Genomic DNA, 57,404 nt, shown 5'->3' on the forward strand with positions numbered 1-57,404 from the left:
CTCGGCGACGGCTTCCGGCGAGTAGGCCGGCACGCGTGCCACGACGATCCCAGCGCGCTCGGCAGCGGCGATGTCAATGCCATTGAAACCGGCCGCGCGCAGGGCCACCAGGCGTACACCCAGCTCCGCCAGACGCTGCAGCACATGCTCGGTGAGGCGGCAATTCACGAAGGGGCAGACGGCGTCGAAGCCGGCGGCGAGTTCCACGGTCTTGTCGTGCAACCGCTCTTCGAAGAATTCGAGCTGATGGGCGCCACTGGCGTTGGCTTCGCTCAGGGCGCGTTCATCGTAAGGATGGGTGTCGAAAACTGCGATGCGCATCGTGCTTCTCCTGTCTGCTGCGATGAGGTCAGTATGCCGCGTCAGCGCGAGGCCGCGCATCGTTTGTCCGGATGCAGCAAGCAAAGACTTTGATCCCTCGGCAAGACGCGGCGCTGCAATGCACAGGGGCCGCAAATGCGGCCCCTGAGGTGGTGACAGAGCCGGCGAGGTTCAGTCCGTCAGCGCGACGTAAACGTTCTGCACGTCGTCGTTTTCATCGATGGCGGCGAGGAAGGCTTCGACCTCCTCCAGCGCTTCGGCACTCAGGCTGGAAGCGCTGACCGGGTTCTTGGGGCGGTAGCCGAGCTTGGCCGAGAGCACGTTGAAGCCCTGACCGGCGAGCGCCTTGCTGACCAGATCGAGCTCGGTCGGATCGGTATAGAAGAGGGTTGTGCCCGCCTCATCACCAGCCTCCAGATCCTGCGCGCCGGCTTCGATGGCGGCTTCTTCCGGATCGACGCCGGCCTTGACTGCTTCGGCTTCGATCATGCCCAGGTGATCGAAGTCCCAGGCCACCGAGCCGGAGGTGCCGAGCTGGCCCTTGCGGAACAGCACGCGCATTTCTGGCGCGGTGCGGCGCACGTTGTCGGTGAGGCACTCGACCATCACCGCAACCTGATGCGGGGCGAAACCTTCGTAGATGACGTGTTCGAAGCTGACCGGCTCGTCGGTGAGACCCGCGCCGCGTTTGATCGCGCGTTCCAGCGTGTCCTTGGGCATGGAAGCCTTCTTGGCCTGCTCCACGGCCAGACGCAGGCGCGAGTTCATCGCCGGGTCGGCACCGCCGCGCGCGGCGACGAGGATTTCCTTGACCAGTTTGCCGAAAATCTTGCCTTTGACGTTGGCGGCGATGTCTTTATGTTTGGCTTTCCACTGAGCGCCCATGGTGCGATTACCTGTATTGGTTGGCGTGACGGCGCCTGAAAGGTTCCAGGCTGTGCAGGCCGGCATTTTAAGCGCGCTGGCGGAAGACGGGTTCTGTCCTCATCCGCGCCTTGAGCCAGATCCATTGGCCGCACTCTGCGGCACAATGGCGACCCCCGTGTTCCGGAAGCACCGCCATGCTTTACGTTCTTCTCGCTGCCACCTGCAGCGTGCTTGTCGCCGTGCTGCTGAAGCTCGCCCGGCGCCATGAAATTGATGTAGCCCAGGCGGTTGGCTGGAATTATCTGGCGGCATCCGTGCTGTGCTGGTTTCTGCTCCAGCCTTCGCTGAGCAGCCTGCAGCAGCCGGGCGCACCCTGGCTTTCCTTGCTGGGTCTGGCCGTGGTGTTGCCGACCCTGTTCCTGGTACTGGCGGCGAGCGTGCGCCGTGCCGGCATCGTGCTGACCGATATCGCTCAGCGCCTGTCCTTGCTCTTGTCCCTGCTGGCGGCCTTCCTGCTCTTTGGTGAAACCGCCAGCCTGCTCAAGCTGGCCGGGCTGGGGCTGGGCCTGTTGGCTGTGCTGGGGATTGTGTGGCGGCCGCAGCGCAGCGCGGCGAGCGAAGGCGGCGCGGCCTGGCCGCTGCTGCTTACGGTGTGGGCTGGCTTTGCGCTGGTCGACGTGATGCTCAAGCATATTGCCGCCGCCGGAACGCCTTTTGCTGCGTCCTTGCAGGTCAGCTTTGCTCTGGCCTTTGTCGGTATGGCGAGCTGGCTGCTGATCCGCGCTTTGCGCGGGCAAAAAACGGGGCAGGGGCGGCTCACCCTGCGCAATGGCGCAGCCGGCCTGCTGCTGGGGGCGCTCAATTTCGGCAACATCTTGTTCTATGTGCAGGCTCACCGCGCCCTGGCCAGCCAGCCAGCGGTGGTGTTTGCGAGCATGAACATCGGCGTGGTTGTGCTGGGCACGCTGGTGGGCGTGCTGGCCTTCGGCGAGCGCCTCTCGCGGCTCAATCGTGTGGCGATCGGGCTGGCGATCCTGGCCATCGGCCTGATTGCCCTGGCCAGGGCCTGAGCCGGGCGCGGCGGGTTCCGTGGCATAATCCGCCCCCTTTCACGTGGCGCAAGGCCACGCGCAGTGCTCCTTTCTTCAGGGTTTCCGGGGAGCGCGGTGTGTTGAGTACGAGCCCCGTTGCGTCATGGGAGCGTGCAATGTTCAATTACTGGTTCGTCCTGTTCATCGCGGTGATCACGGAGATCCTGTGGGCCTTGAGCCTCAAATGGATCCATCACCAGCCGGGCATCTGGCCGATCGCGGCTTCCGTGCTGCTGACGGCGACCAACATGACCCTGCTGTCCTTCGCCATGCGCGGCATTCCGGCTGGTGTGGCTTACGCGGTGTGGACCGGGTTGGGGGCCGTGGGCGTGGCGATCTTCAGTGCGATAGTGTTTGGCGATCATCTCAACAACGGCCAGATTGCTTCGATGGCGCTGGTCATCCTTGGCGTGGTGGGGATGAAGCTGAGTACCGGCTGAGTGGGTAGAATCCGCATTTTCATGCCGGAGGGATGAACATGCGGGTCCTGCTGGGAATGTTGTGCTTGCTGCTGGGCCTGAGCCGGGCGGCCAGTGCTCAGGAGGTGCTGGACGCCAGCCTGCATGAAGAGATCGTGCAGTTGCCGGTCGCCGCGTTGGCGCCTGGCGAAGAGCCGCGCCAGATCGTGGCGACCCTGTTCCGGCCCGATGGTGCCGGGCCTTTCCCCTTGCTGGTGCTGAGCCATGGCAATCCGCCCTCGGCGGCCGACCGACCCAGGATCGGGCGCTATCGCCAGATCGTGCAGATCCGCGAATTCGTGCAGCGTGGCTATGCGGTGATCGTGCCGATCCGGCGCGGCTATGGTGCGAGTGGCGGCGACTATGCTGAATCCTATGCGCGTTGCAGTACGAATGAGTTTTTCCGAGCCGGCATGGAGGCTGCACGGGACGTGCTGGCCGCGCTGGCGTATGCCCGCACGCTGCCCTGGGTACGGACTGAGGGCACGGTGCTGGCGGGGCAGTCGGCGGGGGGCTTTGCTTCCATCGCGGCGGCCAGCCTGCAACCGGCCGGCGTTGTGGCAGTGCTGAATTTCTCGGGCGGACGTGGTGGAGATCCGGTGAAACATCCTGCGGTGCCCTGTGGTGAGGGCGCCATGGCCGCCACTTTTGCCCGCTTCGGCGCAAGCACCCGGGTGCCGGTGTTGTTCCACTATGTTGAAAACGACCAGTTCTTCGGGCCGGACTACACCCGCAGCTGGTTCGAGGCGTTCGAGCAGGCGGGCGGGCGCGGGCGCTTTGTGCTGCAGCCGGCCTATGGCAAGGATGGCCATGGTCTCTTTGCCAGCAAGGGCGCCACGCCGATCTGGAGCCGTGAGGTGGATGCGTTTCTGGCCGCTTTGTAGCGGCTTGCCGGACTGCCACACGCTTTGCAAGCCTTCCGACGGCGGCTCGGTGTAGAATGCGGGCCTCAATCGCGCATCCGTAGCTCAGCTGGATAGAGTACTGCCCTCCGAAGGCAGGGGTCGCACGTTCGAATCGTGTCGGATGCGCCAATAATTCAAGTTTTGCCCTGAGAGCAAAGGACTTTCCCATGAACAGCTTCCGTCCGGCCACGCTGCTGCTGGCCCTGATTGCTGCCGCAACGCTGGTGGCTTGCGGCAAGGCCAAAGTGGATGAAGAGAAGACGGCTGAGCTGATCCAGCCGGTGGCGCGCGTGGAGCTGGCGGCGACTGCGCCGGCTGAAGCTGCGGCGACGGGTGGGGCACCGAAATCCGGCGAACAGGTGGTAGCTCAGGTCTGCGGCGCTTGCCACAGCACGGGCGCTGCCGGCGCGCCGAAGATCGGCGACAAGGCCGCCTGGGCTCCGCGTATCGCGCAGGGGCTGAGCACTCTGGTGGCGAGCGTGACCAATGGCAAGAATGCGATGCCAGCGCGTGGCGGCAATCCAGCACTGAGCGACGAAGAGCTCAAGGCGGCGGTGGATTACCTGGTCAAGCAGGCCAAGTAAGCAGTTCCAGCCGAAAAAAAGGCGACCCGCGGGTCGCCTTTTTCATGTCTGCCAACTGTTCAGCCGGCAATGCCTTCGAGCAGCTTCTGCAGCTCGCCGGACTGGTACATCTCTTTCATGATGTCGCTGCCACCCACGAATTCCCCCTTGATGTAGAGCTGGGGAATGGTCGGCCAGCTGGCGTATTCCTTGATGCCCTGGCGCACATCATCGTCTGCCAGCACATTCACGGCGACGTAGTTGGTCACGCCGCACAGCTTGAGGATGTGTGCTGCGGCCGACGAGAAGCCGCATTGCGGGAAAGTGGGGGTGCCCTTCATGTAAAGGACGACGGGGTTGCCGGTAACGGTGGCGTGAATCTTTTCCTGGGCGGTGCTCATCAAGGTTCTCCTGCGCTGGGGAATGCGCGCTATACCCGAGTAATTTTATCGGACTTTTCCGGCCGCCGTAAACCCGCAGCCGTCAGACTCAGAGATGCCCGCCGCTGACGCGCTCAATGCCGGCCAGATCGTGCCAGGAATGCACGCCCCGGAATCCTGCATCTTCGAGCAGGGCGCGTACTGCCTCGGCCTGGTCGTAACCATGCTCGAGCAGCAGCCAGCCACCATCTTCCAGATGCTCGGGAGCGTTGTGGATGATGTGGCACAGATCGTTGAGGCCATCTGCACCGGAGGTCAGTGCGGTGAGCGGCTCGAAGCGCAAGTCGCCCTGGCTCAGGTGCGGATCTGCTTCGGCAATGTAGGGCGGGTTGCTCAGGATGCAATCAAAGCGGGCGGCATCCAGCGAACTGAACCAACTGCCGGATTGAAACTGCACTCGGGCGCCTAGCGCCAGGGCATTGCTCTGGGCGATTTCGAGCGCGGCGGGGGAGAAGTCCACCGCCCACACTTCGGCCTGCGGACATTCGAGGGCGATGCTGATTGCAATGGCGCCACTGCCGGTGCCGAGGTCGAGGATGCGCGGGGCTTGCCGGCCGGCGAGTTGATGCAGGCCGAGTTCGACCAGCAGTTCGGTATCTGGGCGCGGAATCAGGGTGGCAGGGCTGACGCGGAAGGGGCGGCCGTAGAACTCGCGGCTGCCCAGAATGTGCGCGACCGGCTCACCGCCGGCCCGCCGCTCCAGCCAGTCGGCATAGCAGCGGGCCGCGTCGGGGGCCAGTGCGCGCTCCTGAAAGGCGATCAGCTGCGCCGTGGTGGCGCCGCTGGCTTCGCGCAGCAGGATGCGCGCATCGACCGGGTCGATGCGCCCGCGCGCCCGGGCGAGGGCATCGCCCAGGGTGACGGGCAGGTCGTTCATTGCGAGGCTGCGGCCTTGGGTTCGGCCGGCTTGCTGTCTTCAACCTTGGCCTTGGCAACCAGATCCTTGATGTAGGCCGCCAGCGCTTCCTGCTGCAGGGATTGCTGGAGTTGCGGCTTGATCGATTCGATCGGCGGCGGTGCAATCTTGCGCACGTCTTCGAGCAGGATCACGTGATAGCCGAACTGGCTCTTGACCGGCGTTTCGGTGAACTTGCCCTTTTCCAGACCCTTGAGGGCTTCGGCGAACTCGGGCACGAAAGTGCCGGGGCGGGCCCAGCCCAAGTCGCCACCGGTGGCGGCGCTGCCCGGATCCTTGGACGCCTTGGCCAGATCGGCGAACTTGCCGCCCTTCTTGAGCTTCTCGATGAGGGCCTTGGCGTCCTCTTCCTTCTCGACGAGGATGTGACGGGCCTTGAATTCGGTGTCGCCGGCCTCAGCGATGCGCTTGTCGAACTCGGCCTTCACCTTTTCGTCGGTCACCGGGTTCTTGGCGAGCCAGTCCTTGATGTAGGCGTTGACCAGCTGTTCGTCGCGCACGTATTCCATGCGCATCTTGATGTCGGCTTGCTGATCGAGCTTGGCGGTGCGGGCGGCTTCGAGCAGCACGGCGCGCTGGACCAGGTGGTCGCGGGCGCGCAGACGCAGGGAATCGTCCACCGGGGTGCCGGCCGGAACCTGTTCCTTGATCAGCCAATCCAGCGTATCGGTGCTGATCACATTGCCGTTCACCTTGGTCAGGACCTTGTCGGCCGGGGTCTTGTCGCCGCAGGCGGCAAGGGTGAGGGTGGCGGCTACGGCGAGAACGGCTGCTTTCAGGGTATGCGTCACTGCTTGTCTCCTTGGTTAGACGATCAATCGTCCTGGGTGAGCTGAGCGAGAAGCTCGGTCTGGTGCTCGGTGATGAGGGCGTCGATCAGCTCATTGATCTCGCCTTCCATCGCCGCATCAAGCTTGTAGAGCGTGAGGTTGATGCGGTGATCGGTGATTCGCCCCTGCGGGAAATTGTACGTGCGGATGCGCTCGGAGCGATCGCCACTGCCGACCAGGTTCTTGCGCGTGGCGGCTTCCTTGGCCTGTTGCTCGCGCAGCTGCACGTCCTGGATGCGGGCCGCCAGCACGCTCATGGCCTGGGCCTTGTTGCGATGCTGGGAGCGGTCGTCCTGACATTCCACGACGATGCCGGTCGGCAGGTGAGTGATGCGCACGGCCGAATCGGTCTTGTTGATGTGCTGGCCACCGGCACCGCTGGCACGGAAGGTGTCGATGCGCAGGTCGGCCGGATTGATGCTCACCTCGGCGAGTTCATCCGCTTCAGGCATCACGGCCACGGTACAGGCCGAAGTATGAATGCGGCCCTGCGTTTCGGTGGCCGGCACGCGCTGCACGCGATGGCCGCCGGATTCGAACTTGAGGCGCGAAAAGGCGCCGAAGCCGGCCACGCGGGCGATCACTTCCTTGTAGCCGCCGAGATCTGATTCGCTGACCGAGACCAGCTCCACCTTCCAGCCCTGACGTTCAGCGTAGCGGGTGTACATGCGCAGCAGGTCACCGGCGAACAGGGCCGCTTCATCGCCACCGGTGCCTGCACGGATTTCGAGGAAGAGGTTGCGTTCGTCGTTCGGATCCTTGGGCAGCAAGGCCAGCTGCAATGCGTGCTCGATGCTGGCCTGAGCGGACTGGGCGGTCTCCAGTTCAGCCTGGGCGAACTCCTTCATTTCCGGGTCGGTGAGCATTTCGCGGGCACTCTGCTCGTCGGCTTCGGCCTGCACGAAGCGCTGCCAGAGCCCGATGATCGGCCCCAGCTCGGCGTGCTCACGGCTGAGCTTGCGGAAAGCGTCGATGTTCTGCGTGATGGTCTCGGACGCCAGCAGGCCTTCGAGTTCCTCGAGGCGGAAGGCGAGCTGTTCGAGACGGGCGCGGATACCTGGTTTCATGAATCCTGACGAGGTGGATGGGCCCCGGATTGATCGAGCTGGAACACTTCGCGCACGCTGCTCACGGCCGGGGCAATGCGCTCGCCTTCAGCATGATTCAGGAAGTGCGTGGGGGCGTGCAGCAGCTTGTTGCTGAGGGCGTGGCTGAAGGCTTCGAGTACGGCTTGCGGATCTTCGCCCCGGGCGAGCTGACGCTGAGCGCGTTGCAGCTCGGCCTGGCGCAGGTTGTCGGCATGCTCGCGCAGCTGGCGAATGGTGGGTACCGCATCGCGGCTGCCCAGCCAGTGCTGGAAGCCATCGACCCGGCTGCGGATGATCGTTTCGGCCTCGGCGACGGCAGACTGGCGCGATTCCATGCCCTTGCTGACGATCTGGGCGAGATCGTCCACGGTGTACAGGAATATGTCCGAGAGCGTGGCCACTTCCGGTTCGATATCGCGTGGCACGGCCAGATCGACCATCACGAGAGGGCGGCGGCGGCGGATCTTGAGCGCACGCTCGGCCATGCCGCGGCCAATCAGGGGCAGCGGGCTGCCGGTGCAGCTGATGATCACATCATGGCGCGGCAAGGCATCGGCAAGGGCTTCGAGCGGCAGTACTTCGGCACCGAAGCGGCTCGCCAGCGTTTCGGCGCGGCTGAGCGTGCGGTTGGCGATACTCATGCTGCGCGGCTGGCTGCCGGCGAAGTGGGCGGCGCACAGCTCGATCATCTCGCCGGCACCGACGAAGAGGATGCGCGTGTCGCTCATGCGCTCGAAAATGCGGGCCGCCAGATGCACGGCTGCAGCTGCCATCGAGACGGTATTGGCGCCGATGGCAGTGGAGGAGCGGACCTCCTTGGCGACCGCAAAGCTATTCTGGAAGAGCTTGTGCAGGTTGGCGCCCAGCGTGCCGGCGGAATCGGCGAGGCGGGCGGCTTCCTTGAGCTGGCCAAGAATCTGCGGCTCGCCAAGGACCATCGAATCCAGCCCGCTGGCGACGCGGAACACATGCTGCACGGCTTCCTGCTCGGGCAGGGTGTAGAGGAAGGGCGCAATGTCGCGCAACGCCACGTCACGCCGCCGGGCCAGCCAGTCGGCGGCGGCCTCCGGATTGTCGGTGCTGCAGTAAAGCTCGGTGCGGTTGCAGGTGGATAGCAGCGCCGCTTCCTGCGCCACCCCCTCGGCCAATAAGCCCTGCAAGGCCTCGATCAGGCTTTCGGGCGGAAAGGCCACACGCTCCCGGATCGCGACGGGCGCCGTGTGGTGATTCAGGCCTAAAGCGAAGAGAGGCATGTGGGCGAGGGCTGGGGCCGGAAAATGGCGGCGGGCCGCATGGACGGCCCGCAGAAACAGGCCGGATTGTAGCATCCGGGCGCCCCGGCCCTGCCGCGACGGCAGTCGATACGCAGACGCATGGCACAATCCGCCTTTGCTTCTTGTCCTTCCTGTCGCATGTCCGCTTCCCGCACGCCTGTTGTTGCCAGCCTGGTCTTGTTGCTTGTCACCCTGTGTTGGGGCACCACTTTCCCGGCCATGAAGGCTGTGTCGCAGCAGATGCCGCCCGGGCTGATGGTGGGCACGCGCTGGGTGCTGGCGGCACTGGCGCTTGCGCCCTTCATCGACTGGCGCAATCGCCGCCTGTGGCGCGATGCCGCGTTGCTCGCGGCGGCGCTGTTTGCCAGTTTCGTGCTGCAGGTGCTGGGCCTCACGTTGATGAGCGCCGGGCGGAATGCTTTCATCACCGGCCTCAACGTGATCATGGTGCCGCTGCTTCTGCCGCTGCTTGGGCGACGGATCGGACCAGCGGTGTGGGTGGCCGTGGTGCTGGCGGGGGCGGGCATCGTGGTGATGAGCTACGAGCAGGGCTCCAGCCTGCTTGGTGACGCGCTGACTTTTGCCTGTGCGCTGGCGTTTGCCTTTTACGTGCTGGGTATGGAGCGCTTCGCACCGCGCCATCCGGCGCTGGCGCTGGCTGGCGCGCAGGCCGTTGTGATGGCGCTGCTGACGCCCTTGTGGATCGGCGTGGAGTGGTGGCTGCAGGGGGCGGCCTATCCGGCGCAGGCCGCAGGGGCTTTGCAGGTGTGGCCGGAATTGCTGTATCTGGGCGTGATCTGCAGCGGCCTGATCCTGATCCTGCAGACCTGGGCACAGGCTCGCGCCAGCGCCGTGCAGGCGGCGGTGGTGTATGCGCTGGAGCCGTTCTTCGCGGCGGTGTTTTCGGCCTGGTGGCTGGCGGAGGCGTTCGGCCTGCGGGCCATGCTCGGTGGGGCGCTGGTGATCGGGGCGATGATCGTGTCGCAGTGGCCGCAGCGCCCCCATCAGGGCGCGGAACATCCACACGCCCCGAACTGAGCGCCCTTAGAGGCTGTTCATGATCTTACTGCGAGGCCGTGATCGGGGCTCATGCGCTGCTCGGAATCCTCATTTATCAACATAAACTCCGGTTCCTGCGCTGCTCTTCACCCCGCTGACGGCCTCTCGCTACAGATCGTGAGCAGCCTCTTACAGCGCGCAAAAGGCGGCGTCAGCAGCCGTAAGCGTCGCGGCGATATCTGCCTCGCTGTGCGCGGCCGACACGAAGCCGGCTTCGAAGGCTGAGGGCGCGAGGTAGTGGCCAGCGTCCAGCATCAGGTGGAAGAAGCGATTGAAGCGCTCGCGATCCGAAGCCATTACGTCCGCAAAGCTCTGCGGCACGTCCTGGCTGAAATACAGTCCGAACATCGCGCCGACGGCCTGGGCCGAGAAGGCGAGGCCGTGCTTGGCGGCTGCTGCAGCCATGCCATCGGCGAACGCGCTGGTACGTGCAGTGAGTGTCTCGTAGAAACCGGGCTGGCGGATCAGCTTCAGCGTGGCGAGGCCCGCGGCGACCGCGACCGGGCTGCCGGAGAGCGTGCCGGCCTGATATACCGTGCCGAGCGGGGCGATGCATTCCATGATCTCGCGCTTGCCGCCGAAGGCCCCGACCGGCATGCCGCCGCCGATGATCTTGCCCAGCGTGGTGAGGTCCGGCGTGATCTTGTACAAGCCCTGCACGCCTTGCAGGCCGACACGGAAACCGGTCATCACCTCATCGAAGATCAGCACTGCGCCATGCTCGGTGCACAGCGCGCGCAGACGATCCATGTATTCCTGCGAAGGGCGCACGAGGTTCATGTTGCCGGCCACCGGTTCGATGATTACGCAGGCGATGTCCTTGCCGCGCGTGGCGAAACACTCTTCCAGCGCCGGGATGCTGTTGTAGTCCAGCACCAGCGTGTGCTTGGCGAAGTCGGCCGGTACGCCGCCCGAGGATGGATTGCCGAAGGTCAGCAGGCCGGAACCAGCTTTCACCAGCAGGCTGTCGGCGTGGCCGTGGTAGCAGCCTTCGAACTTGACGATCGCGTCGCGCCCGGTGAAGCCACGGGCCAACCGGATCGCGCTCATCGTGGCTTCGGTGCCGGAGGACACCAGACGTACCATTTCGATGGAAGGCAGAAGCTCGATCAGCAGCTCGGCCATCTCGATTTCGCCCTCGGTCGGCGCACCAAAGGAGAGACCATTTATCGCTGCGCGCTGCACGGCTTCGATCACTTCCGGATGGGCGTGACCCAGGATCGCCGGGCCCCAGGAGCCGACGTAATCGGTGTACTGCTTGCCGTCGGCATCCCACACATACGCGCCCTGCGCGCGGGCCAGAAAGCGCGGCGTGCCGCCGACCGAGCGGAAGGCGCGGACGGGTGAGTTCACGCCACCGGGAATGCTGCGCTGGGCGCGTTCGAAGAGTTCGGCGTTCTTTGACATGGAGGGGAGATCCGGAAATGTGGGGTGAGCTTGGCGAGCCCACGCGTTATCGGAAAAGCGCGGCGATCTTTGCGGCCTGTGCCTGCGGGTCAGCGGCTTGATAAATGTCGGTAATCACCGCAACCCAATCGGCACCCGCGGCGACCAGCGGTGCAGCATTGGCCGCCGAGATACCACCAATGCAGGCCACGTCTGCGCCAAGCTCCTGCTTGGCGCGTTGGATCAGGTCGATTGGTGCGGAAGGAGCCTGGGGCTTGGTGGGCGAGGCATACATCGCACCGAAGGCAACATAGGCCGCGCCGCCAGCGTGTGCAGTGCGCGCGCGTTCAAAATCGTTGTAGCAGGAAACTCCGACCGGCAGACCGGGCGCAGCCGCCAGTACAGCGGCCAGTTCGCCATCCTCCCGACCGATGTGCAGGCCATCGGCGGCTACCTGCAGGGCCAGCGGCAGGTCATCGTTGATGATCAGGCTGATCCCCAGCTCGTGGGTCAGGGCGCGCAATGCCCGCGCTTGCTCCAGTCGTAGGGCTGCCGCAGCCGTTTTGTGACGGTATTGCAGCACCGTGGCGCCGCCGCGGATTGCAGCCCGGCTGATGTCCAGCAGGCGGGCGCTGTCGTCCAGATCCGGCGTGACAAGGTAGAGGCCGCGTTTCATGGGCGCGACCAAGCGCAGAAACGATTCGGAAAACTCGGGCCCATGCCGGGACGCCAGCCTTGGGCCAGGGCCTGCCAGGTGTAGGACTGAGCTGCGTACACGGCGGCGGAAAGTTCCATGCCCTGGGCGAGGAAAGTGGCGAGTGCGGCCGCAAGTGTGTCACCTGCGCCGTGGAAACTGCCCGGCAGGCGCTCCCAGGCATCGGTGCGCAGCACGCCGGTGCTGCCATAGAGGGAGTTTACAAGTTGCGGGCCGGGTTCGCGCGCTCCGGTCAGCAAGACCTGGGCGGCGCCGAATTCAAGCAGCCGGCGAGCATACTCTGCGCTGGTGATGTCACTATCTTGCTGCTCTTCTTCGTCGCTGGTCAGGCGCCGGGCCAGCTCGCCATCCGCGATGAGGACGGTGGATTGCGGCACCAGCAGCTCGCACAGGGCTTCGAGCATCTCCTCTTCGTCGAGCGGATCACCGGCAGAGCCCGGATCCGGAGCGAAGACTACCGGCAGGTCCGGATAATCGGTCAGCACGTCGGCAACTTCGGTGGCATTCTCGGGGCTGGCCAGCTGGCCGATCACGAAGGCGTGTACCGGCATATCCTCCAGCAGGGCTCGTGCCTGATCGGCGACCCAGTCGCCATCCGTCGCCTGCAGGCCCTCGCTGCGCACGCTATCGCGTACCGAGATGCCGGTCAGCACCGACAATGGATGGGCGCCGAGGGCTGCAATGGTGAGCAGGCCGCCTTGCAAGCCTCCCCCGCCACTAGGGTCGGAGACGGCAAAGCTGAGAACGGCATGAGGGGCTGGCTGATTCGGCATGAAGGCGTGCGGGCGATGGGCCCGTAACAGGGACGCGGTAAGGTACCGAGTTTACCTGATAAGGGGCTCGCGCCCGTGATGCAGCAAGATAGGGCAGCGAAGTCAAGCTCCCAAAATTGATACAGGTCTTCCCGTTCCTTGAATGCAAATATGCTTGTCCGGCCGCGTTGGCTTGCAAGTTTGGTATATTTGCCATACAAAGCGCGTGGAGTAGGGGCTGCAGGGTATGCAGCACGCGGTACGAACAAATACTTCTCTGCATCTCCGGAATGCAGAAGGGTTGAGAGGAGTTTGACGTTGGCAGAACGAGCTGAAGCCTCTGGCACCAAGGTGATGGTGATTGATGACAGCAACACCATCCGCCGCAGCGCAGAGATCTTCCTGGCCCAGGCGGGATACCAGGTGCTGTTGGCTGAAGATGGCTTTGATGCCCTCTCCAAGATTGCAGATCATCACCCGGACCTGATTTTTGTCGACATCATGATGCCGCGCCTCGATGGTTATCAGACTTGTGCACTAATCAAGAAGAATCCCCGTTTCGCGTCCACCCCGGTCATCATGCTCTCCTCAAAGGACGGTCTGTTCGATCGCGCCCGGGGGCGCATGGTGGGGTCTGACGAGTACCTGACCAAACCCTTTACGAAAGACAGTTTGCTCAAGGCCGTGTCGACACACATGGCTGCGCGCGAACAACGCTGACATATTCATTGTTTGAGGTTCAAGCATGGCAATCAAGAAAATCCTGGTCGTTGATGACTCCCCCACCGAGCGTTTCGCCCTGATCGAATTCCTCTCCAAGCAAGGGTTTTCGGTGGTGACCGCCGATAACGGCGAAGAGGGTGTGGCCAAGGCCAAGGCCGAGATTCCGGACCTGATCCTGATGGATGTGGTGATGCCCGGCATCAATGGTTATCAGGCCACGCGTACCATCTCGCGCGAGGAAACCACGCGCCAGATCCCGATCATCATGACCACCAGCAAGGATCAGGAAACTGACAAGATCTGGGGCATGCGTCAGGGGGCCTTCGACTACATGACCAAGCCGCTCGATCTCGAAGAGCTGCTCCGCAAGATTCAGGCCATCGGCTGATCACTCATACGGGAGTCTGTTGAATGGCCAAGCGCATCAGCCTGCGGGAGTTTCAACAGGATCTGACCAAACGGCTTGCCGAAATGAGCGCCTCCGGGCGCCGTTCGGCTTTGCTAGCGGTGACCGCCGGTGGTGAAAACTGGCTGGTGGATCTTTCTGACGCTGGCGAAATCATCGCTGCTCCGAGCCTCACCGAAGTGCCGCTGACCCGGAACTGGTTTCGCGGTCTGGCCAACGTGCGCGGCAATCTTTTCAGCGTGGTTGATCTTGCTGCGTTCTGCGGCGATCCGCTGCCGCCACTTACCAATGACTCGCGCATGATGCTGATTGGCGCCAAGCATGGCCTGCACACCGCTTTGCTGGTGTCGCGTGCGCTGGGCTTGCGCAATCCGGACGACTTCGAGGTGGACGAGAGCTTCACTGATTCCCGGCCATGGATCGGCGGCGCCTTGCGCGACCACCAGAACCGCTTGTGGAAGCAACTTGTGGTGCGCCCGCTGCTGTCGGATCCGCGCTTTCTTGATGCAGGCGCCGACCTGCGCTGACATGAAGCTTTCCGGCCCTTCTTCCTCTGGCGCGCATCTGCACCACTGCCGAATAACCAAGACATCAACGCCCGCACCAATCGGAGCACACGCATGGCACTGAAACTTCCTGGCTTCCTGAGCCGCCTCACCAGCAAGGCTGCATCAGCTGACTCCACTCTCATGGACAGCCGCGCCACCGTGATCGATCGTACGGTCGCCACGCCCGGCAGTGCCCGCCGCTGGGCGCTGCCTGTGATCGGAGCCAAGCCGCTGAATGAGCAGTTGCGCATTCTTGGCACGATCTTCGGTGTGCTGGTGGCCGTCGTGGTAGCACTGACCTTCCTGCAGATCCGTTCCGGTCGAGAAGGTACCTCCTTCGTGTCGGCGTCGGGGCAGATGGGCACGCTGTCACAGATTCTTGCCAAGGCCGCTCAGCTGGCCGTGACCGGTGGCCGTACTGGTTTCTCGGAGCTCAAGGATAGTCGCGAGAAATTCGAAGGCATTCTCAAGGCGATTACAGAAGGCGGCGAAATCGATGGTCTGGCCGTGCCGAGTTCGCCGCGTGCTGTGAAGCCGCAGCTCGATACCACGACCGAACTGTGGAACAAGCTCAACAAGGAAGCCAAGGACGTTGCTGGTCAGCAGGTGCAGATCACACGTCTGGGTATGGCCGTAGCCAGCATCAACAGCAATAACGCCCAACTGCTCGACTTCGCCGAACAGGTGGCTCGCCTGAAGCTCGAAGGCCACTCCTCCGCCGCCGATATCGAAACGGCCAACCAGGTGGTGATGCTCTCGCAGCGCATGGCCAAGAATGCCAATGCCCTGCTGGCCGCCGAAACGGTGGATCCGGAAGTGATCTTCCTGCTCGGGCGCGACTCCAACAGCTTCGAAGAGCTGCTCGAGAAGCTGGGCAGCACCATGGCTAGCGGTGAAGCTGCAGAGAAATACGAAAGCCTCAAGCTCTACGGTACCAAGCACCAGCTCGCTGTAGGCGGTATTCTGGCTAACGTGCAGCCGCTGCTGACCGCCAAGCGCGCCGGTATCACCATTTTCCAGGAATCCACCCAGTTGCTGGAGGCAGTAAATGAACTGTCGGCTGCGTACAACAAGGCCTATACCGGCCTGAACATTTACATCATCGGCTTGATGATATTCGGCCCGCTGTCCTTGCTGGCCCTGGCTGCGCTGGTGTGGGTCTATAACAACGACTTGGCCGTGCGTCGTGATGAGGCAGACCGTCAGCGCCTGGAGGCTGAGACTGACAAGAACAACACCCAGCAGGCCATTCTGCGTCTGATGAACGAAATGGGTGACTTGGCTGACGGTGACTTGACGATTCGCGCAACTGTTACGGAAGACGTGACGGGCGCCATCGCCGACTCGGTGAACTACACGATTGAAGAACTCTCCGTGCTGGTGCGCCGAATCAACGATGCGGCCGGTCGCGTGACCATCGCCACCGAGTCCGCCCAACGCCTGTCGGGCGAGCTGCTCGACGCTTCTGAGCGCCAGTCGCGGGAAATTACCCAGGCCGGTTCGCAGGTGCAGGAAATGGCCCGCTCGATGACCGCCGTATCCGGCTCAGCCCTGCAGACCGCGCAGGTGGCCCGCCGCTCGCTGGAAGCAGCGCGCAAGGGGGCTGACGCGGTGCAGAACTCGATCAAGGGTATGAACGAAATTCGCGAGCAGATCCAGGAGACCTCCAAGCGGATCAAGCGCCTCGGCGAATCCTCGCAGGAGATCGGTGAAATCGTGGAACTGATTTCCGACATTACCGAGCAAACCAACGTGCTGGCGCTTAACGCTGCCATTCAGGCCGCATCCGCAGGTGAAGCAGGCCGCGGTTTCACGGTGGTTGCGGAAGAAGTGCAACGTCTTGCAGAACGTTCCGCCGAAGCGACCAAGCAGATCGCGGCGATTGTGAAGACCATTCAGACGGATACGGGCGATGCCGTGGCCGCTATGGAAAACTCGACCCGTAACGTGGTTGAGGGAGCCAAGCTGTCCGATGCAGCCGGTCAGGCCCTGTCCGAGATCGGCGACGTGTCGGTGGAAATGGCAACCCTGGTTGAAAAGATTTCGTCCGACACGCAGCGTCAGGCCAACGTGGCAACCGAAGTGTCCGAAGCCATGCGCGGCATTCTCTCGATCAATGAATCGACCACGCGCGGTACCCAACAGTCCGCCGTGTCGATCGGCCAGCTGGCTGACCTCGCCGTTGAACTCAAGGGTTCGGTGTCGGGCTTCAAGGTCTGATGAGTGGCGGGTGCGGCCCCGGGGTCGCGCCGATCACTGCCCCCGGCCGCCGGCTGGGGCTGCGGTGGCCTTGCTGAGTCTCCTTACGAGGCAATAGATGAGCCAAAAGAACGAGTTTGATGTCGGCCCGCTGACCTGGGTGAAGGGCGAAATCGATGCAGCCCTGAGTGCTGCACGTGAGCGCCTTGCCGAGGTCCAGGCCGACCCTGCCCAGCGCGAGCCGCTGCGCTTTGCCCAGAGCCATGTCCACCAGGCCAGCGGTGCGCTGTCCATCGTTGGACTGGATGGTGTATCCCAGTTTGCTGAAGCCATCGACAAGCTGCTTTCTGCCCTGGCAGCAGGCGAGCTGGCTGTCAGCAGTGACCTGCTGGCGCTCGCGATGCGCAGCGTGGGCATGCTGGGAAATTACATCAACGAGATTTCCGCCGGTGCGCCGCACCAGCCGCTGCGCTTGTTTCCGGCCTATCAGGAACTCGTCAGCGCCCGCGGCGGCGAAGCCCCGCAGCCCTCAGAACTGTTTTTCCCTGATCTGTCGGTACGTCCGCAGCTGGCCAGTACCGAGTCCCTTGCTCCTGAGCGGGCTGCGCACGAACTGCGTGTGCTGCGTGGGCGTTTTGAAAAGGGCTTGCTGACCTGGCTGCGCAAGCCGCAGGACAAGGCGGGTCCGATGGAAATGCTCACGGCGGTACACCGCATCGAGCAAATCCAGTCCCTGCCGGCCACGCGTGCGTTCTGGTGGGCGTCCATCGCCTTCTTCGAAGGCCTTGCATTGCAGGCCATTCCCGCTGATCGTCCGGCGCAGCGTCTGTGCCGCCGCATCGACACTCAAATGCGTCGCCTGCTTGAAGGTTCGCAGATCGTTGCGGAGCGTCTGGTACGCGATGTGCTGTATTTCGTCGCGACCGCGGGTTTTGATTCCGAGCATGCGCAGGCGGTGCGCCGTACTTACGGCTTGGACCGTGCTCTGCCGGCGTCCGATGTAGAACTATCCGACACCTTGCGCCAGCCCTATGTGCTGCGCGTGCGCGAAGTGCTGGAACAGGCCAAGGAATCCTGGAATCGCTTCTGCGCCGGGGCTGCCGTGGCGCTACCGCAATTTCAGGAGCAATTGGGCGAGCTGGTGTCACGCGTCGAACCAATGCGTCTGGCCCAGGTCGACCGTCTGCTGACCGCTTTGCGCGAGGCCATCGAATGGCTGCGTGCCGATCCGCTGCGCCTCTCCGACGATCTTTCGATGGAAGTGGCTACCAGCTTGCTGGTGGTGGAACAGGCCTGCGAATCGCCCAATGCCGACCCGGCCTTGCTGCGCAAGCAGGTTGATCTGCTGTGCACCCAGTTCACTGCTCGTGTGCGCGGTGATCTGGTTATGGAGCTGGATCTCGCCCCCTTTGGCGAAGCCTCGCGTCGGGCTCAGGAACGTCTCTTCTTCAACCAGCTGGCGCGCGAGATTCTGACCAATCTGGGGCAGATCGAGCAGACCCTGGATAGTTTCTTCCGCAGCCCCGAGCAACGTGACAGCCTCGCCTCGCTGGCTGCCCCGCTGAAGCAGATCGAAGGTGCTTTTGCCGTGCTTGGCGAGATGCAGGCAGTCGAACTGGTACGCAACAACGCCGCTGCCATCAGCGCGCTGGGCGCCCAGGACGAGCCGCCGGCGCAGGACGAGTGCGACACGATTGCGCATCAACTCTCGGCACTGGGCTTCTACGTTGAATCCCTGAAAAACGGCCCGGCAAAACTTGAATCTTTCCTCAATCCGGGAAGCGCACGCGTCGACGAGGAGTTGGTCGCTGCGGCGGACGCCACGGTGGAAGCGCAGTTGCAGCGTGAGACGCGCGAGACGCAAAACCTGGTGGAAGCCCTCAAGGAAGCGCCGGAAGACGCCTTCCTGCGTGAGCAGCTGGTCAGCAGTCTTGAAGCCATTCGCGAAGATGCCCAGCTGGTGGCGGATTCGGGCCTGGAGCAGAAGGCCAAGGATGCGTTGGCCAGCCTCAAGTCTGGCGATGCCACCCAGGAACAGCTCGCCGAGGCGCTGGCCGGTGTGAGTCCGGCAGCAAGCCCGCAGCACTCCGAAGAAACAGCCCGTCTGCTGGAAGCCAGCGACCAGGAGGTAGATGCCGAGCTGCTCGCGATCTTCCTTGAAGAAGCGGTCGAAGTGCTTGCCACGATTGCCGAACATCGCAATAAGGTGGTCTCGGAAGCCCATGATTTCGATGCCCTGACGACGGTCAGGCGCGGCTTCCACACCCTCAAGGGCTCCAGCCGTATGGTGGGCCTGAATGATTTCTCCGATGCGGCGCGTTACATCGAAATGGCGATGAATCGCTGGTTGCAACTGGAGAAAGACGCGGATGCGCGTCTGGTTTCCTTGCTCGACCACGGTTGTTTGACCTTCGGAGCCTGGGTTGAGCAGCTTGAGGCAGGCGGCAGCCTGCATCGTGATGCCACCGCCCTGATTGCCGAAGCGCAAGCCCTGCTGGCCTCACTGGATGTGCCGGCCGACGAGCAAGCGCCGGTGGTGAGTGTGGCCGCTGCTACGCCAGCGCTCGCTGAAGCGAATGCCGAGCCGGAAAGCATTGATCTTGACCTGGAAGAGCCTGCACTTGGTGCGCTGACGGAAGAGCCGGCAATCCTCGAAGATGCGCCTGAAGAAGCCCCGGCTGCGGGTGCTTCCGAGCTGGATCTCACTAGCACTTTGCTGGAACTCGACCTGGCCTCGATTTCGTCCGGTGAACGGCACGATACTGTGGTCGACCTGGCCGTTACCGATTTCGAGGGCGACGCCTTGCGTGCCTTCACTGAAGAATTCGGTTCGGAAGCGGGTGATGCTGCGGCACAGGAGCAGCTTGGTCGTTTCGAGGCGCAGCCGGTCGCTGCGGCCACGGCCGAGCTGGATCTGGAGTTTGATGATCTCGATAGTGATGACAGCGCGCTCGAGCTGCCAGTGCTGGAAGAGGCTGAAGCCGCGCCAGAAGAATCTGCTCAGCATTTGGAGCTGGATCTGACGGCGTCCATGACCACGCCGGATCTCGAGTCCCTGATCGAAGCGGGCAATGAGCCACAGACCGTACTAGACCTGAGCGCCACCGATTTTGCCGGTGAAAGCCTTCTTGCCACGCTGGATATGGGCGAAGCAGCTGCAGAAGTGGCTGCGCCCAATCCGCCGGAAATCGAACTCGACATCGATATCGACCTGCCGGTCATCAACGAGCATGGGGCTGAACTTGATGCCGCCTCTGCGGATGAAGGCCCGACGACCGAAATCGAAGTGGAATTGCCGAGCGAGACGGCCGAGCTGGCCACGCCTGAGCTCGACGTCGTTGCAGAGCTTCCTGCCGCTGAGCTTCCTGTGCTCGAGGAGGCAGGGGCGGCTGCGACTGCGGCGGCCGGCGAAGAACCCCTCGAAGAGATTGCCATCGACGATGGTGACGATGGCATTGATCTGCCCGAACTGAATTTCGGCGCCCTGAGTGTTCCGGAGCCGGTGGCAGCGAGCAGTGTTGATCCACTTGAAGGCCTTTCCGGGGATGAAGTCAGCATTGGCGATCAGACCCTCTCACGCGGCCTCTACGATCTTTACATTGCCGAAGCGCGCCAGTTGCTGGACAACCTGCTCGACGAGCACACCCGCCTGTCGAACAACCCGCTGCGCGTGCCGACCATCGATGCGATCCGTGCGGCGCATACTCTGGCCGGCATTTCCGGCACGGCCCGCATTGAGCCGGCTTATGCGCTTGGCAAGGCGCTGGAACACGCGCTGCATCGTTTCACCGATGTCGAGGTGCCGCCTGAGGCAGGTCAGACCGATGTTTTCGGAACTGCCATCCTGACCCTCGACGGGATGCTGGCAGAGGTTGTGCATCATGTGATGCCGGCCGAGGCGCCTGATCTGATCGAACAGCTTAAGGCACTGCATCCGGCACTGCTGGATGCGCCGAGGCCCGACCTCGTCGTGGCGCCAGTCGTAGCCGAGCCGATCATCGAAACGCTTGCCGAAGAAGTGCCCGAGGCGCCGGCTGAAATCCAGATCGCGGCGGCCCTGCCGGTGGCCCCGACGCCTGAAGAGGCGGCAGCGGGTCCGCAAGATGATCTTGATGATCAATTGCTGCCGATTTTCTTTGAGGAAGCCGACGAGCTTTCCGACGCAATGGCTGCCGTGCTGCGCGACATGCGCGCCAATCCGGCCGATACCGCTCCTCAGCAAGCGTTGGCACGCCATCTGCACACCATCAAGGGCAGCTCGCGGATGGCCGGTGCCATGCGTCTTGGTCAGTACATCCACAATCTCGAAAGCCATCTCGAATCTGCCTTGCACAACGGGCAGACCGGTTCAGCGCTGGTCGATGATCTGGAAAACGGTCTGGACCATATCAGTGCGCTGATCGAGGCACTGAAGAATCCGCAGGCTCCGGTCGTTACCGACGAAGACGCTGGTAATGGGGATGCTGAGCTTGAGCAGATCACCGCGCCGCCGCCGGCTTCTGTGACGGAGGCCCCGGCCGAGCCGGCCAAGCCGCAAGCGGGGCTTGTGCAGCCTGCTGCTCCGCGTGCGGCCCAGCAGCCGCTGCCGACTCAGGTCTTCGATGAGCTGGAAGCCAGCCAGACCCAGCAGCGCGCTCCGCTGCGGGTGCGTGCCGACATGATTGACCGCTTCGTGAACGAAGCTGGTGAGGTGTCGATTGCACGGACCCGGATCGAGGGTGAGCTGCGCTCCTTGCGTCGTTCCCTGCTGGATCTCACTGAAAACGTGATTCGCTTGCGCAACCAGTTGCGCGAAGTGGAAATTCAGGCCGAGTCGCAAATGCAGTCGCGTATTGCGGCGGCAGAATCGACCCACGCCAATTTCGATCCGCTTGAGTTCGACCGCTTCACCCGTTTGCAGGAGCTGACCCGCTTCATGGCTGAGTCGGTGGGTGACGTCACCACCATCCAGCAGAACTTGCTGCGTAATCTCGACGCGGCTGATGCCGCGCTGCATGCCCAGGGCCGCCTATCACGCGACCTGCAGCAAGCGCTGATGAGTGTGCGGATGGTGCCCTTCGAAGAACTCGCCGATCGCCTCTACCGCGTCGTGCGCCAGACTTCCAAGGAACTCGGCAAGCGTGCCAACCTGGACATCCAGGGTGGCTCAATCGAAATCGACCGCGGCGTGCTGGACCGCATGACTGCGCCGATCGAACACTTGCTGCGCAACGCGATTGCCCACGGCATTGAAACGCCAGAACAGCGTGCTGCCGCAGGTAAGCCTGAGTTCGGCCAGATCACCCTCAAGCTGACCCAGCTGTCCAACGAAATTGCGCTGGAACTGGCCGATGACGGCCATGGTCTCGACTACGCCCGCATTCTGGCGCGTGGCCGAGCCGCTGGCCTGGTGGGTGCCGACGAGCAGCCGAACGAGAATCGCCTCACCCAGCTGATCTTCGAGCCCGGGTTTTCCACTGCTGAAACCGTGTCCGGCGTTGCTGGCCGCGGTGTGGGCATGGACGTGGTGAAGAATGAAACGCTGTCGGTGGGCGGCCGTATCGAGATCTTCTCCGATGCGGGTCAGGGCTCGCGCTTCCTGATTCACCTGCCACTGACGCTGGCGGTCACGCAGGCCTTGCTGGTGCGATCGGGCGAGCGTACTTACGCCATTCCGTCGAACATGGTCGAGCAGGCGCTCGAACTGAAGGAAGCGGCGCTCAACGAAGTCCGTACCAAGGGCGTCGTCGAGTGGAAGGACACCCAGTATTCATTCACCTACTTGCCGCGTCTGCTGGGCAATCTTCACGCCCATCCGCAGCCTGGTCGTTATCACTGGGTGCTGCTGGTGCGTGCCGGCAGCCAGACCCTTGCGGTACATATCGACGAGCTGCGTGGCAACCAGGAAATCGTGGTCAAGAATGCCGGCCCGCAATTCGTGCGTTTGCTAGGTTACTCGGGCGCCACGGTGCTGGCTGACGGCGAGATCTCGCTGATTATCAATCCGGTGGCGCTGGCGGCTCGCCAGAGCGTGCCGGCGGAAGTGCTGGCCGAGTCTGCGGAAGCCTTCGAAGCAGGCTATCAGGAGCCGGCCGAGACGCGTATCCCCTCGATCATGGTGGTGGATGACTCGCTTACCGTGCGCAAGATCACCAGTCGCATGCTCGAGCGGGAAGGTTTCCAGGTCGTCACTGCCAAGGATGGTGTCGACGCGCTGGAACAACTCGTCGAGTACAAGCCGGATGTGATGCTGCTGGACATCGAGATGCCGCGTATGGACGGTTTCGATCTGGCCCGCAACGTGCGCGCGGATGCCCGCCTGAAAGATGTGCCGATCATCATGATCACCTCGCGCATGGCGGACAAGCACCGCAATTACGCGATGGAAATCGGGGTGAACAACTATCTCGGCAAGCCCTTCCAGGAGGAGCAATTGCTGGAACTGATCACCGGCTTCATCGCAGCACAGCGCGGCTAAGCGCGTCGCGGCAGAATGCAAAGCGCTCCGCTGGACGGGGCGCTTTGTTTTTGGACTTCCGGTCAGGTCGTGCGCGGTGATTGTCCAATCCTGTCTGGCTTGCGCTACCCTGCAGGCCATCAGCCCTTGATGAAAATTCGATGAGCACGGACGCTTCCCTTTCCGCTCAAGCCCGCTTTGCTCGCCAAGCGACGCAGCTCGATGTGTTCGTCGAGGGGGGCTGGAGCTGGCAAGTGCCCGCGCCACTGCTACCGGAAGCGGCGCTGTGGGCGGGTGCGGAGCAACTACGCCTGCAGGCCGGTACGTTCAGCGATCAGGATGGCGCCTTGCTGGCCTGGCTGCTGCGCCTGTGTCGAAGTGCTGTGCAGGCGGGGGTGCGGGTGGATGGCAGTGGGCTGCCGGACAGCATGCGCAAACTGCTCGAACTGGCGCTGGCGGTGCCACCGCAAGCTCAGCCTCATCCAGCTCAGGGGCCTGGTTTCTTCGCCAGCCTGGGCTTGATTACCCTGCATGTCTGGTCGGACCTGCCGCGCGCTCTGCATTTCACCGGCGAGATCACTCAGAGTCTGTGGCGGCTGGTGCGCGGGCGGACGCGTTTGCGGCGACAAGATTTCCTGTGGCTGATCGAAGCCAGCGGCCCGCGCGCCCTGCCGATTGCGTCCCTGATCAGTTTTCTCGTGGGCACCATCCTTGCGTACATGGGCGCAGTGCAGCTCGCCCAGTTTGGCGCCCAGATCTACATTGCGGACCTGGTTGCAATCGGCATGGTGCGCGAGATCGGGGCCCTGATGACCGGGGTCATCCTGGCAGGCCGCACCGGCGCCTCCTATGCTGCGCAGCTGGGCAGCATGCAGGTCAATGAAGAAATCGATGCCTACCGCACTCTGGGGCTCTCACCGATCGACTACCTTGTGCTGCCGCGCCTGCTGGCTCTGCTGCTGATGGTGCCGCTGCTGACCCTGTATGCCGGTGTAGTGGGCATTGTGGCCGGCATGCTGGTGGCGACTACCGTCTTCGGGGTGGGTTTGCGCGAATATTTCAACGAAACGGTCATCGCCTTGTCCTGGAGCCATATCCTGATCGGCATGTTCAAGGGCACCGTGTACGGCGCGCTGGTGGCTTTTTCCGGATGCTGGCGCGGCATGGATTGCGGTCGCAGCGCCCAAGCTGTGGGGGAGGCCACCACTTCGGCGGTGGTGACCAGCATTCTGCTGATCACCGTGTCGGCTTCCTTGCTGACCATCCTGTTCCAGAGGCTCGGGCTGTGAGTACGTCGGGGCCGGCCATCACGGTACGTGATCTCACCATGGCTTATGACGGTCGGGTGATTCAGCATGATCTGAGCTTCGACGTCCAGCGTGGCGACATCTTCGTCATCATGGGGGGCAGCGGTTGTGGCAAGAGTACTCTGTTGCGTCACATGATCGGCTTGCAGTCACCGGCGGCGGGTACAGTGAAGTACGGCAGCGAGGATTTCTGGGCCGCTGATCCTGCTGCCCAGGCTGCCCTCAAGCGTCGCTTCGGCGTGCTGTTCCAGGCGGGTGCCTTATGGAGTTCGCTGACCCTGGCCGAAAACGTGGCCCTGCCACTGGAGGAGTTCTCCACCTTGCCGGCGGATGCAATTCGCGAGATTGTCAGCGTCAAGCTGGCGCTGGTTGGTCTGGCGGGCTTCGAGCATTACTATCCGAGCGAAATTTCAGGCGGCATGAAAAAGCGTGCCGGGCTCGCCAGGGCGATGGCCCTGAACCCGGACATCCTGTTCTTTGACGAGCCGTCGGCCGGGCTAGATCCGCTCAGCTCCAAGCGCCTGGATGAACTGATTCTGCAGTTGCGCGACAGCCTCGGTGCCACCATCGTGCTGGTAACCCATGAACTGGCGAGCATATTTGCGGTGGCGAATAACGCCATCTTTCTGGATGCCGAGAGTCGCAGCATGATCGCCAGCGGCGATCCGAAACAACTCCTGCACCATGGCCCGGCGGCCGTGCGTGCCTTTCTTTCGCGTGGAGACCTTCCGTGAGTCAGCGCTCCAGTCCTACCTTGATTGGCGCCTTTGTTTTTGGCGCCATGGTCTTGATCGTGATCGGGATCTTCCTGTTCACAGGCCATGATTTCTTCACCCGCAAACCGCGCTATGTGATGTATTTCGAGGGATCGGTTTACGGACTGCAGATCGGAGCGCCGGTCGTCTTCCGTGGGGTGCAGATCGGCTCGGTGCAGCGCATCGACCTGCGATATGACGCCGGTCACGATCAGCTGGTGGTTCCGGTTGTAATGGAGGGGATTCCGCGCAAGGTGCTGGATGTGGACGGTGACGCGGCCGACGAACTGCTGCCGAATATCGACGAAATGGTCAATCGTGGCTTGCGTGCGCGCCTGGCCAGCCAGAGCATGCTGACCGGTCAGCTCTACATCGATCTCGATCTGTTGCCGGACAAGCCCTTGGTCTACCGCGCACCGACCAAACGCCTGCCGGAGATCCCCACCGTAGTGTCGCCAGTGCAGGAAATCGCCCAGAAGCTGCAACAGGTGGATCTTGAAAGCCTGCTCAAGGACATGGCGGCGATCGTTGAAAGCACCCGTGACTTCGTGCGCAGCCCGGAATTGCGCGCCTCGCTGGCCAAGGTTGATGCCAGCCTCGGTGCCATGCAAGGCGTGAGCCACCAACTCGAACAGCGGATCGGGCCCTTGGCGGATAAGCTCGACAAGAGCCTCGACAGCATCGTGCTCAACATGGACAAAATGGGCCTTGCATCGGATGGCCTGGCAGGCATGAGCGCGCAGAGTGCTGCGCCGATGGAAAGCCTGACGCAGGCAGCCGACGAGTTGCGCCGTACTGCTGCGACCTTGTCCGAGCTGGCTGGCATGGGAGGGCCAGCCCTGCACGAGGCGGGTCAGACCCTGCGTGAGTTACGCAGCGCAGCCCAGTCCCTGCAGGAGCTCAGCGATACCCTCGAACGTCAGCCCAACGCGCTGCTGTTTGGCAGAAGCCCCGCCGCACGCAAGGAGCCCAAGTGATGAAGCGTCCTGCCATCCTCATTCTCGTGAGTCTGTTGCTCGCTGCCTGTAGTGCCAGCCCGCCACAGCCCCTGCAGCTCTATCAGCTCAGCCCGCAGGGCGCAGTGCAGGCCGGAGCCAGCCTGCCGGTGGCGGTGGGTCTCGGGCCGATGAAGTGGCCGGACTACCTGACGCGGCGTGGCCTGATCACGCGCCTGGATGATAACCGCCTCGAGGTGGCCGACAGTGAGCGCTGGGCTGAGCCGCTGGAGGCTGCCTTTGAGCGGGTGCTGCGCGACAATCTAGTGCGGCGTAGCAGCCCGAGCCGGCTACTGGCCTGGCCCTGGTCGCTGACCGAAGCGCCGGCGATTCAGGTGCCGCTCGAAGTGCTGCAGTTCGACGCCAGCGCGCAGGGCGAAGTGGTGCTGCGGGTGCGTTGGCGCATCGTGTCGCGCGAGAAGCAGGCACTTGCCGCTGAGCGCAGCAGTGAATACCGTGTAAAAGTCGCCGGGCGAGGCGCGACAGCCAGCGTGGCAGCACACAGTGAAGCTTTGGCGCGGCTGAGTGAAGACATTGCAGGCGCGCTGCAGACGATGCGGCCCTAAAAAGCTGTTTGCGATCTGACTGCGAGGCCGCTCATTGATCACTGAGAGGGCTCATGCGTTGCTCGGAATCCTCATTTATCAACATAAACGCTGGTTCCTGTACTGCTCGTCACCCTGCTGACGGCCTCTCGCTACAGATCGTGAACAGCTTCTAAGGCGTTTCATATTCGGGGATGCAGATGGACTGGAATCAGGAACTCGTCAATAGCGCGCTGTGGCTGGCCAAGGCCTTCGTCATCAGCGTGCTGGTGTTCGGTGGCATCGTGTTGTGGCTGGCTCGGCGCAGCGCCTGGGGGCGGCAGGTTAAACGGATCGCCTGGCCCTGGTTCGATCCACGCCGCAGCTGGCGGCCACTGGCGATGGTGGTGCTGCTGGTTCTGCTGACCCTGGTGTCGGTGCGCATGAATGTGCTGTTTTCCTTCTGGTACAACGGCATCTATACCGCGATGCAGAAGCTGGAAGCCAAGCCTTTCTGGTTCCTGATGGGGGTATTCGGGGTGCTGGCCGCTTTGCATGTGGCGCGTGCTTTGTTCACCACCTATCTGCGCGAATCCTTCCAGATCCGCTGGCGCGCAGCGCTGAGCGAGAGCCTGATGGAGCGCTGGCTGGCCGGCCAGACCTATCATCGCAGCCAGTATCTGGCGGAGCAGATCGACAACCCGGATCAGCGTATCCAGCAGGATGTCACCCAGTTCGTCGAAGGCACGCTGAAGCTTTCGCTGGGCATGCTGGAGGCCATCGTGTCCCTGATCGAATTCACCCTCATGCTGTGGGGCTTGTCCGGCGCGCTGGCTCTGCTGGGTTTCGAAATCCCGCGCGCGATGGTTTTTCTGGTCTACATCTATGTGGCTGTGGCCACCGGGCTGGCAATCTGGATCGGCCGTCCGCTGATCGCACTGACTTTCCAGAACGAGCGCTTCAACGCCGACTTCCGCTACGCCCTGATCCGCCTGCGCGAATATGGCGAAAGCATTGCCTTCTATGCGGGAGAGCAAGTTGAGCGCAGCACCCTGCTGCAGCGCTTCGCCAGCGTGATCCGCAATATGTGGGATCTGCTCTTTCGTGGCCTCAAACTGCAGGGTTTCAACCTGGCTGTGAGCCAGCTGGCGGTGGTCTTTCCGATCATTATCCAGGCGCCTCGGCTGTTCGCGCAGCAGATCACTTTGGGCGACCTGATGCAGACTTCGCAGGCCTTCGGCCAGGTGCAGGACGCGCTGTCCTTCTTTCGCAGTTCTTACGATGAGTTCGCCAGCTATCGGGCAGTGCTGGCGCGCCTCGGCGGTTTTCTGGATGTCATCGATCAGACCGCAGCATTGCCGGCAGTGGAAATCCGCAGCGATGGTGCGCGGGTGGCCGTCAGCGCGCTGACGGTGCGTTCAACGACGCAGCAGGTGCTGCTTGCGGATCTTGACCTGGACCTGGCTGCCGGCGAATCCCTGCTGATTCGCGGCCCTTCCGGAGTGGGCAAGACCACCCTGCTGCGAGCTATGGCGGGGCTGTGGCCGTTTGCTGCGGGGCAGGTGGTGCGGCCGCAGGGGCGTGCCGTGCTGTTCCTGTCGCAGAAGCCTTATCTGCCTCTCGGTACGCTGCGCGCCGCGCTCTTCTACCCGGCGCCAGCACTCGTCAATGAGCATGCCGCCGAGGTGTTGCGTCAGTGTCAGCTTCCCCATCTGATCGAACGACTCGATGAAGAGGCTGACTGGAGCCGCATTCTCTCGCTGGGTGAGCAGCAACGCCTGGCCATCGGCCGCGCCCTGCTGGCAAAGCCCGCCGTGATTTTCATGGATGAGTCCAGCTCGGCGATGGACGAAGGCCTTGAGCACGCCATGTATGCCTTGCTGCGTGAGCGCCTGCCGGAGAGCACGCTGATCAGCGTCGGGCATCGCAGTAGCCTGCTGGCCTTCCATCAGCAGGCATTGCGCCTCGAAGGTGGCGGGGGCTGGTGTCTGGAGCGGCTCGCTGCGGTCTGATTCACACTCTGACACACAGGGCAGGCATGCCCGGGGAACTCTCCGCGTCGCCCTTGTGTCTTTAATGAAAGACATGGATGACTTGTTGATGGATGCTTTTTGCATTTTTGTTGTCCACTGCATGCCTGCCAACATCTTTAGTTGAGCAGTTTCTGTGCGCCGCGCAGCGCGCATCCCCTGCCGCAAGTTTCATGCTGTTTCTGTCCGTAGCTGACAGCGCTTGCTTGCGTGCCATGACAGGAGAATCAGATGAGTGAAGTGCGAGCGCCCTTCCACACTTTCAACCTGCCCGTGTTATTACCCAGCCTGGTTTTGATCATTGGCCTGCTGATCTTCTGTGGCAGCGATCCAGCCGGAGCCGAAGCTTTTCTGAGCAGCGTACAGGGCTGGATCGCAACACGTTTCTCGTGGTTTTACATTCTGGCCGTGTCCGGTTTCGTGATCTTCCTGCTCGGGATTGCGCTGAGTGCTTATGGCAAGATCCGGCTGGGTAGCGATGAATCCGAGCCGGAATTCAGCTTCCCTTCCTGGCTGGCGATGCTGTTTGCCGCTGGCATGGGCATCGGTCTGATGTACTACGGTGTCGGGGAGCCGCTACAGCATTTCGTTTCACCACCGCTGGGCGAGGGCAGAACGCTTTTGGCCGCGCGCGAGGCTATGAGTAGTACCTTCCTGCACTGGGGCTTCGGCGCCTGGGCCATTTATGGCACGGTGGGTCTGGTGCTGGCTTATTTTGGCTTCCGCTACAACCTGCCATTGTCGTTGCGCTCCGGTCTTTACCCGATCCTGCGCGAGCGTATCCACGGGCCGGCGGGCCATGCAGTCGACATTTTCGCGCTGTGCTGCACCTTGTTCGGCCTGGCGCCTTCGGTTGGCCTGGGCGTGGTGCAACTGGCTGCCGGGATTCATCGCCTGACCGGCTGGGATACCAGTGGTTTTGCTGTGCAGCTGGGCCTGATTGCTGGGGTGATCGTCCTGGCCGGCATTTCCGCGGCGACCGGCGTGGGCAAGGGCGTGCGGCGCCTCTCCGAGCTGAACCTGGTGCTGGCTGTGCTGCTGATGCTCTTCGTGCTGTTCGCGGGCCCAACGCAGTATCTGCTGGGGGCGTTTGGCGACAATCTGGGGCATTACCTCGGCAACTTTGCCAGCCTCAGCCTGCGCAACTTCACCTATGCGCAGGCTAACAGCGAAGGCTGGCTGACAGGCTGGACTGTTCTCTACTGGGCCTGGTGGATGTCCTGGTCACCCTTTGTGGGTCTATTCATCGCCCGCATCTCGCGCGGCCGCACGATCCGCGAATTCATCGCCGGCGTGCTGCTGATCCCCAGTGTGTTCACCTTCCTGTGGATGACGGTGTTCGGCAATTCGGTGATCTGGTTTGACATGAATGTGGCCCAGGGGGCGCTTTCTGCTACAGCAGGCAACGTCGATGCGCTGCTGTTTAGCTTCTTCGACTATCTGCCGCTACCGCTCTTGACTTCGACAGTGGCGCTGCTGCTGATCAGTGTGTTCTTTGTGACTTCAGCGGATTCTGGAGCGTTGATGCTGGACATGCTCTCGTCCCGGAGTGATCGCCCCTCACCGGTCTGGCAGCGTCTGTTCTGGGCCGTGTTGCTGGGCGTGACAGCCGCCGTGCTGATGGGTACCGGTGGCCAGAAGGCCTTGATGACCATGACCCTGATCGCGGCTTTGCCCTTTGCGGTGATCATGCTGCTGCTGGTGTATTCGTTGTGGCGCGGGCTGGCGGCGGACCATCGCCATGCGCAGCAGAAATTCACCCCTGCCAGTTCCTTCTGGAATGGCCTGCACTGGAAGCAGCGGCTGGATCAGATCCTGCACCAGCCAACCGAGTATGACGTGAAGCACTTCATCACCCGGCTGGTGCTCCCGGCGCTGGAGGAGGTGGCGGCTGAAATGCGTAGCAAGGGCTGTGCGGCGGAACTCCGTCACGAAGCGGATGGCGCCTGCGCGCTGGTGATGCCGCAAGCCAGCCTGCGCGACTTTGTGTACGGGGTGCGTCCTGTGCCACGCCCGCTGGCAGCCTTCGCATTGAATGCAACCGGTTTGCCGGCGAGCGAGCGTCGCCATACCTGGGCGCCGCTGACCTTCTTTGCGGACGGCCGCAGCGGCTACACCATCGAGTATCTGCGTCGTGAGGAAGTGATCGCTGATGTACTGCGCCAGTACGAGCGTTATCTGGCCCTGAGCCAGAGCCCGCAGGCGCACCTCATCAATACCACGCCGGAGCATCGGCCCGTGGCCTGAGGCTGACACCGGCAGTGCCCCTTGCATGCGGGCCTGCCGGTGTTTTTCTGTGTGATCAGAGCCAGCGTTCGGCGCTGTCGAGCTTGAGCTTGCGCCCCTCACCGATCAGGCTGCGATCCACCCGCAGCGGGAGGAAGGCGCGGCGTTGCGGCAACTGGCGTGTGAAGCTGACCACGCCGAATTCAACCTCCTCGCCGCTGTGGCCTTCGCAGACCACGTTCATGCTATCGAGACGCACCGTGCGCCGTTCGATCTGCAGGTGTTTGGCCGGCTCGGTCAGTACTTCCACCAGATAGCCGAGCTGGCGCTCCAGCAAGTCTTCCGAGCCCCCGAGGGCGGCGAGTTCGGCTTCATTCTCCTCAAGCTTCTGCAGCAAGGCGTGCGAGTCATCGTTGCTCACCAGCAGGCCATCCCCACCGAGGAAGGAATCCGCCCCGGCGCCGCGTTGGCGGAAGGTGGCGAGGCGGGCGCTGATCAGCTGGCGCTGCTCGGCGAGTTCGCGGCGTTGGGCCTGCTCGCCTTCCATGTGCTCCAGTGCGGTGACGGCCAGCTCATCGAGCAGGCGGCGGGCCACACTGCGCCACAGATCCTGTTCTGTGCGGGCAAACAGGCGCAGGCGCGGCTGGCGGAAGGAGAGCGCGGTCTGCGCCACATCGCGCACCACCATCTGCCCCTGCATGCCGACGCCGAAATGCCGGTTCTCTTCGTACTCCATGGCGAGCACGGCATAGATTGGATCGAGCGGCGAACTCTGGGCTGCGTAATTGCGCAGGGCGTCGCAGCTGCCGAACACTTCCTGCATGCTGTCGGCGGCGCCGAAGAATGCGTGCAATGAGGGGTCCAGCGACCAGGCGAGGGCCGTAGCGTCATGCACGGCCGGCATGTCGCCACGGCGCGCCATCAGGAACTCCAGGCAGATGCGCACCGGCCCGCTGAGCCGTTCGTAGTAGCGCGGCACCAGCGTCAGGCGTGAATCCGTCATCTTCACCAGATAGGCAATGGTGTTGTCGATCAGATCGGGGGACAGGCGTTCATCGCCGACGCTGGGGGTGCTCTGGCGGAACCAGTCGAGTAATCCCATGATGGTCTTCCTTGCGTGCTGATTTTCAAGAGTACGCCAGCCCTGTGCCCTGTGCTATGTTCCTCGTCATGATTCAAACAGATCAGATTCAGGGCACAGGCGCGCCGCGCATCGTTTCCGCCGTGACCACCACGCCGCAGGAAGACGCCATCGAGCGCGCCTTGCGCCCCAAGCGCCTGGCCGAATATGTGGGCCAGCAGAAGATCCGCGAGCAGCTCGAAATCTTCATCCACGCTGCCAAGAATCGCCAGGAAGCGCTCGACCACGTCCTGCTCTTCGGCCCGCCCGGCCTCGGCAAGACCACGCTGGCGCACATCATTGCCGCCGAGATGGGCGTGAACCTGCGCCAGACCTCCGGCCCGGTGCTGGAGCGCGCTGGAGATCTGGCCGCGCTGCTGACCAATCTTGAGCCGCACGACGTGCTGTTCATCGACGAAATCCACCGCCTCTCACCGGTGGTCGAGGAAATCCTCTATCCCGCGCTGGAGGACTACCAGATCGACATCATGATCGGCGAGGGCCCGGCGGCGCGCTCGGTGAAGCTCGACCTGCCGCCCTTCACCCTGGTCGGCGCCACCACCCGCGCCGGCATGCTCACCAACCCGCTGCGCGACCGCTTTGGCATCAATGCGCGACTGGAGTTCTATACGCCCGAGGAATTGGGTTTCATCGTCAGCCGCTCGGCCGGCTTGCTCGGTGTGGCGATCGAGGATGAAGGCGCGCTCGAAATCGCCCGCCGTGCGCGCGGAACCCCGCGTATCGCCAACCGTCTGCTGCGGCGTTGTCGTGACTATGCCGAGGTCAAGGCCGACGGCCGCATCACCAAGCTGGTGGCGGATGCCGCTCTGTCGATGCTGGACGTAGATCACCTTGGCCTCGATCTGATGGACCGCAAGATGCTCGGCGCGATGCTCGAGAAGTTCGGTGGTGGCCCGGTCGGGCTGGACAATCTGGCCGCAGCCATCGGCGAAGCACCGGACACCATCGAAGATGTGCTGGAGCCCTATCTGATCCAGCAGGGTTATCTGCAGCGCACGCCGCGTGGCCGCGTCGCCACGCCGGTGATGTGGCGCCATTTCGGACTGGTGCAGCCGAGCAGCGGTGCGCCGGATCTCTTCGAGGGCGGCCAATGAAACGCATCCTGAAGGCGCCGCTGAATACCTTCCTGGCGGGGCTGCTGGCCTCGCTGCCACTGATCCTCACCTTCATCATGCTGGGCTGGGTCGCCAATCTGATCAAGCAACTGCTTGGGCCGGGCAGCATCATCGGCGGCCTGTTCTCGGCAATCGGCCTGCAGATGGTGGAAAACGAGTGGAAAGCCTATCTGCTCGGGGTGCTGGTGTTGCTCAGCGTGGTGTTTGCTCTTGGCCTGGTGGTGCAGACCAGCTTGCGCCGCCACCTGCGGGCATTGATCGACCGCAGCGTCAAGCGCCTGCCCCTGATCGGCACGCTGTATGACGCCACGGATCGCTTCGTCGGCATGTTCGATCGCAAGCAGCAGACTGATCTGGCGGCCATGAAACCGGTGTGGTGCTTCTTCGGTGGTGAGGGCGGCACGGCTGTACTGGCCCTGATGCCCAATCCGGCGATCATCGAGTTGGGCGGCAAGCCCTACCGTACGGTGCTGGTGCCGACTGCGCCGATCCCGATCGGTGGCGGCCTGCTGTATGTGCCGGCCGAATGGGTAAAGCCGGCGGATATGGGTGTCGAGCAACTCTCCAGCATCTATCTTTCCATGGGGCTCACGGCTCCGAGCAAAGCCTGACAAATCCGGGCCGATCGAACCTGTTGTAGGCGACAATACGCTATTGACTCTCCGGTACCTGCCATGACTGCACCCCAGCTTGAAACTCCGCTGAATGACGACGAACTTGAAGAGCTCGACACGCTGCTGGACCGTTATCCCGGCTCCTGCGCGATTGAGGAACTCGATGGCCTGTTCTGCGCCCTGATCATCGGCCCCGAGACCATCCTGCCGAGTGAGTGGCTGCCGGTGGTGCTGGGCGAGGAAGAGGACGGCGAGATCAGCGAGGAAGATACCCGCCGAGTCTTCGAGCTCCTGATCCGCCACTGGAACGGCGTGTCGGCCGGCTTCCGCGAAGACTGGTCCGGCGTGTCAGCCAGTGAAGGCTCCGAGCTGATGTATTTCCCCTATCTCGAAGACCCGCTCGACAGTGGCTGGCCGCTGGCCGAAGGCTGGGCGCGCGGCTTTCGTGATGGCATGGACTGGCTCGAAGACCAGTACTGGGATGCGCTGGAAGAAGACGAAGAGTGCGTGGCGGTGCTCAACCTGATCGCCGCGTTCGATACCGGCGAGAAGTCCCCCGGCCATCCGCTCACCGAAAACGAGCGTGACGAAGTCATCAGCCTGCTGGTAGCAGGTTTGCAGTACCTCTACGTGTTCTGGCGGCGTTACCTCAAGGTGGTGAATGCCTCGCGCGAGCCGATCCGTGCCGAGGATGTGCCGGGCCGTAACGAGGAATGCCCCTGTGGCAGCGGCAAGAAGTACAAGAAGTGCTGCGGCGCGCCCGAGAAGCTGCACTGAGCAGTCTGTGGCCCCAGGCTCGGGCCGGGCGGGCTGAGTAGAAATGTGCGCCGGCTTGTGCCGGCGTAGCTTTTTGTGAGCGTCGTTACTGGGTAGTCCTAAAGGCGCAGCCTCGGGGCGTTGAGCGGTTTTTACTGCCGGGCGCGCAGGGCCGGCTGGGCGGCAATTTCGGCCACCCAGTTGATCGCTTCTACCTGGCGTGCGCTGACCTTGTTGCTGGTCAGTCCCAGCATCAGCGCGTAGCGTGCGATTTCCGACGCCACGCCGCGCTCGCAGGCGTCAGCCAGCGACAGGTACATGCCGTAAGCGCCTTCGTGGCGCAGCAGGGCGGCGTTCAGCGGTTCGGCGAGGCGCAAAGGCTTCACGGCGGTTTCAAGTGGCACTTTGAGGGCCACATCAAGCATCGAGAACAGGCCCAGCACGAACAGCTTCTCGCATTGCTCGGGCGGCAGGCGATAGCTGCCGACGAGTTCCAGGAAGCGGGCGCGGGTCAGCGCAATTTCGGTCAGGGCGGTATCGCCCATTGCACCGCCGGAGAGGAGCAACAGGGTCAGCCAGCGATCCATCTGCGCCTGGCCCAGTATCAGCAGCCCCTGCTCAATGGTAGCGATCTGCTGGTTCAGGCCGTGAGCGGCTGAATTTACGTAACGCAACAGGCGGTAGGACATGGCCATGTCCTGCTTCAAGACCCGCGCTACTTCGCGCAGATTGGTTTCCTCCTGGATCTGGTTGATCAACGAGGCCACGGTGAGCATCTGCGGTGAGAGTTCATTGCCGCCCCAGTCCTCGCGGCGGGTCACGAAGGCGCCGGAGAAACGTGTGCAGCGCAGGCGACGCGCCAGCTCGAAGTCTTCCTGAGTGTTCACATCCCAGGCGCCGAGCCGGATGCCCGGCTGCAGTTCGCGCACCTCCCGGAATAGTGCATCCGCTTCGAAGGGGGTACGCAGGGCGAGTCTCAGGGTCACGCCGCTGGCTTGTCCGAGCAGGCTGTGACACCAGGGGCTGCCGATCACGTCATCGAGCCACACCTCGTGACCGGCATCCTGCATGGCGCCCATTGCCTCGCGCAGATCTGCCGAGGCTGGCTGGCCGGTGTCATCGGCCAGCAGCAGCACACAGGCACGTGCCGGCAGCTTGCCGGTGCCCAAACGCATCAAGCTCAACTCCGAGAGTTGCACCCAGGCCTGACGCTGCCGCATCGGCGTGTGGCGCAAACTGGCGAGTTGATCCACCAGCACGCCATCGAGAAAACGGCGCGCGGCATTCCGCTGGGTCTGGATCTTGTCACGCAACTCGCCGCGCACGAAAAACTCCACACCGCGTACGGCCAATGCTTCATCGAGCACTTCGCGATGTACCAGCACTGGTTCGGCCTCCACCGTCATGCCGGCAGGCAGGGGGCGTGCCGCTATCTCGGGGATAGGCGCACCGGCTTCTTTTGCGGAAGCCGTGGTGGGCTTGGCGCGCGAAGCGACTGGAGCGGGAGTGTCGTCCAACCAGTGCTGGAAGGCGGTGATCAGTTTGCCGAGCATGGAGGCGCAGGGTTCGAATAGGGTACGTCTCGTTTTACGGCAGGAAAGGCTCCGGGTTTAGCTGTCGCGTGCTGTGCTGGATTGACCCCGCAGCCTGCAGTGCTAGGATCGATTGACTCTCACTTCTTGCCCTGACCATGAAAACCATCACTGTCGCCCTCACCGGGGCCTCCGGCATGCCCTATGGCTTGCGTCTGATCGAGTCCCTGCTGGTTGCGGGATGCCGTGTGCAGGTGGTCTACACCCAGGCTGCGCAGATCGTGGCGAAACAGGAAATGGATCTGCAGCTGGGCTCCACGCGGGAAACCGAGGCGATGCTGCGAGCGCGCTTTGCCGCAGCGGAGGGGCAGCTTGTGGTTTACGGCCGGGAAGAATGGTTTGCGCCGATCGCTTCCGGCAGCAATCCACCCGATGCGATGGTGATCTGTCCTTGCACCATGGGCACGCTGGCCGCTGTGGCGGCGGGTTTGTCGAGCAACCTGATCGAGCGTGCGGCGGACGTTTGCCTCAAGGAAGGTCGCAAGCTGGTGATCGTGCCGCGCGAAGCGCCATTCTCCACCCTGCACCTGGAAAACATGCTGCGCCTATCGAGGATGGGCACCGTGATCCTGCCGCCCAATCCCGGCTTCTACCACCATCCTCAGACCTTGCAGGATCTGGTGGACTTCGTGGTGGCGCGGATTCTGGATCAGCTGGGGGTGGCGCATCGTTTGATGGCGAAGTGGGGTGAGGTTGAGTGACCCTGACTGCAATAAAAAGCCCCGTTCGAGGACGGGGCCTTATACGAGAATGAGTCAAAGTATCACTGAACGATCTTGACACCCATTATGTTGAGACCACCAGTGCCCAAGTTGCGAATCCGAACATAAACCGTCGAAGCTGAGGTGCCGGCTTTGGCTCCGATGTCTTCCGTGGATTCGCCCTTGGAACGAATAGCAGTAGTCCCTGCCGTGTATTTTTCAGTCCAGGCGCTGCCATCAGCCGATACATCAACCGCGTAGTACAGGCTGCCAGTCGTTGCGATAAATGCGGAGAATGAGCTCAGCTTGCTCAGCTTGAAAACAGCACTGCCGCCGTCAGCGCCGCCGGCGGAGGATGCTTTCGGGACAACCAGAGCGCCTGTTTTGGTATATGTAACTCCGGTTGATGTGAGCGTGAGGCCCGAGTTCCAGCTTGTCGATGATGGTGTGGCTAGCGTGCTGCTGTAACCGAAAATGAATTCGCCGCTGTTTGCGGCTTTGCTCGCATCAAGAGAGCAAGCGGAGCCTGCTACACAACTGTCGCTTTCACCAACCAGATAATTGATTGCATTGCCATTGCTGAACCAGAACCAGCTGTCCGCATCCAGATCGGAGGCTTGGAAGAGCGTAACGGCAGCAGCGGTCGAAGAGGTCGCAGCAGCGGTCGAAGAGGTCGCTGTTGCAGCGGAGGAGGCAGCCTTGCTGGAAGCTGCAGCGCTGGAAGCTGCCGGCGTTGTCGTGCTGCTACCTGAATCATCACCACCGCCGCCACCGCAGGCGACCAGGATCAGGCTGAGGAGCAGCGCGCCGGCTGCGGGTTTGATCGAACGATGCATCTTGAGTCTCCTTCATGGATGGTCAGTCCGGGCGCTGCCCTGGCTGCGATCCTTGGTTGCTGTTGTCTGGCCGTCGCCAGACGGTCCGGACTTGTCACTGGTTTTGGTTCCGGTAACAAGTAGGAACAAATCCTACACCGATACCCTCTGGTTATGGAATTGATTAATCGCATCATTTTTTTCATTTATTACTTTGTTTTGCATTTCGGCAACAGATCAAAAAGTCAGGCAACTGCTTGAGCTGTCGGGTTTTTTTGTGCTGCGCTAGAATAGGAGGCTTTGCTGCCTGCCCCTCCGGGCAGCCGATTTCCAGGAACACCTGTCGTGCTTATCGCCAACAACATCACCATGCAGTTCGGGGCCAAGCCCCTGTTTGAAAACGTCTCGATCAAGTTCGGCGACGGCAACCGCTACGGCCTGATCGGAGCCAATGGCGCCGGCAAGTCGACCTTCATGAAGATTCTTGCTGGTGTGCTGGAGCCTTCGGCTGGCAACGTGGCGCTGGATTCGGGTGAGCGCATGGCTTTCCTGCGCCAGGATCAGTTCGCGTATGAAGATGTGCGAGTGCTGGACGTGGTGATGATGGGCCACGAGCAGATGTGGGCCTGCATGCAGGAAAAGGATGCGATTTACGCCAATCCTGAAGCCACTGAAGACGATTACATGCACGCGGCGGAGCTGGAGCATCAGTTCTCCGAATACGACGGCTACACCGCCGAGGCGCGCGCTGGCGAGTTGCTGCTGGGTGTGGGTATTCCAACCAGCCAGCACACCGGACTGATGCGTGAAGTGGCGCCGGGCTGGAAGTTGCGCGTACTGCTGTGCCAGGCGCTGTTCTCGAATCCGGACATCCTGTTGCTCGATGAGCCGACCAACAACCTGGATATCAACACCATCCGTTGGCTGGAACACGTGCTGAACAATCGCAACAGCACGATGATCATCATCAGCCACGACCGCCACTTCCTGAATCAGGTGTGTACGCATATGGCCGACCTGGACTACGGCCGCATCCAGACTTACCCCGGCAACTGGGATGACTACACGGAGGCCGCCCAGCAGGCGCGTGAGCAGCAGTCGCGTGACAATGCGCGTGCCAAGGAAAAGGTCGCCGAGTTGCAGGAGTTTGTGCGCCGCTTCTCGGCCAACAAGTCCAAGGCGCGTCAGGCGACCAGCCGCGCCAAGCAGATCGAGAAGATCAAGATCGAAGACTTCAAGCCCTCGTCGCGCCAGTACCCGTGGATCCGCTTCGATTTCGACGAGAAAGAGAAGCTGCACCGTCAGGCGGTGGAGATCGACAACCTTAGCTTCGGCTACGAGCCGGGCCAGAAAATCATCAACAAGCTCACGGTTACCTTTGATGCGGGCGACCGTGTGGCGATCATCGGTGAGAACGGTGTCGGTAAGACCACGCTGATGAAGCTGCTGGTAGGCGAGCTCACCCCGACCTCCGGCACGATCAAGTGGGCCGAGAAGGCCAAGCTCGGCTACTACGCACAGGATCATGCCAAGGATTTCGAAGTCGACGAGAACCTTACCGACTGGATCTCGGGCTATGTGCGCGAAGGTGGCTATGAAGGCGACGACGCCGAAACCCTGATTCGCGGCACGCTCGGCCGTCTGCTCTTCAAGGGCGATGATGTGAAGAAATCCGTCAAGGTGATTTCCGGGGGCGAGCAAGGCCGCATGCTCTTCGGCCGCCTCATGCTCCAGCGCAAGAATGTAGTGCTGCTGGATGAGCCGACCAATCACTTGGACATGGAATCCATCGAGTCCTTGAACTCCGGCGTAATGGACTTTGGCGGCACCCTGATCTTCGTCTCGCACGACCGCGAGTTCGTCGATTCTCTGGCTACCCGCATTCTTGAACTCAAGGAAAACGGCGAGGTCGTGGATTACCGCGGGACCTACGAGGAATATCTCGCTAACTGCGTGTTACCGGCTGAGTACGCAAAAGCTAACAAGAAACCTGCATAGACGCGTAAGTACGCAACTTACGTTATGTGGACATACCCATGACGGGCGCCGCCATGGGTTTTTTTGCTCAAAATTTAAAACCGAAAGGCTGCTAGAGCATGGTCTGGACTTGAGCCGCGAAGCGGCACAAGTCAGAAGGCAAGCGAAGCGCGGCAGCTCTATGCGCGAGGAATTGCGCTAAAGAACCCAGCCTCCCCATGCCCGAAGAAAACATCATGAAGGACGTGACTGGCCTGGGTTCGACCGAGCATGGGATCTCGCGGTAGGCCCCTGATGGTTGCTCCTTCTGCACGAGCCAAGTCTGCGCGGCGCTGGCATGCTCCGACCATGAAACTCTCGGCCCGCTGTTGCGAAATGTATTTGCGCTCTGTGAAATCCGCAGCGTCGTCGATGCTGGCGCCGAGCAGTTCGAATACTTGTGATACCGAGTAATCCAGAAGAAGGTTTTTGAGCAGCGCTGTTAATGCAACATCGCAAGGCGTAGGTAGCCCCTTCTTGAATGCGCTGACAATACAAAACTCCACGCATTCTGCAATTGCAAGCTCAAGCCACACATCTGTCAGCTCAGCTATCCAACCGTGGGGCCAAGTTCGTTTTGTAATGATCTGTTCAAGTGCATAAATAAAGGCAGGAGGGTCTTGCATCAGCAACTGCCAATGCACGCGCTCCTGACTCCAGGATAAATTGCCAGCGGTATCGTCGGGAAAGGCTTCGAGAGGGGAGTCTGGCGAAGGAGCAGCCAACTGGCTGCTGATTACTATAAGCGGGATACTGTTGCTGAAATCGAGTTGAAAGGGAGCAAAGCGCGGGTGCTCATTGCTCAAGGCGCCTACTCTTGCTGGACCAAGCCATCCACCACTGCGGACCACGCAGAGCAGCGCAAACGCCGTTCTTGCCGACAATTGTTCGGGGGATATGGCGCGAGTTGCGTAATCCCAGCGGTCCGCGCAAAACACAGCGATAGCCTTGCGTCGCTGTCGTTCAGCTTTCTGCCGATACTCTTCGCGGCGAGCAACGCAGTATGCGCATCCACAATCATGCGCTTCTCGATGTCGGCAAGCTGTACATCTGCTGACTGGCTGGCCGCGACTGGAGCCGCCGGTTCGCCCGCTAAATCGTTCGACTAGTGCTGCACCACAGGCAGGACACTGCTCGCCTGTCGGGATCGCGGGGAAATGGCGCCACAAATTTCCCGGCCCGCACTGAACCCCATATTCCTGGAGCAGTACGCGAACCGGCTCGCCGGCGTAGTACCGCATCATCAGCGTTGATAGCTGCGAGCCTGTAAGGTGATCCAGGGCGTCAAAGCGACGAGTCGAGGACATTGTGCAAGCAAGGATGGCGACCGCCAGAATTTAGCGGCTTCTGCTTGAAATGTCACTTATGGTGGCCTGCTCCTGCAATGCTGGCGACGGCACCTTTGAACGGTGCTTCAAGTGCGGAATAGCTCCCCGGGGTCGCACTCAAGAGTGCGGGCCAGCTTGAGGATATTCAGGAGGGCGATATTCCGCTGCCCACGCTCAACCCCTCCCAGGTAGCTGCGTGCCAAGCCGCTTTCCAGCGCCAGCTTTTCCTGGGACCAGCCGCGTTGCTTGCGCAGTGTGGCCAATCGACGGCCGAATGTTTGCAGGTCGGTTTGCTGTTCTGGGGTGAGCGAAATTTCCATAGCGCGATGCTAGGAATTCGCCCTCTTTGGGGCGACGCTCTATGAGTGACAAATCGACCGTATCGATCAATGCCTCTATCTGAAATGAACCTCAGGCATAGCCAGAATTACATATTTTGTTCAAATTTAGAATTAAGCGCAAATAAAAGCGAAGTACCCATCTCTAGCCGACAGTAAAACTGAGGGGGCTGAAAGCCTGGCGCATTTTTTCTCAATTCATCGAGGGAGATAGATGTTTTTAATTTCTTTGGGTTTGATATTGACATAGCTGAAGCCTTTGAGGCTCCGTCAAAATAGCTTGTAAATTCTGATTTTTTGAGGCCAGAGACAGCTCCAAACTTTCGCCATACGGTACTTGGGGCTGCTGAGTATGTCGTGCCAACTGTCGCATATCCAACAACTGCTCCAACGGGCTTTTTTACATAGAACCAGACGATGGCTCCCGGCTCTATGTGCATAGTTCTGCGCCTTAATTCAACCTTCTTTGTCCCGCCAATAATATTGTTGGCATGGCGCTCTTCTAGTGATATGAGCACATGCTGAGTATGTTTCATCCGAGGCCTTTTTCTAGAATTTTCTGAACTTGGTCAGCAGATAGCCGTTGAGTCGTAATTAGTTGATGGGGATTTCCACAGCCCATTGCCTTCAAATCGAACATTGAGACTGGCCGCGGCAGGCGTAAAATGTTATCGAATACCGTAATGGTTTTCGTTTTTGATTTACCGATGGCGGAGAGCTGATTGCTATTAAGAACAGACGGAGCCAAGTCGTCAGCTTGCATGGCAGCTTCTTCCCGCAGATAAGCTCGAAGCACGCGCCCAAGGGCAATGACAGCCCCTACGCCACCATTCTTGGCGGGCTCGTAAAAGAACATCATATCCCCGCGATTGAAATTCTTGAGCGTTTTTTTGTCACTCAGATAGTGGCGCTGCTGAGAAAGATGCGCTTTGCTGCTTGGAAGCAATGATGCTTGGGGGGATTCGGACAGCAGGTGTTCTTCAAATTGTTTCCGAATGGGGACCATTACACCCTCGCGTCCCGCAAGGCCAAATATCATTGGCGCCAACAGGGTTTCAAGCCTAAAGATAGGAACAAGCACTCTCTGGCCATCAGCCCTAGTAACTGAAATTTGCTGATCAATATGTCGAAAGATTGGTGGTTGCTCTGGTAGAGAAATTTTACAAGCGTTTTTAAGAAACTCTCTTGAATGATCCCAGTTTTTAGGGGTTAGCCGTTTTTTGAATACGATTTTTTGTAGGTCGGTCGGAGTCGTTGATGACGCCATGTAACCAAACAAGCCTGCTACTTCCCGAAGAACAACCTGACGGGGAGGACACCTCAGTCGTATGTGCCCAACGTCCCCTGATCTAATGGTTCCAGTAATGTTGCTCAATAAGGCTTGAGCTACTTCATGCGCTCCTGGCTGATCTTCTGCAATGGCGACATGCGCTCGAATGTCGAAGGATCGAATGTTTACTGGCCACACAAGGTATCCAGCTATTTTTCCGTTGCAACGAGCTATCTGTCTAAAACAGGCTGTACTTTGGGCTTCCGTTGAAGCCCACTCGTTAACTTGAGTTGCCACATCAATGCCAAGCTCTCTCAGCATCTCATGAATTTCAGGTGTGTCACTAGGCGACGCCGAATGCACTTCAATTATGTTTTTAGCGTGGGATCGGTGAATTGCTGTTTCAGTTGCGCTCTCTGGATCAACTTGAAAAAGCTCCGGAGAAATGACATCCAACCCAAACAGTTTTCTGAGATCTGTCGCCCGATCAAGAATTCGACCGTCACTAGTGATAATCCCAGGAAGTCTATGGTAAATAGCTGTCGCTAGGTGCTTAAGATCCGAGCTGTCGTTTTTTGTCAGAGAGTCAGATGCATGTCGTTCGGGAAATATTATCTCAGCAAGAGCAGGAAACAACCGCTGCCATTCGCTCTCTGGCGGAGTCGCAAATTTCGCGAATGTTGCAGCAAAAGAGAGCATAGGGTCTGTTTTGCCGTCTCGTGCCGTCCGATTTAACTCAGTGTCGATTTCGGTACTGATGGCTAACGAGCATGCTTGCATCCTTTGCGCTCGAAAAACATTCATGGCCAATTCATGCCGAGGCCGCCGAGGTCCGAGATCAAAAAGTACATTCAGATCCAAGAGATAAAGCGGCTTCGCTGTCCCCTCGGCAATATCCAATCCAAGCGGATCGGCTGCACTAATCCCGCTTGAGGAGAAAAGTTGTGGCGTATTTAGCTCGTGAGCCCTGACTACAATGGTGCGATTCCGGCTGGCTCCGCCAGGCTCTACTCTTTGCGCATAAAATCCATGGGCCTCCCAAAATGCATTGGCCGCTTTGAGGTCTTCCGCTACTCGGGCATGGATTGAAATGAATTGAGCATCAGTTAGCGCGCTCTTCAACGTGTTTAAAAGAGCTATGCCGACTTTCTTCCCTCGGTACGGCTCGGATACGAATATTTGTCGAACGTGAGCTTTTGGAAAGCGGACATCAAATAAAAGATGACCCGCATAGCGCTCATCTCCATTGATACGCACCGTTGCTACAAAGAGCTTTCCGTGTCGGCAGTATTCCGGATACACACTGCGTGAGAAAAACCCGAGAGCCTTCTTGTCACTGTCTGCTGCACATATGACGTCGCTTATGAATGCAGCAACATCCTTTTGTTCCGTGAGCACCCTGACAGAGTTTTCGTTGACGTCCATGCCGACCCTTTGTTTTTACTGGCGGTGAGAACCCGCTCGTAACTACATGCCACCGATTTATCTCAACAGTTAGTGCATCGAAATAAGTGAGCGTATTTCAAAAAAATCCGGTTTGCTCCGCACATGAACGGCCGACATAGCTATCGCTGGCACACTAATTTAGCCGAAGACAAATCGTATTCCGCCCCGGTAACCGACCCATCCCGAATCCGCTGCACTGCCTCATCAATCACCTGCAATGGCACCAGGAACCATTCTTTCGGCTTCACCGGGTTCCCGAAGCGGTCTTCGATGGTCAGGTCGATCTGGGCTGCGCCGAACAGGCGGTGGAAGATGCTTTCCAGCTTGCTGCGGTTCAGGTTGTGGAGCTTGTAGGTGGCGACTACTTCCACACCGGCCAGCAGGTAAGTCGCATCCTTCTCCGCCCCGGCGATGCGGGTTTCAACGCTGCCGCCAGTGACGCCGATTTTGTGGATCAGCTCGCGATGCTCGACGATGAAGGGATGGGTGGAGTTGCTACGCAGCACGTAGATCGTGCCGCTCTCGATGTCATCGGGTTCTAGCGTGTCGCCAAACTGCGTCGCTGCATCCGGTTCTGCGGCGAACAGCGGCCCCATGTCCGGATCGGTCAAGCGGCGGCCTGTGTCGTCCTTGTAGAGCGCCCGTTGCAGCGAGCGGCGCAGCAGATTGCTCTCTGTACCGTTGGCGTAGATTAAACGCAAGCGCGCATCGCTCTCGCCGTTTGGCGCCCGGATTTCTTCGCCCACTTCGGCCACATAGGCAAGCTGCCCGCCGATGATGAAATAGTTTCCGCCGACAATGCTGGTGTCGCGACCATAGCGCCGAGTGATCCGCACGCCAGACTTCATATCCCGCTCGACTTGCTCAAATAGCGGCTTGAACTTCTCGAAATCTGCACAGGCGCTGCGGTCTGCGATCTCTTCCGCTGCACGCTTTTCAGTGCTGGATCGCACATGGCGCAGCACAGTGATGTCGTTCTGGTCGGCAGGCTCAGCCTCTATTCCCAGCTCGGCCAGCAGCGCATCTTCATCCAGATCATCCACACTCACGGCCACCGCCGCACCACTCAACAAGCCCGGCGCATCCAGATCAGCCAGCAGGGCATGCGCTTCTGGCAACTTGCGCAGCTGATCCAGGCGCACGGCGTACAGCCGCTCGAAGATGTCCCGCCCCTCGCCATGCTGCGGGGGGCGTTTGTGCGTTTCGTAGAAGCGCAGGATGTCCTCGAAGCCCGCGATGATGCGTTCTTCTTGCGGGGTGCGGCTGGATGTTTTGAGCGGTACAGCCTCTACACCCAGCGCACTCAGCAGTTCGTCATCATCCATATCAACCATTGCCGGACTCTCCCTGCGCCTGCGCTGCCTTGATCTGCGCAACATAGCGCGCGAATGCCGCGACACCTTCAGCCATGCGTTTTTCCCAAGCATCGGCCGAATTGATGTCGGGCAGGCGGCCGCGCTCTTTCTTGAATTGCAAAGCGCGCTTGGCCAGATCACGCGCTTCTTCCTCCGGAATGCTCACTTTCTTGGCTGCAATGCTCGCCTGCACCTGGCGCAGGGATTTCTCATCCATAGCCTTCGCCAGCACCGCATAGGCGGCGTCGAAGGGGTTGATGCGGTCAATCAGGTCGATGTCCAGGTCGCGCACATTCACGAACTTGCGTACGCCATCCAGCAAGGCTGTCGAGCCGCCTTGTGCTGTGCCGTTCGCATCCGCTTCAGCCAGCGCCAGCTTGGCTTGTTGGGTGATGTTCATGGCGGCAATGGCGTGCTGGCGAATGGCTTCCTGGTCTTCTTCGCTCAGCTCCGGGTAGCGCTCGCGCACGATCTTGCCCATGCGCAGTTGAGTCAGCTCTTCTGGCAAGGTGTTTTCCTTGTCGAAGAGGCCACGCTCCACCGTGGTTTTGTCCTGCAAGAAGCTGGTCACGACTTCGTTCAGGTCTTCTTTGCAGATGCGTGTGGCTTCCGGGCTTTGCGGTTTGACCAGCCCGTTGATCTCCACATGAATCTCACCTGTGGCCGTGTTCACACCGACGTTGTGCTCGCCTTCCTTGTAGCCGCCTTCGTATTCAAAGCCTGGCTGCGGGCCTGCGTTCTTGGGCGTGAACTCATAGCGCGGCGCCAACACCTGCTCCATCAGCAGGCTGGCCGAAATTGCCTTGAGCATGTCGTTCACCGCCTCGGCCACGGCGGTTTGTTCGGCAGCAGGTTCTGCGATCAGGTTGGTGAAGCGTGAGCGTTCCTTGCCATCGGCATCGCGGGTAGCGCGGCCAATGATCTGCACGATTTCAGTCAGGCTGCTGCGGTAGCCAATGGTCAGCGCGTGCTCACACCAGATCCAGTCAAAGCCTTCCTTGGCCATGCCCAGCGCGATGATCACATCCACATGATCGCGGTTGTTTTTGTGCGCAGGGTCTTTCAGGGCGGCGAGCACCTTGGAGCGCTTGGCCGCATCGCTGTCATCCACCAGATCAGCCACGCGCAAGGTGCGTCCATCACGGGTCTGCACCAGATGGAAACCCGTCGATTCATCGACGCCCTTCCATTCGCCCAGGCCGTGCATGATTTCATCCACCTCGCGTTGCTTGTCCTTGAGGCTTTCGCGGGCATTCACGTTCGGGATGTGGACGATGGTTTTCAGTGCCGGGTCCAGCACCTTGTTAACCGCATCCACGTAAGCACCGGTGTAGAAGAAGTAGCCGATATCCAGCGACTTGAGCCAGCGATAACCGTTGAGCTGTTCATAGTAGGTATAAGTGACCGTCTCGAACTTGGCCTCATCTGCCGGGCCCAGCACGGCTTCGCTGTCGCCACGGAAGTAGGAGCCAGTCATCGCCACCAGATGCACCTTGTCGCGCACGATGAAGCCGCCCAATTGGCTGCCCAGCTTGTTATCCGGGTTGCTGGAAACGTGGTGGAATTCGTCGATGGCAATCAGGCGGTTGTCGAACGCATGCACGCCCAGCTCTTCCACTGCAAAGCGAAACGTCGCATGGGTGCACACCAGCACCTTGTCAGCGCTGGCAAGAAACTCGCCCACGGCTTTGACTTTGGATTTGGCCACCTTCACATCATCCACTCCGGGCGCGTTGCACAGGTTCCACTGGGGGGCCACCTGCCAATCCCAATAGAAGCCGTGCTCGCTTAAGGGTTCATCCGCAAAGCTGCCGCCAATCGAGCGCTCCGGCACTACCACAATGGCTTGCTGCAAGCCCTGGTTGTTGAGCTTGTCCAGCGCAATGAACATCAGCGCGCGCGATTTGCCCGAGGCCGGCGGGGACTTGATCAGCAGGTATTGCTCGCCACGCTTGGCATAGGCGCGTTCCTGCATCGTGCGCATGCCCAATTCATTGGCCTTGCTGGAAGCGCCGGTTCGCGCTGTTGCAATGGAGACCGACGGCACGGTATAGGCATTGGTCGGATTTCCGATGTTTTCACTCACGCTTTTTCCCCCTGGTTGCTTTTGTAGCAGGCGCAGCCTTGGCCGCTGCCGCAGTCATTTTTGTATACAGCTCGAAAAGCTTTTCCAACCGCTCGGTATCGTTCTTGAAACGACGGCCGATGTAGATGCGCTCCAGCACCTCGTCATTACGCTCGTGCGCGCGGCGAAGGTTGTCCGGCATGTTCTCCGGGTCATACAGATCGGCGATGGTGGCGGGGAAGTGCGCTTCGCGGGCCAGCAGGATGTCTTCGGCACAGGCAGTGAGGTCGGCCTTATTCTGCTCGGTGAGCAACGGCACTGGAAAGGTGTTGTAACAAAGTGCCGACGTATACCTAATGTCAGTTTTGAGCCTGCCAGCTACCGCACGCACCCAAGCGATATGCATTGTTGAAGAGATAATTGAAAAAACGTGTGGCTTTGGAGATTGCACAATGCTTGCGGCATTGCTAACGATATGGCGATCATCCAATAGCCCTGCCGTGATGTAATCACGCCTTTCCGAAAAGACGGTTGGAATAATTAACTGGTGACCTCGTTGCTTGTTAGTCCATGCAAATTTGTGAGGCCGACTAACTGCTGTCTGTGCTCGTGTTCCTGCACTTGCTCGAAATTTCCGAACAGCGTCAATGCGCTTAGCTATTTGAGCAACGCCTGCTGCAATGGAGGCGTCTGCGTCCTCAATCCACAAACACCAGCGGGGCATGCCACGAATAAACTCGCTCGACCCGAGATAAGGGCGTACAAATCGCTCAGCCGCACCGCCTGAGTCCGTCATCAGCGCCCGGTATTCGTCACTTGACAATATGAGGTTCCCACCATCTAAGGCGCCGCTGCCATCGGTAATCAGCGAGTCGAACGACAGAGGTACCTTCGCCGCAGTCACAAAAACATTCTTGGCATTTAAAAGATAAGCGTTTATCTGCTCAACTCGACGGACGCTCGCTACTCCGGAAGCACCAGCTTCGTACAAAAATTTGTCTTTTACAGGGGAGGAAGATAAGCCAACGACAATTACTGATACACCGGCGTTGTGGCTAGCTAAGTTGGCCCATTTAAATGACGTATGAGCAAAAGAAATTTCCTGACCTAGCTCGGCGACAAGCGGCCACAAAACCGATGCTTGAATTCCTTGGCAAACTGAATTTGTAGTAACAAAGGCTGTACCGCAAGGCGAGCGAGCGCTGTATTCCGCGGCTTTGAGAATCCAGCCGGCCACATAGTCCAGTGCTTTCCAGCCGTCACATTTAGGACCAAGAATTTGGCCAAGATCCTCTGTTTGCTCAGGTGTTCGCCAGTTGCTACCTTTGTATGGCGGGTTCCCGCAGATGTACGTTTCGCCACCCTCATTCGCAAAATCGATTTCTGACTGATTTAGCGGCGTGCCAAACAAATCATCGGCCACCACCTTCACGCCAGTGCCCGTAGGCGGACAAATACTCAACCAATCCAGCCGCAGCGCGTTGCCACACACAATCCAGTTCTGTGCATCCAGCGGCAAAAATTCCGCCAACGCTTCCTTTTGTCCGCGATACAGCACATCGCACTGGTACTCGGCAATGATCAGCGCCAGGCGCGCGATCTCGGCCGGGAAGTCACGCAGCTCGATCCCACGGAAGTTGGTCAGCGGGATTTCGCTGCGCAGATCCGGCTCGTCGCGGCGACGGTTGATTTCCGCCTCAATCTCGCGCATCTGCTTGTAAGCGATGACCAGAAAGTTGCCCGAGCCGCAGGCCGGGTCGAATACGCGGATGCGCGCCATGCGCTTGCGCAAATTCAGCAGCTTGGCCTTGTTGTCACCTGCCGCTTCGAGCTGTGCGCGCAATTCATCCAGGAACAAGGGATTCAGCACCTTGAGGATGTTCGGTACGCTGGTGTAGTGCATGCCCAGGGAGCCGCGCTCTTCGTCGTCGGCCACTGCCTGGATCATGCTGCCGAAGATGTCTGGATTGATCTCCCGCCAGTTCAGGCCACCTGCGTGCAGCAGGTAGGTGCGCGCCATGCGGGTGAAGCGCGGCACCTCGGTACTGCCGGAGAACAGGCCGCCATTCACATAGGGGAATTTTTTGTCGGCCCAAGCTGGCAAGCGTGGCTCGGCGTTGGCACGATCCGCACGCTTGATGTTCATCGCGCGAAAGATGGCTTCCAGCACCTCGTGGGTGTTGCCGCCATCGCGCTCGCTCATCTGCTCGATGGTCTGGGTGAACACGCCTTCGCCATTGAAGATATCGGTGTCTTCGGCAAAGAAGCAGAACACGAGACGCGCCATGAAGTGATTCATGTCGGCGCGTCGTTCTTCCTTGGCCCAATCCGGGTTTTCGTTCAGCAGCTCGACGTACAACTTGTTCAGGCGGCTGGTGGCGCGCACGTCGATGGGGTTGTCCTTGATCTCCTTGATGGTGGAGATGCCCGCCAGCGGCAGGAGGAAACCAAAGTGATTCGGCAGATCAGCATAGGCGCAGGCGATGGTTTCGCCGCTGGCCAGCTCTTCGGCCTCAAGGTTCTGGCCATCAGTGGCCAGGATGAACTTGGCCTTGGCCTTTGCGGTGGCCGGGCTGGCGCGCAAAGCCTTGAGGGCTTCGCCCACGGTGCCTGGATCGCAAACGGAAATATGGATGTTGTTACGCAGGAGCACCGCGCCCGGCAAATCCGAAGCGTTGTTGTTGCCAGCTCGCAGCTTCTTGAGCGTCGTATCCTTGTTGCCGAAAGCGGCGAGGAAGGCGTACGGAAACTCGGCCCGGTCGAAGGGCTCAATCGCCAGATCAGAGATTGCTGATTCGATTTCTACTGCGTTCATTGTTCTTGGTCTGTGTGAAGCGGCGAGCCATCGCGGCTGTATTTCGGAAGTATCCAGCTTTGGCCGAGTTTCAAGCCGCGTTTTCTCAATATTCCGACAGGTTCAAAGCCGATACGTGAAGCAAACCAGAGCATGAACACGGCGATTCCGCACAGAGAAAATGCCAAAGACATTCTTGTTGGAGTGTTCGCCGAGAATGGCTGTAGTCGGAACGAGGCCAGCGCGGCACACGTAACAGCGCTCACAAGGAAGAAGTGCCCCCAAGCGAAGGCGGCGATGCGGGCGGACAGCCGGGTTGCCGCGCCTTTGCCGAGGGTGAGGCACCCCCCGGTATAGAGCGCGGTGATCTCCTTGTTGGTCAAATCCCAATGACACTGCAGGTCTATGACGTCCTGCCTCTGCTCCGCAGGCGCATCGAAACCAAAGCGGTCGCGAAAAACATCCTCATCCCAAATGGCACGCTGATTACGCGCCGCAGTGGGGGATAAGAGGGTATCGCCCGAAGACGGGTGTTCGTAATAGTCCCGCGCGGCGAAACGACTCTTGCCGCCGAACGCGATCTGGATGTGTAAGGCTCTCATGCGGCGGGGGCTCGGTCAGTGTTCATGGAAGTCTCCGCCCGCAAATTTGTTGCTGCCACCAAAGGCTGTCTGCACGACTGAGCCGCCGGCGTCTGGCGCCTGTTTGCTCTGGTTGATCAGCGCGGCCAGAGGGTCGGAACTATTGGCCTGAAGCTGCTGCATGGCAGCCCGCAAAGCAGCGCGTGCGCGTTCGACTGGATCACGCTGGCTCAGGTAGCGGTTATAGAGAGACGTGACTAAGGGGTCGCGTGATGTGGCTGCAGCCAGCATGTCTAGCAATGCCTGGCGGGCGGGCGTAACCGTTAGAGCGGGAGGGCGCTCGCCCAGTAGCTCCGACACCAGCGCTTTGGCCTCCGGATTACCGGCCGCCATAAGCATCGCAAGCTCGACTCGCAATGCGGCTGTGTGCAGCCATTCCGGATCAATGAACGGATCGCCCCGCAATGTGCCTTTGCCGAGCACGAGCCAATCAAGGCTGACCCCAAACGTGGTGGATATCTTCGCCAGGAAATCCAGGCCGGGCCGGGACTTGCCACGCGCCAGGTTGCTGATGAAGGCGGAAGTTGAGCCGAGCTGCCGCGCAAACTCGTTTTGCGAGATGTTTAAGGCCGCGAGCAACTGCCCGAAGCGGGCGCAAAAACCGTCCTGCGGGTCGACACCGCTTGCTCCAAGCCTATCCGCTGCGCTAGAGTCGCTCATTATCGAATAGCGATTGCTATCAATAGATAGGTTTTCGCGTTGTTGTAAGTAGCTAATTCTATCTTTGCGGAGCGTGGGAAGCCATGGGTGGCAAAACATTGCAGGGCGTGGATATCGCGTACCGGCTGCGCACGCTGGGCTGGACACAAGTGGCGCTCGCAAAGGATCTGCAGGTCAGCCACGGCATCGTTAATAACGTGATTCATGACCGGGCGACCTGCCATCGCGTGGCCTTGCGAGTAGCGGAACTGCTGGGCAGCAGTCTGCAAGAACTGTGGCCAGGCCGTTATGAGTTCAAGCCTCGGGGCAAACGCCCTGCGAACGCCTGCGACGTGGGGCGTTAATGGCGAGACTGGAATACATCCGCTATCAGCCACATCGGCCGGAAATCGTTGGCAACTCTGTTCAATGGGTTTCGGATGCGGCGGTTCGGGCAGTAGAGCGCCTGCCGCAGATATTCTGGGCTGATGGCCAGCCATGGAATGAGGCCAATCTGTGGGCGCTTGAAATGAGCCGGAGCCGGGATGTAAAGGCGAAAACCGTTCAAAGCCTGATGGAGCATCTACATAAATACGCGAAGTGGCTTGTAGACGAGCAGATAGATTGGCGGCACTTCCCAAAGAACAAGGCAGAGCGGGTATTAATAAGGTATCGCGGATTCCTGATTGATTCCCGTGACAGAGGGGGGCTAAGCCCTTCAACGACGACGGCTCGAATGCGGGCCGTAATCCGCTTTTACCGATTCAGCTCAGGGCACAACTTCATCAGCCATGAAGCTCCGAAATGGCAAGATCGAGTGGCCGTCGTGCGTTACTTCGATAGCGTCGGATTCGAGCGGACGCTTCAGCGGATAACTACAGATATCTCGATACCGAATCGAGCGAGGCCGGGAGTCAGGCTTGAAGACGGCCTATTGCCGATTACTGCAGAGCATATGCAGGACTTGCTTCGCTACACCACGGAACACGTCAGTGAAGAGCTGCATTTGATGCTGCTGATCGGCTTCTTTACAGGGGCTCGCTTAGGAACAATCACCTCAATGAAAGTCCCGGCGCTTGAGAATGCATTAAGAGATCCTGGTGTGCCCGGTATGTGGGTGGTGCCCGTCGGTCCAGGGACGGGCATTTCTACGAAATTTGATGTATCCGGGGATCTGCTGATTCCAGATGAGCTGATGCGCCTGATGAAAGCCTATTCGACCTCTGCGAGACATCTAGACCGGGTAATAAAAGCGGACAAATCAAATAAGGCATGCCTTTTCTTGACTCGATTTGGGAATCCGTTCAAGCCGGCTGCAGTGAATCGAGAAATGGTAGATCTTCGTCGCCAAGGTATCTGCGCAGGGTTGAAATTTTTACTGAGATTCCATTTTCACCAGACTCGGGCGACATATGGAACATGGTTAATGTCCATCTCCATTGGGGTTGGAAACGTTAAGGCCGCAATCGAGTTCGTCAGAAGAGCGATGCATCATCGACATGAGTCCACAACATTTCGATACATCACATTTATTGAGCACACAAAGGCGAAAATTGAGGTGGCCAGCGCGTTTACGCTGGCTTTTTTTGGGGTCTCAAAAAGCGTGAGGCCAAGAAATGAAAAATACTGATATCCCGGACCTGACCTTTCCCATGGTTGAGTATGGGCGGCATCAAACTCCATGGGATTTGCGCATATTCCTATATAGGGGTGCGACAGGGGAGAATGCCCGGGTGGTTGCCGAAAAAATTAATTCAGGACTGTTTGGCGATGTGATTGAGGAACGTTTAGGCCTCGTAAATGACATCCATGCAGTATTGATCTCCGCATTGGTATCCGGTGGATCCCCACATACGGCGCGCGCTGCTGTCCGTAACTTAAGGACATTCTGGACATGGGCGGATCAAGACCCGATAAATCGTCCGATAAGCTATCAGACCGTTGAGTCGACATACCGGCATTGGTGTGACTACTTAATTCATCTCTATAAGACCAAGAGTGTTTCTGGAGAAACGATGCATACGCTAGCTAGTACAGTGGCGAGCGTTCTGAATAGGGTCTTCGAACGTAAAACATCGCTTTTGGAGACAACTAGAGTGCGACGCCCAAAGAAACCACGGCGGGCTGTTGGTGGGAGAGGGGCTGACAAAAGTTCTTTATCTTCGGCTCTTGAGTTTGGTGGCCTTTTGATCGACGTAATTAATGGGTTGTCAGCAGACGCGTTACTTGGCCCCTTGCCTGTACGAATCAAACTGCGCTCAGGGCAAGAGCTTGTTGAGTGGTCAGGGATGAAAGATAGAGAAAGTCTCGTGGCGTATAAATCTGGATATAAATATTCAAAATATGCGGAAAGCCAAGTACGGGCGGCAAGGGAGCAGCGAGAAAATAACACGAGCATGAGCAGAAGGTTTCCACTGGCAAATCTTCGCCTTGAAGCTGAACTATTGCTGTTCATCTCACAAACTGGCATGAATTTGGCGCAGGCCTACAGGCTGAAAATTTCACAGTACAGCTATAAAAGCTCCATAGATGGTTATGAAGTTAGGGAGTATAAGAACAGAAAATCGGGTGAGGTTTTGTTTGAGGTCTACTCTGAGTACCGCAGACATTTTGAAGCGTATCTAAGTTGGAGGCGCAAGTTTTTTTCTTGCAGCCAGGAGTTGTTTCCGTTCGTAAGAATAAATGGCCGATCAGATATTAATGCACCTTATTTCACAAGATTCAGGAATGATATCTGCCTACGGTCTGGAATTAAATTTGTGCCACCATCAGTTCTTCGCAAAGTCAGGGTTAATTGGCTTTTGAAGAGATCTAGAGACCCAGAGCTTGCGGCGGAGCAATCCCAGCACACGAAAGAAACTCTGATTCGAGTGTACGAAGAGCCTAGCCTTCAAGTCGCTATGGCCGAGATTGTTCAATTCTGGCCTCTGCACGATCCATCAACGGGCGTAAGCGGAAAGGAAAGTGTAGCGCCGGGCATATGTGATGGCGTACCGGAATTGGTGTCAAATATCCCGGAAATGACGCCTGTTCCGGATTGCAAAACTCCAACAGGGTGTTTGTTTTGTGCGCATCATCGCGACATTGATAGCCAGGATTATGTTTGGTCTGTTGCAAGCATGAGATGCCTGAAAATGATTGTTCTTCAAGGGTATGCGCCTATTCAGAAAGGCAAGGTCGATCCTGCTGCGTATGTTGATCTTGCTATCGATGTTTTGAGTTCAAAGCTCAAATGGTTTAGTGGTTCAAATGCTTTGCGAAAATCTTGGGTTCATGAGGCGTTAGAGCGGGTGGATGAGGGTAGTTATCATCCGCACTGGAAATATCTAATCGAAAGCACGTGTGAGGTCTGAAATGACTTTAAGCCTAGATCACTTTGGATTGGCAATTCCTGGCTTGCCAGCAACTCCTGAGTCACGAAGCTACCGCCCTCCAAGTTGGCCGCCGCCAAAGGACTGGGTTTGTATCGAAGACGAGAATGGTAATGAAGTGTCGCGCTGGGGTGATCCAGTATGGGATCTGTCTCCATGGGGCGGGAAAAGAAAGCTGCTGAACTTCGGCGATGGTGTAAAAATTAATAGAAATTCACCGTCGATTGATCCTTTGAATGCAGATGATTTACGTCTTATATTTTCATGGAGGATATGGGGCCCGCGTGGGGCTGTAAACCTGGGCTCCGTAGTTGAAAATTTTTTCAAGCCCGTCAGGAAAATATTCGAGCTTTGTAGCCGAGAAGGAATTCTGGCCAGAGACTTGATGAGATATCCGAGAGTTTTTGACGCTGCGATAGCGTTAATATCAAAAAGCAAATACACGCAACTTGTGGCTGAGCTGGATAGGCTTATTGATGCCAGAGACTTTCTTGGGTTTGTTGTTGTTGACCGAAGCGGCATAAGGCGCCTGGAGTCCTGTGATCCAAGGTATTTGCAAGACCAAACCCCTTACATTCCGCCACGGATTTGGTCGTATCAAGTGACGCGTTTGAAGTCATGCCTTGATGAATATTTGCTGCATCAAAATAAGATCGAAGATTGCTTCAAGTTTTGCTGTGACGCTTATCGTAACAACATGGGGCGAGATGGATTTGTTTCGAGGCATAAAGCACCATTTCAGACTCATCCAGATCGGACAGGCAAATACTCAAAAATTGTTTTCTATGGACCTTTCCCGCTGACGGCTGAAAGGTATGGGCTCAATGATTTACTAAAAAAATGGGTTTCTGGATACTCCGGCACAAGTACCATTCAGTCGTTTTCTGCTTACCTGAATCTTGTCCAGTATGCGGGATTGGCATACTTGATAAATTTTTCTTTGATGCGAGTTTCCGAAGGGGCTTCTATTCGAACAGACGCACTTGTCTGGGAAGAGTGTGACACGGTTAGGCGTGTGTTGATGATTAAAGGGGAGACAACAAAAACAGATCAGGACTCAGATGCGCTGTGGGTTGTAAGCCCGGGTGTTGAAACCGCGATTGTGGCAATGAAGTCTATCGCAGCCCTCAGGACCTATTTTCCGGAGACCTCTGCCGAAGGAAGCCCATATTTGATGGACTGGAGTAGCGAGCCATGGGTCGGTGGGGTTGGAAGGCGTAGGAGCCATAAAGTCAGGAGTGTTCGACCTCATGTCAGACCTTATGGAGAGATTCAGCGTCTGTTTCGGAAGCTCTTCGATCCCGCGCATATGATCGTGACTGATGACGATCTTAAGGTGGCTCGTTCAGTCACCCCAACGCTTGATCCTGATAGATACAAAATTGGCTCCCCGTGGCCATTGGCCTGGCACCAATTGAGGCGTACAGGCGCTGTAAACATGTTCGCATCTGGAATTGTCAGTGATTCATCAATTCAACTCCAGTTGAAACACCTTACTCGTGCCATGCCTTTATATTACGGGCGTGGTAACTCCAGTCTTCGCTTAAATGAAGAGACTCGACTGATTTTGGTTGCAGCTCAATACGAGGTTATGGGACGCGAGCTGGCTGCGTTGCATTCGAGTCGGTATCTAAGTCCTCATGGCGATGAGCATAAGCTTCGAATTGTTTCAGCTGCGGGCATTGCTGAATCAGTCAATCTGATTGAAGAAGGGACTGCGCAACGGTATGAGAAAGCGGCTCGTAAAGGGAAAATCAGCTTTCGCCGAACGCCTCTTGGCGCGTGTATGAATAGCGGCCGATGTGACAGTGGCGATTGTGTTGAGAGTGTTGGCGACTGTGCTGGAAACTCTGATACATCGCCTTGTGCCCATGTGCTTTTTGATCGAACACGCGCGTCTTCGAATCAGGCTCGCTTGAAGGGCGTCAAAGCCCTCTTGGCTGATACACCAGTCGACTCCCCCCGATATCGCGCGCTCGAACAAGAAAGACGTGGATTGGAGAACTATTTTGCCTATATCAACCAAGGATAGTCAGGTAGCGGATTCCGCTGAGCAGCGGTTTCGTATGGCTTTCGAGCGTTTGAAATTTGGCGTTCCACGAGTCCTTCCAAAAGGGACTTCAGTTAGCCAAAACAACGTAGCAAAGGAAGCTGGGTGCGATCCAAGCGCCTTGCGCAAAGCAAGATTTCCGCTTCTCGTGCTAGAGATCCAGGAATGGATAGAGGCGAATCAACAGTCACCTGTTGAATCCGCCCGGCAGAAGTCACTAAAGGAGAGGCGCAAGAACCGTGATAAACGGGAGGTTATTGCAGATCTCAAGCGGCAGAGGGATAGAGCTGCGAGTTTATTGGCCGATGCCAACCTGAGAATTGTTGAGCTCACCGAGCAGGTCGCTGATATGAGTGCTCGATTAGATCAACTTCAGCCTTCTGCTAGCATTTTGAATTTGCCTAGGCTGGGTAGCTGAGGTGTTATCAGTTTACTGCGGTCATTGACACCTGCTGTTGATATGATTTCAGTACGCTGATCGAAGTGAGCGGCTGACGGCAATTGGCCAGGAACGGTCTGTCACTCCTGCCGCAAAGCGAGTCC

General features: G+C 59.8%; 48 protein-coding genes and 1 tRNA gene (1 of these 49 cut by a window edge). 27 read left to right on the top strand and 22 right to left on the bottom strand.

What is annotated here, in order from left to right; translation table 11 throughout:
* Positions 1 to 321: the 5' portion of a 2-hydroxyacid dehydrogenase gene (locus tag HJ583_RS00540; RefSeq protein WP_170019578.1), read on the bottom strand. The gene continues 678 nt to the left of window position 1, outside the view; only the first 321 of its 999 coding nucleotides appear in the window; its start codon is at positions 319 to 321; the stop codon falls past the left edge of the window.
* 171 nt (positions 322 to 492) lie between these two features.
* Positions 493 to 1,206, bottom strand: coding sequence for a YebC/PmpR family DNA-binding transcriptional regulator (locus HJ583_RS00545; RefSeq protein ID WP_170019580.1), 714 nt, complete (start codon positions 1,204 to 1,206; stop codon positions 493 to 495).
* Between the two features lie 176 nt (positions 1,207 to 1,382).
* Between HJ583_RS00545 and HJ583_RS00550 the strand changes: the two genes are divergently transcribed.
* The 5 genes from HJ583_RS00550 to HJ583_RS00570 all read left to right on the top strand — a co-directional run bounded on the left by HJ583_RS00550 (position 1,383) and on the right by HJ583_RS00570 (position 4,226).
* Positions 1,383 to 2,258, top strand: coding sequence for an EamA family transporter (locus tag HJ583_RS00550; RefSeq protein ID WP_170019582.1), 876 nt, complete (start codon positions 1,383 to 1,385; stop codon positions 2,256 to 2,258).
* Between the two features lie 137 nt (positions 2,259 to 2,395).
* Complete coding sequence (locus HJ583_RS00555; protein ID WP_170019584.1) at positions 2,396 to 2,719, top strand: DMT family transporter; 324 nt, start codon at positions 2,396 to 2,398, stop codon at positions 2,717 to 2,719.
* A gap of 38 nt (positions 2,720 to 2,757) precedes the next feature.
* Positions 2,758 to 3,621: an alpha/beta hydrolase family protein gene (locus HJ583_RS00560; protein ID WP_170019586.1), complete on the top strand. Its 864-nt coding sequence runs from the start codon at positions 2,758 to 2,760 to the stop codon at positions 3,619 to 3,621.
* 73 nt (positions 3,622 to 3,694) lie between these two features.
* Positions 3,695 to 3,771 (top strand) — tRNA-Arg (locus HJ583_RS00565).
* 38 nt (positions 3,772 to 3,809) lie between these two features.
* Positions 3,810 to 4,226 carry a c-type cytochrome gene (locus tag HJ583_RS00570; protein ID WP_170019588.1) on the top strand — a complete coding sequence of 139 codons (417 nt, stop codon included), beginning with the start codon at positions 3,810 to 3,812 and terminating at the stop codon, positions 4,224 to 4,226.
* Positions 4,227 to 4,285: 59 nt separating this feature from the next.
* On the opposite strand, the gene grxD is transcribed toward HJ583_RS00570, so the two are convergent.
* The 5 genes from grxD to hemA form a co-directional block, all read right to left on the bottom strand.
* Positions 4,286 to 4,606, bottom strand: coding sequence for a Grx4 family monothiol glutaredoxin (grxD, locus tag HJ583_RS00575; RefSeq protein WP_101942096.1), 321 nt, complete (start codon positions 4,604 to 4,606; stop codon positions 4,286 to 4,288).
* 88 nt (positions 4,607 to 4,694) lie between these two features.
* Positions 4,695 to 5,522 carry a peptide chain release factor N(5)-glutamine methyltransferase gene (gene prmC, locus HJ583_RS00580; RefSeq protein WP_170019590.1) on the bottom strand — a complete coding sequence of 276 codons (828 nt, stop codon included), beginning with the start codon at positions 5,520 to 5,522 and terminating at the stop codon, positions 4,695 to 4,697.
* Positions 5,519 to 6,352, bottom strand: a complete 834-nt coding sequence (locus tag HJ583_RS00585; RefSeq protein WP_170019592.1) for a peptidylprolyl isomerase — start codon at positions 6,350 to 6,352, stop codon at positions 5,519 to 5,521. The genes prmC and HJ583_RS00585 overlap by 4 nt, the downstream gene beginning before the upstream one ends.
* A gap of 23 nt (positions 6,353 to 6,375) precedes the next feature.
* Positions 6,376 to 7,458 (bottom strand): peptide chain release factor 1, encoded by a 1,083-nt coding sequence (gene prfA / locus HJ583_RS00590; RefSeq protein WP_170019594.1) that lies wholly within the window; start codon positions 7,456 to 7,458, stop codon positions 6,376 to 6,378.
* Positions 7,455 to 8,732, bottom strand: coding sequence for a glutamyl-tRNA reductase (gene hemA, locus HJ583_RS00595; RefSeq protein ID WP_101942244.1), 1,278 nt, complete (start codon positions 8,730 to 8,732; stop codon positions 7,455 to 7,457). Before hemA ends, prfA begins: the two co-directional genes overlap by 4 nt.
* A 159-nt stretch (positions 8,733 to 8,891) precedes the next feature.
* Here hemA and HJ583_RS00600 point away from each other — a divergent pair, with 159 nt between their 5' ends.
* Positions 8,892 to 9,791, top strand: coding sequence for a DMT family transporter (locus HJ583_RS00600; protein WP_170019596.1), 900 nt, complete (start codon positions 8,892 to 8,894; stop codon positions 9,789 to 9,791).
* Between the two features lie 150 nt (positions 9,792 to 9,941).
* On the opposite strand, the gene hemL is transcribed toward HJ583_RS00600, so the two are convergent.
* Genes hemL through thiD form a run of 3 tightly spaced genes read right to left on the bottom strand, consistent with a single transcriptional unit; the run spans position 9,942 to position 12,686 of the window.
* A complete protein-coding gene (gene hemL, locus HJ583_RS00605) occupies positions 9,942 to 11,219 on the bottom strand; it encodes a glutamate-1-semialdehyde 2,1-aminomutase (RefSeq protein ID WP_170019598.1) in 1,278 nt (425 codons plus the stop codon).
* Between the two features lie 46 nt (positions 11,220 to 11,265).
* A complete protein-coding gene (gene thiE, locus HJ583_RS00610) occupies positions 11,266 to 11,874 on the bottom strand; it encodes a thiamine phosphate synthase (RefSeq protein ID WP_170019600.1) in 609 nt (202 codons plus the stop codon).
* A complete protein-coding gene (thiD, locus tag HJ583_RS00615) occupies positions 11,871 to 12,686 on the bottom strand; it encodes a bifunctional hydroxymethylpyrimidine kinase/phosphomethylpyrimidine kinase (protein ID WP_170019602.1) in 816 nt (271 codons plus the stop codon). Before thiD ends, thiE begins: the two co-directional genes overlap by 4 nt.
* Before the next feature lie 333 nt (positions 12,687 to 13,019).
* On the opposite strand from thiD, the gene pilG reads away from it, so the two are divergent.
* The 11 genes from pilG to HJ583_RS00670 all read left to right on the top strand — a co-directional run bounded on the left by pilG (position 13,020) and on the right by HJ583_RS00670 (position 30,835).
* Entirely contained in the window at positions 13,020 to 13,385 is a 366-nt protein-coding gene (gene pilG, locus HJ583_RS00620; RefSeq protein ID WP_101942243.1) for a twitching motility response regulator PilG, read from the top strand.
* A gap of 25 nt (positions 13,386 to 13,410) precedes the next feature.
* On the top strand, positions 13,411 to 13,776 hold the full coding sequence (locus HJ583_RS00625; RefSeq protein ID WP_101942088.1) for a response regulator transcription factor: 366 nt from the start codon (positions 13,411 to 13,413) through the stop codon (positions 13,774 to 13,776).
* A 23-nt stretch (positions 13,777 to 13,799) separates the two neighbouring features.
* Positions 13,800 to 14,321 carry a chemotaxis protein CheW gene (locus tag HJ583_RS00630; protein WP_101942087.1) on the top strand — a complete coding sequence of 174 codons (522 nt, stop codon included), beginning with the start codon at positions 13,800 to 13,802 and terminating at the stop codon, positions 14,319 to 14,321.
* A gap of 93 nt (positions 14,322 to 14,414) precedes the next feature.
* Positions 14,415 to 16,562: a methyl-accepting chemotaxis protein gene (locus HJ583_RS00635; RefSeq protein WP_170019605.1), complete on the top strand. Its 2,148-nt coding sequence runs from the start codon at positions 14,415 to 14,417 to the stop codon at positions 16,560 to 16,562.
* Positions 16,563 to 16,659: 97 nt separating this feature from the next.
* Complete coding sequence (locus HJ583_RS00640; protein ID WP_170019607.1) at positions 16,660 to 22,998, top strand: hybrid sensor histidine kinase/response regulator; 6,339 nt, start codon at positions 16,660 to 16,662, stop codon at positions 22,996 to 22,998.
* 140 nt (positions 22,999 to 23,138) lie between these two features.
* Complete coding sequence (locus HJ583_RS00645) at positions 23,139 to 24,266, top strand: MlaE family ABC transporter permease (RefSeq protein WP_170019609.1); 1,128 nt, start codon at positions 23,139 to 23,141, stop codon at positions 24,264 to 24,266.
* Complete coding sequence (locus HJ583_RS00650) at positions 24,263 to 25,018, top strand: ABC transporter ATP-binding protein (protein ID WP_217423223.1); 756 nt, start codon at positions 24,263 to 24,265, stop codon at positions 25,016 to 25,018. The genes HJ583_RS00645 and HJ583_RS00650 overlap by 4 nt, the downstream gene beginning before the upstream one ends.
* The gene (locus HJ583_RS00655; protein WP_170019611.1) at positions 25,015 to 26,016 is read left to right on the top strand and encodes an MlaD family protein; all 1,002 of its coding nucleotides are present in this window, start codon (positions 25,015 to 25,017) and stop codon (positions 26,014 to 26,016) included. The genes HJ583_RS00650 and HJ583_RS00655 overlap by 4 nt, the downstream gene beginning before the upstream one ends.
* The gene (locus HJ583_RS00660) at positions 26,016 to 26,600 is read left to right on the top strand and encodes a PqiC family protein (protein WP_170019613.1); all 585 of its coding nucleotides are present in this window, start codon (positions 26,016 to 26,018) and stop codon (positions 26,598 to 26,600) included. Before HJ583_RS00655 ends, HJ583_RS00660 begins: the two co-directional genes overlap by 1 nt.
* 179 nt (positions 26,601 to 26,779) lie before the next feature.
* The gene (locus HJ583_RS00665; protein ID WP_217423224.1) at positions 26,780 to 28,570 is read left to right on the top strand and encodes an ABC transporter ATP-binding protein/permease; all 1,791 of its coding nucleotides are present in this window, start codon (positions 26,780 to 26,782) and stop codon (positions 28,568 to 28,570) included.
* Between the two features lie 249 nt (positions 28,571 to 28,819).
* Positions 28,820 to 30,835, top strand: coding sequence for a BCCT family transporter (locus HJ583_RS00670; protein WP_170019617.1), 2,016 nt, complete (start codon positions 28,820 to 28,822; stop codon positions 30,833 to 30,835).
* 55 nt (positions 30,836 to 30,890) lie between these two features.
* On the opposite strand, the gene HJ583_RS00675 is transcribed toward HJ583_RS00670, so the two are convergent.
* Positions 30,891 to 31,916, bottom strand: coding sequence for a hypothetical protein (locus tag HJ583_RS00675; protein WP_170019619.1), 1,026 nt, complete (start codon positions 31,914 to 31,916; stop codon positions 30,891 to 30,893).
* Positions 31,917 to 31,984: 68 nt separating this feature from the next.
* On the opposite strand from HJ583_RS00675, the gene ruvB reads away from it, so the two are divergent.
* From ruvB to HJ583_RS00690, 3 genes are all read left to right on the top strand, one after another.
* Positions 31,985 to 33,049, top strand: coding sequence for a Holliday junction branch migration DNA helicase RuvB (gene ruvB, locus HJ583_RS00680; protein WP_170019621.1), 1,065 nt, complete (start codon positions 31,985 to 31,987; stop codon positions 33,047 to 33,049).
* Positions 33,046 to 33,681, top strand: a complete 636-nt coding sequence (locus HJ583_RS00685; RefSeq protein ID WP_101942077.1) for a DUF502 domain-containing protein — start codon at positions 33,046 to 33,048, stop codon at positions 33,679 to 33,681. Before ruvB ends, HJ583_RS00685 begins: the two co-directional genes overlap by 4 nt.
* Before the next feature lie 63 nt (positions 33,682 to 33,744).
* Entirely contained in the window at positions 33,745 to 34,461 is a 717-nt protein-coding gene (locus tag HJ583_RS00690) for a UPF0149 family protein (RefSeq protein ID WP_170021280.1), read from the top strand.
* A 131-nt stretch (positions 34,462 to 34,592) separates the two neighbouring features.
* Here HJ583_RS00690 and HJ583_RS00695 read toward each other — a convergent pair whose 3' ends face one another.
* A complete protein-coding gene (locus tag HJ583_RS00695; RefSeq protein ID WP_170019623.1) occupies positions 34,593 to 35,993 on the bottom strand; it encodes an EAL and HDOD domain-containing protein in 1,401 nt (466 codons plus the stop codon).
* Positions 35,994 to 36,130: 137 nt separating this feature from the next.
* Here HJ583_RS00695 and HJ583_RS00700 point away from each other — a divergent pair, with 137 nt between their 5' ends.
* Complete coding sequence (locus HJ583_RS00700) at positions 36,131 to 36,733, top strand: flavin prenyltransferase UbiX (protein WP_170019625.1); 603 nt, start codon at positions 36,131 to 36,133, stop codon at positions 36,731 to 36,733.
* Positions 36,734 to 36,795: 62 nt separating this feature from the next.
* Here HJ583_RS00700 and HJ583_RS00705 read toward each other — a convergent pair whose 3' ends face one another.
* Entirely contained in the window at positions 36,796 to 37,569 is a 774-nt protein-coding gene (locus tag HJ583_RS00705) for a hypothetical protein (protein WP_170019627.1), read from the bottom strand.
* Between the two features lie 324 nt (positions 37,570 to 37,893).
* On the opposite strand from HJ583_RS00705, the gene HJ583_RS00710 reads away from it, so the two are divergent.
* Positions 37,894 to 39,546 carry an ABC-F family ATPase gene (locus HJ583_RS00710; RefSeq protein WP_170019629.1) on the top strand — a complete coding sequence of 551 codons (1,653 nt, stop codon included), beginning with the start codon at positions 37,894 to 37,896 and terminating at the stop codon, positions 39,544 to 39,546.
* Between the two features lie 158 nt (positions 39,547 to 39,704).
* Here the strand turns inward: HJ583_RS00710 and HJ583_RS00715 are convergent, their stop codons facing one another.
* From HJ583_RS00715 to HJ583_RS00755, 9 genes are all read right to left on the bottom strand, one after another.
* Positions 39,705 to 40,370 carry a hypothetical protein gene (locus HJ583_RS00715; protein ID WP_170019631.1) on the bottom strand — a complete coding sequence of 222 codons (666 nt, stop codon included), beginning with the start codon at positions 40,368 to 40,370 and terminating at the stop codon, positions 39,705 to 39,707.
* Positions 40,371 to 40,978: 608 nt separating this feature from the next.
* Positions 40,979 to 41,212: a helix-turn-helix domain-containing protein gene (locus tag HJ583_RS00720; protein ID WP_170019633.1), complete on the bottom strand. Its 234-nt coding sequence runs from the start codon at positions 41,210 to 41,212 to the stop codon at positions 40,979 to 40,981.
* 107 nt (positions 41,213 to 41,319) lie between these two features.
* Complete coding sequence (locus HJ583_RS00725) at positions 41,320 to 41,766, bottom strand: transcriptional regulator (RefSeq protein WP_170019635.1); 447 nt, start codon at positions 41,764 to 41,766, stop codon at positions 41,320 to 41,322.
* Positions 41,763 to 43,925, bottom strand: coding sequence for a GNAT family N-acetyltransferase (locus HJ583_RS00730; protein WP_170019637.1), 2,163 nt, complete (start codon positions 43,923 to 43,925; stop codon positions 41,763 to 41,765). The genes HJ583_RS00725 and HJ583_RS00730 overlap by 4 nt, the downstream gene beginning before the upstream one ends.
* Before the next feature lie 140 nt (positions 43,926 to 44,065).
* Positions 44,066 to 45,280 carry a GIY-YIG nuclease family protein gene (locus HJ583_RS00735; RefSeq protein ID WP_170019639.1) on the bottom strand — a complete coding sequence of 405 codons (1,215 nt, stop codon included), beginning with the start codon at positions 45,278 to 45,280 and terminating at the stop codon, positions 44,066 to 44,068.
* The gene (locus tag HJ583_RS00740; protein WP_170019641.1) at positions 45,273 to 47,387 is read right to left on the bottom strand and encodes a DEAD/DEAH box helicase; all 2,115 of its coding nucleotides are present in this window, start codon (positions 47,385 to 47,387) and stop codon (positions 45,273 to 45,275) included. Before HJ583_RS00740 ends, HJ583_RS00735 begins: the two co-directional genes overlap by 8 nt.
* On the bottom strand, positions 47,380 to 50,181 hold the full coding sequence (locus tag HJ583_RS00745) for a class I SAM-dependent DNA methyltransferase (protein ID WP_170019643.1): 2,802 nt from the start codon (positions 50,179 to 50,181) through the stop codon (positions 47,380 to 47,382). Before HJ583_RS00745 ends, HJ583_RS00740 begins: the two co-directional genes overlap by 8 nt.
* The gene (locus HJ583_RS00750; protein WP_170019645.1) at positions 50,178 to 50,762 is read right to left on the bottom strand and encodes a hypothetical protein; all 585 of its coding nucleotides are present in this window, start codon (positions 50,760 to 50,762) and stop codon (positions 50,178 to 50,180) included. The genes HJ583_RS00745 and HJ583_RS00750 overlap by 4 nt, the downstream gene beginning before the upstream one ends.
* A 15-nt stretch (positions 50,763 to 50,777) precedes the next feature.
* Positions 50,778 to 51,461, bottom strand: a complete 684-nt coding sequence (locus HJ583_RS00755; protein WP_170019648.1) for a helix-turn-helix domain-containing protein — start codon at positions 51,459 to 51,461, stop codon at positions 50,778 to 50,780.
* 83 nt (positions 51,462 to 51,544) lie between these two features.
* On the opposite strand from HJ583_RS00755, the gene HJ583_RS00760 reads away from it, so the two are divergent.
* The 5 genes from HJ583_RS00760 to HJ583_RS00780 are packed head-to-tail and all read left to right on the top strand — an operon-like array spanning position 51,545 to position 57,279.
* Positions 51,545 to 51,805, top strand: a complete 261-nt coding sequence (locus tag HJ583_RS00760; protein ID WP_170019650.1) for a helix-turn-helix domain-containing protein — start codon at positions 51,545 to 51,547, stop codon at positions 51,803 to 51,805.
* A complete protein-coding gene (locus tag HJ583_RS00765; RefSeq protein ID WP_170019652.1) occupies positions 51,805 to 53,070 on the top strand; it encodes a site-specific integrase in 1,266 nt (421 codons plus the stop codon). Before HJ583_RS00760 ends, HJ583_RS00765 begins: the two co-directional genes overlap by 1 nt.
* On the top strand, positions 53,057 to 54,793 hold the full coding sequence (locus HJ583_RS00770) for a site-specific integrase (RefSeq protein ID WP_170019654.1): 1,737 nt from the start codon (positions 53,057 to 53,059) through the stop codon (positions 54,791 to 54,793). The genes HJ583_RS00765 and HJ583_RS00770 overlap by 14 nt, the downstream gene beginning before the upstream one ends.
* Position 54,794: 1 nt before the next feature.
* Positions 54,795 to 56,843, top strand: a complete 2,049-nt coding sequence (locus tag HJ583_RS00775) for a hypothetical protein (protein WP_170019656.1) — start codon at positions 54,795 to 54,797, stop codon at positions 56,841 to 56,843.
* Between the two features lie 34 nt (positions 56,844 to 56,877).
* Positions 56,878 to 57,279, top strand: a complete 402-nt coding sequence (locus HJ583_RS00780; RefSeq protein WP_170019658.1) for a hypothetical protein — start codon at positions 56,878 to 56,880, stop codon at positions 57,277 to 57,279.
* The last annotated feature ends 125 nt before the right edge of the window (positions 57,280 to 57,404 follow it).

It is taken from the genome of Uliginosibacterium aquaticum, assembly GCF_012972705.2.
GTDB lineage: Bacteria > Pseudomonadota > Gammaproteobacteria > Burkholderiales > Rhodocyclaceae > Uliginosibacterium > Uliginosibacterium aquaticum.

What these genes read in the sequence shown, in the direction of transcription:
- HJ583_RS00665 (WP_217423224.1), top strand. Translation starts at nt 26,780, where the DNA reads ATGGACTGGAATCAGGAACTCGTCAATAGCGCGCTGTGGCTGGCCAAG.
- thiE (WP_170019600.1), bottom strand. Translation starts at nt 11,874, where the DNA reads ATGAAACGCGGCCTCTACCTTGTCACGCCGGATCTGGACGACAGCGCC.
- HJ583_RS00750 (WP_170019645.1), bottom strand. Translation starts at nt 50,762, where the DNA reads ATGAGAGCCTTACACATCCAGATCGCGTTCGGCGGCAAGAGTCGTTTC.
- HJ583_RS00700 (WP_170019625.1), top strand. Translation starts at nt 36,131, where the DNA reads ATGAAAACCATCACTGTCGCCCTCACCGGGGCCTCCGGCATGCCCTAT.
- HJ583_RS00745 (WP_170019643.1), bottom strand. Translation starts at nt 50,181, where the DNA reads ATGAACGCAGTAGAAATCGAATCAGCAATCTCTGATCTGGCGATTGAG.
- HJ583_RS00630 (WP_101942087.1), top strand. Translation starts at nt 13,800, where the DNA reads ATGGCCAAGCGCATCAGCCTGCGGGAGTTTCAACAGGATCTGACCAAA.
- HJ583_RS00735 (WP_170019639.1), bottom strand. Translation starts at nt 45,280, where the DNA reads ATGGTTGATATGGATGATGACGAACTGCTGAGTGCGCTGGGTGTAGAG.
- prmC (WP_170019590.1), bottom strand. Translation starts at nt 5,522, where the DNA reads ATGAACGACCTGCCCGTCACCCTGGGCGATGCCCTCGCCCGGGCGCGC.
- HJ583_RS00600 (WP_170019596.1), top strand. Translation starts at nt 8,892, where the DNA reads ATGTCCGCTTCCCGCACGCCTGTTGTTGCCAGCCTGGTCTTGTTGCTT.
- HJ583_RS00705 (WP_170019627.1), bottom strand. Translation starts at nt 37,569, where the DNA reads ATGCATCGTTCGATCAAACCCGCAGCCGGCGCGCTGCTCCTCAGCCTG.
- HJ583_RS00545 (WP_170019580.1), bottom strand. Translation starts at nt 1,206, where the DNA reads ATGGGCGCTCAGTGGAAAGCCAAACATAAAGACATCGCCGCCAACGTC.
- HJ583_RS00755 (WP_170019648.1), bottom strand. Translation starts at nt 51,461, where the DNA reads ATGAGCGACTCTAGCGCAGCGGATAGGCTTGGAGCAAGCGGTGTCGAC.
- HJ583_RS00775 (WP_170019656.1), top strand. Translation starts at nt 54,795, where the DNA reads ATGACTTTAAGCCTAGATCACTTTGGATTGGCAATTCCTGGCTTGCCA.
- prfA (WP_170019594.1), bottom strand. Translation starts at nt 7,458, where the DNA reads ATGAAACCAGGTATCCGCGCCCGTCTCGAACAGCTCGCCTTCCGCCTC.
- grxD (WP_101942096.1), bottom strand. Translation starts at nt 4,606, where the DNA reads ATGAGCACCGCCCAGGAAAAGATTCACGCCACCGTTACCGGCAACCCC.
- ruvB (WP_170019621.1), top strand. Translation starts at nt 31,985, where the DNA reads ATGATTCAAACAGATCAGATTCAGGGCACAGGCGCGCCGCGCATCGTT.
- HJ583_RS00765 (WP_170019652.1), top strand. Translation starts at nt 51,805, where the DNA reads ATGGCGAGACTGGAATACATCCGCTATCAGCCACATCGGCCGGAAATC.
- HJ583_RS00695 (WP_170019623.1), bottom strand. Translation starts at nt 35,993, where the DNA reads ATGCTCGGCAAACTGATCACCGCCTTCCAGCACTGGTTGGACGACACT.
- HJ583_RS00625 (WP_101942088.1), top strand. Translation starts at nt 13,411, where the DNA reads ATGGCAATCAAGAAAATCCTGGTCGTTGATGACTCCCCCACCGAGCGT.
- HJ583_RS00560 (WP_170019586.1), top strand. Translation starts at nt 2,758, where the DNA reads ATGCGGGTCCTGCTGGGAATGTTGTGCTTGCTGCTGGGCCTGAGCCGG.
- HJ583_RS00670 (WP_170019617.1), top strand. Translation starts at nt 28,820, where the DNA reads ATGAGTGAAGTGCGAGCGCCCTTCCACACTTTCAACCTGCCCGTGTTA.
- hemL (WP_170019598.1), bottom strand. Translation starts at nt 11,219, where the DNA reads ATGTCAAAGAACGCCGAACTCTTCGAACGCGCCCAGCGCAGCATTCCC.
- HJ583_RS00780 (WP_170019658.1), top strand. Translation starts at nt 56,878, where the DNA reads ATGGCTTTCGAGCGTTTGAAATTTGGCGTTCCACGAGTCCTTCCAAAA.
- HJ583_RS00760 (WP_170019650.1), top strand. Translation starts at nt 51,545, where the DNA reads ATGGGTGGCAAAACATTGCAGGGCGTGGATATCGCGTACCGGCTGCGC.
- thiD (WP_170019602.1), bottom strand. Translation starts at nt 12,686, where the DNA reads ATGCCGAATCAGCCAGCCCCTCATGCCGTTCTCAGCTTTGCCGTCTCC.
- HJ583_RS00690 (WP_170021280.1), top strand. Translation starts at nt 33,745, where the DNA reads ATGACTGCACCCCAGCTTGAAACTCCGCTGAATGACGACGAACTTGAA.
- HJ583_RS00645 (WP_170019609.1), top strand. Translation starts at nt 23,139, where the DNA reads ATGAGCACGGACGCTTCCCTTTCCGCTCAAGCCCGCTTTGCTCGCCAA.
- HJ583_RS00640 (WP_170019607.1), top strand. Translation starts at nt 16,660, where the DNA reads ATGAGCCAAAAGAACGAGTTTGATGTCGGCCCGCTGACCTGGGTGAAG.
- HJ583_RS00720 (WP_170019633.1), bottom strand. Translation starts at nt 41,212, where the DNA reads ATGGAAATTTCGCTCACCCCAGAACAGCAAACCGACCTGCAAACATTC.
- HJ583_RS00555 (WP_170019584.1), top strand. Translation starts at nt 2,396, where the DNA reads ATGTTCAATTACTGGTTCGTCCTGTTCATCGCGGTGATCACGGAGATC.
- hemA (WP_101942244.1), bottom strand. Translation starts at nt 8,732, where the DNA reads ATGCCTCTCTTCGCTTTAGGCCTGAATCACCACACGGCGCCCGTCGCG.
- HJ583_RS00660 (WP_170019613.1), top strand. Translation starts at nt 26,016, where the DNA reads ATGAAGCGTCCTGCCATCCTCATTCTCGTGAGTCTGTTGCTCGCTGCC.
- HJ583_RS00570 (WP_170019588.1), top strand. Translation starts at nt 3,810, where the DNA reads ATGAACAGCTTCCGTCCGGCCACGCTGCTGCTGGCCCTGATTGCTGCC.
- HJ583_RS00675 (WP_170019619.1), bottom strand. Translation starts at nt 31,916, where the DNA reads ATGGGATTACTCGACTGGTTCCGCCAGAGCACCCCCAGCGTCGGCGAT.
- HJ583_RS00770 (WP_170019654.1), top strand. Translation starts at nt 53,057, where the DNA reads ATGAAAAATACTGATATCCCGGACCTGACCTTTCCCATGGTTGAGTAT.
- pilG (WP_101942243.1), top strand. Translation starts at nt 13,020, where the DNA reads ATGGTGATTGATGACAGCAACACCATCCGCCGCAGCGCAGAGATCTTC.
- HJ583_RS00730 (WP_170019637.1), bottom strand. Translation starts at nt 43,925, where the DNA reads ATGGACGTCAACGAAAACTCTGTCAGGGTGCTCACGGAACAAAAGGAT.
- HJ583_RS00725 (WP_170019635.1), bottom strand. Translation starts at nt 41,766, where the DNA reads ATGAAACATACTCAGCATGTGCTCATATCACTAGAAGAGCGCCATGCC.
- HJ583_RS00550 (WP_170019582.1), top strand. Translation starts at nt 1,383, where the DNA reads ATGCTTTACGTTCTTCTCGCTGCCACCTGCAGCGTGCTTGTCGCCGTG.
- HJ583_RS00635 (WP_170019605.1), top strand. Translation starts at nt 14,415, where the DNA reads ATGGCACTGAAACTTCCTGGCTTCCTGAGCCGCCTCACCAGCAAGGCT.
- HJ583_RS00685 (WP_101942077.1), top strand. Translation starts at nt 33,046, where the DNA reads ATGAAACGCATCCTGAAGGCGCCGCTGAATACCTTCCTGGCGGGGCTG.